We start from the raw sequence: 55803 nt of genomic DNA on the forward strand, positions 1-55803 counted from the left end.
AGCACACTCGCGTTTCCGCGCCGAAAGACAAATCCTCGCGAGCCTGCGCCACCCCAATATTGCGACGCTGATAGACGGTGGGATGCACGAGGGCGGCGCGCCTTATTTGGTGATGGAATACATCGAGGGGCAGCAGATCGATGCACATTGCAACGCACTGGCCATGTCTATCGACCAGCGGCTCGAGATCTTCTGTTCGGTTTGCGACGCAGTTGATTTTGCTCATCGGAGCCTAGTGGTTCATCGCGATCTCAAGCCAAGCAACATTCTCGTCACCCCAGATGGGCAGGCGAAACTGCTTGATTTCGGGATTGCGAAGCTACTCGAAACAAGCAACTTGGACGTGACAATCCTGGAAACGCAGGGGGAATCTCGCGCTATGACCCCGCTATATGCAAGCCCAGAACAGGTCCGCGGCGAGGCGGTGACCGTTGAAACAGACGTCTACGCGTTGGGTGTTCTGCTATATCGCCTGCTGGCCGGGCGGTCGCCCTATGGCGAGGCGATTATGATTTCCCGTGAAATCGAAAACGCGATCCTGGATGCCGATCCGATCCGGCCGAGCGTCTCGGTGACGAATGTTCCGCCGAACGCAGATTCGCTGAGTGCGGATGAACTCGCAAAGCAGCGCGGGGTGAATGCCGCCGAACTGCGGAGCAAGTTAAAGGGTGATCTGGACAATATCGTACTGCAATGCCTGCAGAAAGAGCCGGAGCGGCGCTACCCCTCTGCGCGCGATCTGGCGCGCGACATTGAACGCTATCTTCGCCACGAACCGATATCGGCGCGAGGAGACGACATCCTGTACCGCGCGCGCAAATTCGCGCGCCGGAATGCGCGAACCCTTATGGCTGGAAGCGTTGCGGTCCTTGCGCTTCTTTCCGGGGCGGCGCTCTACACTGTTCAGCTAGCCGCGGAGCGCGACAGGACTGCCTTGGCAGCCGAACGAGCCGATCAGGTCTCACAATTCATGGTGGAAATCTTCGCCGGAGCCGACCCCAATGCGGCGCCGGGGGAGACCGTTACAGCCATCGAATTGCTTGAGCAGGGCACACAGCGGATCGACCAGATCGGCGACAGAACCGTCAAGGCAGAATTGCTGCGAGCGATGGGCAAGAGCTTCCAAGCGCTGGGACAATATCCACGGAGCGAGGAATTGCTCAAGCAATCGGTCGCGTTGCTGCGCGAAGCTGAAACGGCCGATCCCATGCAACTTGCATTCAGCCTCACGGCATTGGGCTATGTACAGCACGACCAATACAAGACCGGTGAAGCGATCGCCAATACGCGTGAGGCGCTCGATATTGCCCGCCTGACCCTACCGCCGGATTCTCCTGAATTGTCGCGGTTCGTCGCGGAACTGGGACGCGCCTACAATATCGATGGCCAACCGGACAAGGCGCTTGCCCTGTTCGCGCAGGCCATTGACCTGCAGAGGGGGTCTGGCACCTACGGAACCGAAATGACGGCTGACCTGCTCGGAGGCTTATCGGTCGGCTATATCGCTGACGGGCAGTACCAGCGGGGTCTGGAAATCAGCCGCGAGGAACAGCGACTCATGGAGCGCCTTTTCGGCCCTAACGATGTGGGCACGATCCATGCCGTCGCCCGTCTCGGGTGGGCCAACAGCTTTCTGGGAAACTATGACGAAGCCCTGGCGCATACGAACGATGCCATAGAACGAGGCGAATTGTTGTGGGGCGCAGACCATCCTGACCTTGCGATGTTCCGCGCAAGCCGGGGCGAATATGCAGCACGGATGGGCGATTTCGCGTCGTCTCAAGCGTCCTTTGACCGTGGAATGGAGAACGTTTTGGCTACCAGTGGTCGCGGAAGCAGCGATCATGTCGGCCATCTGCTGATGCGCGGGCGGAGCGCTCTGGAAAGCGGTTTGGTGCGCCAGGGCCGCCGGTTTCATGACGAAGGCCTGGCCCTCGCACTGGATTTGTTCGGGGAGGATGGGAGCCTCACGCTCTCCCATCGCCAGGGAGTGGCCAAGGCGGCGCGGATGGCCGGCGATCTCGATACGGCGAAGGCGCATATGGCGCAGGTCTGGCGCTTCCGCGAAAGGCTCCGAAGACCACTCAAGCTGGCCGCGCGATCGGAGCGTGCCTTGCTCATGATGGAAAGCGGCGACCTTGCCGGCGCAGAGGCGAATCTTCGCGGCGTACTCGAAGAGACGGAAGCTGCCGTGGGCGAAAACTCTCCCTCGCTCATCGAAACTTTAATCGCTCTTTCGCAAGTGAATCGTCTGGGTTCTGAGCCGCAATCCGCATTGGCTTTCGCGCGAACCGCGCAGGACATCGCTCAATCCCGACTGCCCGATGATTCCTGGATTGCTGCGGTCGCTTTTGCGGAATACGGGCACGTCCTCATCGATCTGGGGCGCACGAAGGAAGGTACGCGCGTCCTTCGGAATGCGATCGCGGATTTGCAAGCAGTCTTCGAGGAAGACAACTACCATCTTCGCAAAGCCCGCGAAGGCCTGCAATCTGCAAGTTCAAACTTGGCCATTTGACAAACTTCGCCATTTGACAAGCTTCGGCCATCGTTCCTGCCGAAGGCAAGTGCGTGCTTGTAATCCGGGCGCACTCGTGGAAATCTGTTGCGCTATGACCCAGGATGCCGAGATCACCGATCTTCTGAGGCGTTGGACAGGGGGAGACGATGGCGCCGGCGAAGAGCTCGCCCCGCTCGTCTACGACGAACTATATCGGCGAGCCGCCCAGATTTTCCGGCGGGAAAGTCCAGGCCATACCCTCCAGCCCACGGCGCTTGTCAACGAAGCCTACGCCAAGCTCATCGAGGCCAAGGTCGACTGGCAGGACCGCGCACATTTTTACGCACTGTCGGCCCGCATGATGCGCCGCCTGCTTGTCAATCACGCGAACGCGCGCAGGGCTGAACGCCGTGGACGTGGAGCGATTCACGTAACCCTTGAGAGCCAAGAGATTCCATCTGACGTCGCACCACCTGATGTCATGATACTTGCCGATACGCTGAATTCGCTGGCAAGTATCGATCCAGAAAAACATCGGCTCATTGAAATGCAGTATTTCGGAGGCATGACAATCGAAGAAATGGCTTTCGTGACTGGCAAGTCCATCGCAACCGTTGGTCGCGATTTGCGGTTCGCAAGGGCGTGGATGAAGAAAGAGATACAAAATGCAAGCTGATTTCCCCCATCGCGGCCCTCAGGGTGCCACGTCCTGCAGCAAAACGTGCCGGCCGTTCTCGAACGGAGCAAAGCTATGAGCTTTTGAAAGCAGAGCAAAATGCACACAGTGGCGAAAATCGCCAAAACAACGGATGGTGCCGCTTACGTGACTCGAACACGTGACCCCATCATTACGAATGATGTGCTCTACCAACTGAGCTAAAGCGGCAATCCGATCACTGCGACCTAAGCCTTGTGGCAAAAGCGCGCAATCGCAAAAGGTGGAGGCCCGAGCCGGAATCGAACCGGCGTGCAAGGATTTGCAGTCCTCTGCGTAACCACTCCGCCATCGGGCCGAGCTATCCGAGGCACAAGGCTCCGGACAGAGCGGGCGCCCTAGCGATTCGCCGGGCGCTTGGCAATCTGTGTTTGGAGGCGGCGCTTTACGCAACGTCAGTCTGGACCGCGCCCGCCGGACGCGGCAAAGCCCATGGCCATGACCATTGCCAGCCTGCTTGAACCCGTTACCGGCCAGCCCGGCCCGGCCCGCCTCGAACACGCACAAGAGTGGATGCAGGGGCGCACGCTTTACGGCGGCGCATCGGCGCTGGTCGCCTATACCATGGCGACGCGTGCCTTTCCTGGCCTGCCGCCGCTGCGTGGGGGGCAGGTTGCCTTCGTTGCGCCTGTGGGCGAGGAGATTGCTCTCACCGCCGAGATCGTCCGGCAGGGGCGCAATGTGACGCAGGTGCGCAGCGAAATCCGGAGCGAGGGCAAGATCGCGCTGTCCGCGTTCTGGCTGTTCGCCGCCGGGCGTGACGCCAATGCCGTTCACGCCGCCGATCAGCTTGCCGACTGGCCCGGCCCACCGGAAGACAATGCCCCAATAAAGCAGGGCCAGGGTCCTAGCTTTATCCAGAACAATTTTGAACTGCGTTACGGCCAGACGCAGGGCGCCGAACGCGCCGCTGCCGTGCGGCGCTGGGCGAGGCTGACCGAAGACCACACGCTCGATCCGGTGTCGAAGCTGGTGCTGATGGGCGATGTCATGCCGCCGGGCGCCATGCGGGTGATGCAGCGCATGGGGCCGATCAGCTCGATCAACTGGTCGTTCAATGTGCTCGATACAGAAAGCCGCTCGCGCGGTGGCTGGTACCTGTCCGAAAACGCCAGCCAGCACGCCGCCGAAGGCTATTCTTCGGAACGGCTGAGGCTGTGGGATGCGGACGGCAAACAGGTGCTCGACGGCATGCAGTGCGTGGCGGTGTTCGGCTGATTCGTGCCGCGGCGAAGTGCCCGGTCAGACGTCCTGAAACTTCGGCTTGCGGCCCTGCATCGCCGCCATGACGGCCTCGACCTGATTGGGGCTGCGCATGATGGCGTGCTGTTCGATGCTTTCTTCCAGCAGGATCGCATCGGTCCCACGTTCGAGCATTCCGGCCTGCAGCCGCTTGGCCGCGCGGATCGCCTGCGGGTTGCGGTTCGCGATTTCGCGCGCAATCGAACGGGCGCGGTCGAGCGGGTTTTCATCGACATGGGTGGCAAGGCCAAGCCCCTGCGCCTCTGCGCCGGTGAATTCGCGGTTGGTGTAGATCAGCTCGCGCAGCACGTCGTCACGTACCAGCCCGCGCCACAGCGTATAGCCGCCCATGTCGGGCACCAGCCCCCATTTGAGCTCCATGATCGACATCCGTGTGGCGGGGTGGACGATGCGGATATCCGCGCCGCTGGCGATGGCGAGGCCGCCGCCGAAGCACACGCCGTGCACCGCCACGATCACCGGCACCGGCAGCTTGCGCCACTGCATCGACACCTGCTGGAACTTGTTGGCGTTGCCGTAGGTCCGCTCGGCCAACGGGGGCTCGTCAGCGCCAGGTTGGCGGCTGAAGCTGGCCGTATCGAGCCCGGCGCAGAACGCCCGTCCCTCACCCGATAAAACCACTACGCGCAGCCCTTTCATCCGCTGCAGCACGCTCCCCGCCTCAATGATTCGTTCAAACATTTCCGGATCCAGCGCGTTCATCTTGTCGGCGCGGGTGAAGCGCACTTCGGCGACGCCGTCCTCGCCCAGTTCGATTGCGATCCGATCATTGGTGGTCATGCTGGTGGCGGCTGTCATGGCGAAATCCGGTTCCCTCACATTGCGGCAATGGCGGCTGGAGCCTTGCCCATTCGCCGCCTCAAGTCCAGTGGTCGCGCGTTGTTACGCGTCAACGACGGGTGCCAAGCCAAAGTGTGCCGGCCCCGGCGGCGCATCGAGGAAATAGCCTCCGTCCGGGTGCGTGGCGAGCATCCGTGCAAGGCCGAAGGGCTGGAGCTTTGCCCGCACCCTTGCCACATGCACCGCGACGCTGTTCGTTTCGGGGTCGAACGTGATCCGCCAGACATCCGCCAGCAGCTGCCGTCGGGTCAGACGTTCGCCGGGCTGTTCCGCCAGCCGCCACAGCAGCTCGAATTCTCGCGGATGCAAGCCGAGCCAGCGGTCCTCGACCCGGCCATCGCGATGGAACAGATCGAGCGTCACGTCCCCGGCATCGCGAAAACGCGGGATCAGGGTATCGCTGGCTGGAAACAGACCGTTGACCGGGATGGAGTTCACAGCAAACCCCCCGCGCGCATCGAATAAACCGCGTCATCGGCAAAGATCAGGTGGTCGATAAGTTCCACCTCTAGCGCCCTGGATACCTCGGCAAGCCGCCGCGTTGCGGCGATGTCGCAGCCGCTTGGGTGGCAGTGGCCCGATGGGTGGTTGTGCGCGAGGATAATGCCGCGCGCATCGAGCCGCATGGCTTCGGCGAAAATCTCGCGCATTCGCAGCGACAAGGTCGTCAGGCTGCCCAATCCGACATTGGCATCGCCGAGGTATCGCCTGCTTTCGTCAAGGAAAATGACATGGCAGCATTCGCGTTCCGCTCCGGGCGCGAGCAGCAGAGCGCGCAGATGCGCGATCAGCCCAGCAAGCCGATCCTCAGGCGTTATGCAAGAAGCCGCCGGGCGCAATTGCAACGTTGCAATCACCACGAAACGGTTCCGGCTGTGAAGCGAACAAAATTATGGGGCATGATGAAGCTCCCGCCAACAGGTCAGTGTTGGAACAGCGCGAACCGGTCTCTCGCGATACGCCATTCGCGGTAGGCGCCGAACCGCCGCTCGCGCCCGACATGCCGCAAGAAGCCGGCGAAAATCAGCACCAACTGGCAATAGGCGGGGCCGGCAGAGAGCACCACATAGGCGAAGACCGATACCGTATCGACCAATCCGCGGACGACATGGGCACCCATCGCGACCAGCTGGAAACCGGCGATCCACAGCGGGTAGTTGCGATTGGCATTCACCGCGATTGCAGTGAATGCCACGGTTGCGAACACATCGATGCCTATCCAGATCCAGGCATAGGGTCCGAAGGCAACATTGCCGAGGTCGAACAGCTTGAACACGTAGGGCGGCATCACCATCGTCACGATGAACAGACCGATCAGCCAACGTTCGGGGCCACGCCCCCAACGCCAAATCGCCAGCGCCAGAAGGACGCTGGCGATATGCTGCACATCCGCGCGGTGCTCGTTGAATAGATAGAGCAGCATGCGGCGTTCGGTCAGACCTCGATCATGGCGCGCGGCCCTGGCGTGGCGGCAACAGCGATTGCCGGAACGTCGGTGGGAATGGACGGATCGGAGCCAGCATGGATGCGGGCGACCTTGGAGAGTTCGTCATGAACGCGCAATAGGTTGGTCGACATCGACAGCGCCTGAGCCTCGGCCTCGGTCAGCCGCATCAGCGCGCGCTGACCGGTGTGGACCTCGATTTCGGGATTCTGGCGCGCGCTCAGCATCGCCTGTTTGAGCCGCGCCATGGCGATAATCGCTTCGTCGGCGAGTGCCTCGGCTTCGCGGATCAACTTCTTGAGGTTGTGGGCGTCGGACATGGCAAGCTGGTTCATCTCGGTTCTTCCACTGGCCCCGGTGCTCATCCGGTACCTTGCTATTGCTGCACGGAGGCGGTCACCTTGCCATCTGTCGCCTCACTGAGAGTGACGGCAGCGGTGATAGTCAGCACCACCGCTGCCAGAATACCCGATGCGATTGCCACAATCGCCCCCAGCCGGAACAGCACGGCATGCTCACCGTCGAGCACTCCGGGGACGACCCTCGGCTCGCCCGGCCGGAGCCAGGGCGCCTGATCGAGCAGCGGCATGGAGTCGCTCATGACGAGTCTGCCGGGGTCGTCCCGGAACGACGGATCGGTCAAACTGTCGGGGCGGGTAATCTGCTTTTTCGTGTATGCATCTTCGCTCAAGACCTTGAGAGAAGATGTATCCGTAAGATCCTCAGGGGCTTCATCCTGACGGTTTTCGTCGTTTCCTTCGTCGTCCGCCGGTTGCGGAAGAGTAAGGCGATAATTCTCGACCAGATCGCCGAGGCTGGACGCCTGATAGATGTCCTTGAGCGCACGGATATGCTGATTGATGCGCGTCTCGGACACGCCAAGCTCCAGCGCGATGACCTTTATGGGGACGCGCCGGTCGATACGTTCCATCACAGCTTGCTGCCTGTCGGTCAGCCGGCGTGCGGCTCCGGACGACATGGACCTCTCCTTCAGATGTGACCCCGAGTTACCCTAAGCCTAACCCAAACGGCTAACGAATGCACCGGATTCGGAGCAATCTTCGCGAATCACGCCGCCGAGCTGTTGACCCCGAGCGACTGAAGATACCGTTTGACGTTGCGCGCCGCCTGCCGAAGCCGCTGCTCGTTCTCGACCATCGCGATCCGCACATAGCCTTCGCCATTCTCGCCATAACCCACACCCGGAGCGACCGCGACCTGCGCCTGGGTCAGCAATTGCTTGGAAAATTCGAGGCTGCCCATGCTCTTCAGCGCGGGAGGCAACGGCGCCCAGGCGAACATCGATGCGGGCGGCGCTGGAACATCCCAGCCCGCACGGCCGAACGCTTCGACCATCACGTCGCGACGTTTGTGATAAAGCTGGCGATTGCTTTCGACAATATCCTGCGGACCGTTCAACGCCGCGCAGGCAGCCGCCTGAACAGGGGTGAAGGCGCCGTAATCGAGATAGGACTTCACCCGCGTGAGCGCTGCGATCAATTGACGATTGCCGACCGCGAAACCCATGCGCCAGCCCGCCATCGAATAGGTTTTGGACATCGAGGTGAATTCTATCGCAATATCCTTTGCGCCTTCGACCTGCATGATCGATGGCGTCGGCTTGCCATCGAAATAGAGCTCGGAATAGGCGAGGTCCGACACCACCCAGACCTGATTTTCCTTCGCCCACGCCACCAGCCTTTCGTAGAAGGCGAGGTCGACCACCTCCGCCGTCGGGTTGGAGGGGTAGCTCACCACCAGCACACTGGGCCGCGGCACAGTGAAATTCATCGCCCGGTCGAGCGACTGCCAATATTCATCGTCCGGCGTCGTCGGCACCGAGCGGATGGTGGCGCCTGCAATGATGAAGCCGAACGTATGGATTGGGTAGGAAGGGTTGGGCGCCAGCACCACATCGCCCGGTGCGATGATTGCGGTGGCGAGGCTGGAAAGGCCTTCCTTCGAACCCATGGTCACCACCACCTCGGTTTCGGGATCGAGCTCCACCTCGAACCGGCGGGCGTAATAACCCGCCTGTGCGCGGCGCAGACCGGGAATGCCCTTGGACTGGGAATAGCCGTGCGCATCTGGCTTGGCCGCGACTTCGCACAGCTTGTCGATGACGTGCTGCGGCGGGGGCTGATCGGGATTGCCCATGCCCAGATCGATGATGTCCTGCCCTCCCAACCGTGCAGCATGCCGCATCGCATTGACCTCGGCGATCACATACGGCGGCATCCGCTTCATGCGGTAGAACTGGTCATTCATGGCTTTGTCTTCATCCTGCTTCGCGCGCGGTCGAGGGGGCGCCGGTGCGATAATTGCCACCCTAGGGCAATAGCGGTCGCAGTGTGAAGGCGTTTTCGCTAGACAGCCACTGGTAGGCAGGGCCGGCAGCCGCCATCTTGACCCTGCACATGCGGAACATAGGACGGACCCGGCAATGGCTGACGACAAGCAGACGACGGACGCGGCGGCTGACAGCATCCGCAGTTTTTTCGATCTTCAGAGCGATGCGATGCGCGAAATGTTCGCTGGTGCGATGGGCGGGGCCAGGCCTGAAGACGGGGTCCGCGCCTTCCTGCCGCAGGGGATCGATCAGGCTGACCTGGGCGACTGGGCCAATTCCAGCGCCCAGCTGCAAAAACTGTGGCTGGATTTCGCCGCCCATCAGGCGCGGGCGACGGCGGAGAAGGCAACCAGGGGCACCAATCCGCTCGATCCGGCGCAGTGGCTGGTGATCTCACAGTCGATGCTCGGCCAGATGCCGCAGGGACTGCTCGCCGCGCAGTCCAAACTGACGCAGGATTCGCTGCAATTGTGGCAGGGCGTCGCGCAGCAGTTCTTCGCTGGCGCAGCCACCGGCGCGCCGAGCGCCGCGCCCGACCCCGCCGCCCTACCGAAAAACGACCGACGCTTTTCCGATCCGGCTTGGCGCGAACACCCGGCCTTTCTGCTGCTGCACCAGACCTATCTGATGCTTGCCGAATATTTCCGCACCAGCGTGCAGGAGATGGATGGACTGGACAAGGTCAAGCGCCAGAGCCTGGAATTCGCGGTCGGCGCGCTGGCCGAAGCGATGAGCCCGGACAATTTCCTGCTGCTCAATCCGGTGGTGATGAAGCGCACGGTGGAAAGTCGAGGGGCCAATCTGGTGCGCGGGATGCAGCACCTGATCAACGACATGAAGCGCGGGCAGCTGACCCATACCGATCCCGATGCCTTCCGGCTGGGCGAAAATCTGGCCGCAACGCCCGGCAAGGTGGTGCACGAAACGCCGCTGTATCAGCTGATCCAGTACAGCCCTTCGACCGATACCGTGCTGGAGGTGCCGCTGATCATCTTCCCGCCGTGGATCAACCGGTTCTACATTCTCGACCTGACCCCGAAGAAAAGCTTCATCAAGTGGGCAGTCGATCAGGGCATCAGCGTGTTCGTGGTCAGCTGGAAATCGGCCGATGAAACCATGGCCGACGTGGTGTGGGACGATTATATCCGCGCCCAGATTGAAAGCGTGGATCATGTCCGTGCGCGGCTCGATGTGCCGCATGTCCACACCATCGGCTATTGCGTCGCGGGCACCACGCTGGCGGCGTCGCTGGCGGTGCTGACCCGTCGCGACGAAGCAGACAAGGTAAAAAGCGCGACCTTCTTCACCGCGCAGGTCGACTTCGAAAAGAGCGGCGAGCTCAAGCATTTCATCGACGACGGCCAGCTTGAAATGATCGGAAAACTCTGTCCCGACGGATATCTCGACGGGCGCTATCTGGCGGCGACCTTCAATGCCCTGCGCGGAAAGGACCTGATCTGGAGCTACGTCGTCAACAACTACCTGCTGGGCGAAGACTATCCGGCGTTCGACCTGCTGCATTGGAACGGCGACGTCACCAACCTTCCCTCCAAATGGCACGGCGCCTATCTGCGTGACCTGTATCGCGACAACAAGCTGGTCGATCCCGATGCCCTCAGCGCCGACGGCACGCCGATCGATCTGACCTGCGTCACCACCCCCGCTTTTGTGCAGGCCGGGCGCGAGGATCACATCGCGCCTGCCGAAAGCGTGTGGCGCATCACCGAACACTTCAAGGGGCCGATGGAATTCCTGCTGGCCGGATCAGGCCATATCGCAGGGGTGGTCAATCCACCCGCCGCGAACAAATACCAGTACTGGCTGGGCGACAGCAAAGCACCCTCGCTCAAGGCGTTCGTCGAAAGCGCCGATGAGCATCCGGGCAGCTGGTGGCCGCATTGGCTCGAATGGCTGCACAAGCAGTCGGATGCGCGCGTGCCCGCCAAGGGCAAGCGCGTGCCCGGCGGCAAGGGCGATAATGTGATCGAGGACGCGCCGGGCCGCTATGTGAAGACCCGCTGACCTCAGACCTGCCTGCAGAAATGCGCATCTTCAACAGCTTGATTATCTATTGTGCACTGCACAAAAGGACTTGACTTCGCAGCCGCACGCACTATTTTGTGCACTGCAACATGAAGCGAGGTCGCTATGTCCGAAGTCGAAAACACTGCAGTCGAAGTGAAAGCCGCCGCCAAGCCGGCCGTCTCCAAAATCGATGCCGCCGCCGAGAAGGCTTATGCCGACGCCGCCGCAAGCGTTGTCGAAGCGCCGAAGGTTTCCAAGACCGCGGTCGCCGCGGCTACCGTGAAAAAGACCGCTGCGCCGAAGACGCTGGCCGCCAAGCCCGCTCCCAAGAAGGTCGCGGTGAAGAAGGCTGCCGTCCGCAAGACTCCGGCGAAGAAAATCGCTGCCAAGAAAATTGCCGCGCCGAAGAAGCCGGCTGCCGCGAAGAAGGCCGCCAAGGTCGTCGCGGCTCCCTCGACCAATCCCATCACCAAGCTGAAGGATACCATCATGGCCACCGCCAAGAACACCGACATCACCGCCACCGCCAAGGAAGCCCTTGCCGACGTCCAGACCCGCGCCAAGACCGCCTACGCCCAGACCACCGTGCTGGCGAGCGAAGCCACCGAATTCGGCAAGGCCAATGTCGAAGCCGTCGTCGAAAGCGGCAAGATCTTCTTTACCGGCGCGCAGGAACTGCTCAAGGACAATGTCGAAACCGGCAAGACCGTGATCGAAACCGTCACTGCAGACGCCAAGAAGGTCGCAGCCGTGAAGTCGCCGACCGAACTGATGCAGCTGCAGGGCGAAATCACCCGCCGCAACTTCGATGCTCTTGTGTCCTATGGCTCGAAGCGCACCGAAGCCTGGGTGAAGCTCTACAACGAAGCGTTCGCCCCGATTTCGAACCGCGTCAGCGTTGCCGCCGAGAAGGTCTCCAAGGCCGCTTAAGCAAAAAGTTTCTGAACCGGGCCTCTCCTCTCTCTCCCAACCCGGTTCACGAAAGCGCGCTGAAAAGCGCCGGGCCGGACAGACCCCGACGGGTTTGTCCGGCCCTTTTGCTTTATGCGCCACGCACGCCCCCCGTGCGGCGACAAGGCCGGAGGGCAAGCCTACGTGTCACGGTGCGCAAGAGAATCACACCAAGCGCTTGCGATTGGGACGCCAAATCCCATAATGGAGGCTCATGCCGATCCAACCCGAGCCTCTTTTGCCCGCACTCACCGTGCCGTTTGTCCGGCTGGCCGACCTTTCGCGCGCGGCTGGCGACGATGGCGGGAAGGATGAAGACGGCGGGGATGGAGGCGGATCTGGCGGCAGTCAGATCGGCATCGCCACCAAGACCCGCGCCAAGCCGAAGAAGCCCAGCCAGTACAAGGTGCTGATGCTTAACGACGATTACACCCCGATGGAGTTCGTGGTGCTGGTGTTGAAACGTTTCTTCAGCATGGATCTGGAACAGGCCACGCGGGTGATGCTCCACGTCCATCAGCGCGGCGTCGGCGTGTGCGGCATCTTCCCCTATGAAATCGCCGAGACCAAGGTCAATCAGGTGATGGATTTCGCCAAGCAAAACCAGCATCCGCTGCAATGCACACTTGAAAAGGCGTGACGCGATCACGACCAAAAGGCCCACACTGATGCGCCAGCCCCATCATCCCGAACCCGAACCCGTCATGCCCGGTCAGGAAAGCGTATGGGACTACCCCCGCCCGGCCATCGCCGAACCGACCGCACGGCATATCCGCATCGTTCATCGCGGCGTGGTGCTGGCAGACAGCACTGCGGCGTGGCGAACGCTCGAAACCAGCCACCCGCCCACCTATTACATCCCGCAGGCGGATATCGCGATGGTTCATCTCGCGCCCAACCCCGCGCGCAGCCTATGCGAATGGAAGGGGCAGGCGCGGTACTGGGATGTCCGCATCGACGACGATCTGATCTCAGGGGCCGGCTGGTGCTATCCCTCCCCCACCCCGTTATTTGCCGGGATTGCCGACTACATCGCTTTCTACGCCGCTCCGTTCGATCAATGCCTGATCGACGGCGAGCAGGTGACACCCCAGCCCGGCGGGTTCTACGGCGGCTGGATCAGCCGCTACGAAGCTGGACCGTTCAAGGGCGTGCCCGGAAGCCGGTTCTGGTAAATCCGCCGCTCATTATAGGCCTGCCATCATCCGATTGGGGCATGACGCGGTCCGCTTTGGCCGCTAGGGCACCTGCGAAACGCGGTGCGGATCAGGCGGGATAACAGGTGCTCAACTTTCTACCCAGCATCGATCGCTACATCTTACGGCTGACGCTGGTGCCGATGCTGGGGGTGTTCGCGCTCGCCGCGTCGCTGTTGATGCTCGACAAGATGCTGCGCCTGTTCGATTTCGTCGCGGTCGAAGGCGGGCCGGTGGCGGTGGTGTTCAAGATGCTGGGCGCGCTGATACCCGAATATGCCAGCCTCGCGATCCCGCTGGGCCTGCTGCTGGGCGTGCTGCTGGCGTTCCGCAAGCTGGCGACCACCAGCGAACTCGACACGCTGCGTGCGGTCGGGTTGTCCTATAACCGCTTGCTGCGGATGCCTTACATCATCACCTTGCTGCTGGTGGCGGTGAACGTCGCGCTGGTGTTCTACATCCAGCCGGTTAGCCGCTATTACTACGAACAGATGGAATACGAACTGCGCTCAGGCGCATTGGGGGCCTCGATCAAGGTCGGCGAATTCACCACGCTGGCGGATCGCATGGCCCTGCGGATCGAGGAAAGCGAGGATGATGGACGGCGCCTCATCGGCATTTTCGCGCGGGTCGCCAATGCCAGAGGTCAGGTGCTCTCCATCAGCGCGCGCGAGGGTGCGTTCCTTGCCACCCGCGACAATCCCGACACGATCATCCTGCGCCTGACCGAAGGCACGATCATTCAAGATACCGGTATGGAGGAGGGCGGCCAGACCCCGCGGGTGCTCAGCTTCAGCCGCCACGACCTGCCGATCGACCTGCCCGCGATCGAGCAATTTCGCGCCCGCGGCGATGCCACCCGCGAATATATCCTCCCCGAACTGCTCAGCATCGGCTGGAGCGGCGATGCCGCCCCGCGCGAACGCGACGCCAGCGTTGCCAGTTTCAATTTCCGGTTGGTCGAAATCGTAATGATGTTTCTGATGCCGCTGCTTGCGGTGGCGCTGGCGATCCCGCCCAAGCGATCGACCAGCGCGCTGGGCGTGTTCGTGTCGATCGTGATGGTGGTCGCCTATCACAAGATAAACCAGTACGGCGAGGATGTGGCGGCGCTCGGCAGGCTCGACCCGATCCTTGCGCTGTGGGTGCCCTTCGCAATTTTCGCCGCTCTGATCCTGTGGATGTATTACCGCGTTGCCTATGTGCCGGGCGGACAGGCGATCGGCGCTCTGGAAACCGGGTTCGCCAAGCTGTCGAAACAGGTCGCCCGGCTGTTCGCCCGCCGCCGCCCGCGCGGCAATCCTGCCGCGCCTGATCTTGCAGCGCCCAATCTTTCTGCGGCGGAATAGGCGGCGATGCAGTTCGACTTTTTCCCTTCGCGCACGCTGACGCTGTATCTTGCCAATATGTTCGTGGTGCGCATCCTTGCCGTGCTGGTGATGCTGGTGCTGGTGTTGCTGGCGCTCGATCTGCTGGCAGCCACGGGCGACATTCTGGCCGCACCCGGGAATGGGCAGGCGGAAATCCTACAATATGCCAGCCTGCGCGCGCCGCAGCTGGCCTCGCGGTTCTTACCCTATTCGGTGCTGCTGGCGACGCTGATCACGCTGGTGACGCTTAATCAGAACAGCGAGGTGGTGGCTATGAAGGCCGCCGGCCTCTCGGCGCATCAGGTGCTGGCCCCCTTGCTGCTGACAGCGGCGCTGATCGCGGCGCTCAGCTTCGGCTTCAACGAACGGATCGTCACCCGTGCCAATGCCACGCTGAAGGCGTGGGAGGCGGCCGAGTATGGCCCTATCCCCGTCGCCGACAATGGGGGCGGTGGCTTGCGCTCCAACGTGTACCTCACCGATGGCCGCAGCATCCTTTCCGCCGCCACGCTGAGCGGGCAGGGCGCGGACATCGTGCTTGCCAACGTCACCTGGTACGAACGCGCGCCCTCGGGGATCATCCGCGAACAGGTGCGTAGCCCGCGCGCCACCTATGCCGCCCCCGGCTGGCGGCTCGAGAACCCGCTGCGCTTTGACGTGGCGGGGGCCACGACCGAGCAGGTCGAGGCGATGGTGGTGGGCGAAGGTCTGACCCCGGCGCAGATCGATCTGCAGTCGGTGGATCAGGATTCGCTCGGCTTCCGGGAATTGTCGCAGACCATCGACGCTTTCGAGGCGGCGGGGCGCAATACCGACGAGATGCGCGCCAAGTGGTGGCACCGCATATCGGGGCCGCTCTCGGCGTTGCTGATGCCGCTGCTGGGATCGATCGCCGCCTTCGGGCTCGCGCGGTCAGGTCAACTGTTCGTACGTGCGATCATCGGCATGGCGCTGGGCTTTGCCTACTTCGTGGTGGATAATGCCGCGCTCGCGATGGGCAGCTTCGGCGGCTACCCACCCTTCCTTGCCGCCTGGGCACCGTTCTTCCTGTTCCTGCTGCTGGGCGAGACAGTGCTGGTCCGGACCGAGGAATGAGCGACTGGTCGCTCAGGCTCGCCCGACCTGCGGATTCAACCGCGATGCCGGGTATCGAACTGGCCGCGGCCAGTGCCTTTGCCGCAGAACCGGATTTCGATTTTACCCACACCCGGGCCGAGGCCGACTACGCCCGCCTGATCCGCAAGGGCCACTGCCTTGTCGCCCATGTCGGTGACGCGATGGCGGGGTTTCTGGTGGCCGAACCCTTCAGCCGCGAACTGCATATCTGGGAAATGGATGTGCTGCCCGCTTTTCAGCGGCGCGGGATCGGTGCCGGGCTGGTGCGCGCTGCGCAGATCGATGCGCGCAACACCGGCTTCAAGGCGCTCACCCTCACCACCTTCCGCGATGTGGCGTGGAATGCACCGTTCTATGCGCGGCTGGGTTTCGAGGAAGTCACCGCAATCGATGCGCACCCGCGGCTGGCGGGCGAACTGGCCAATGAGGCCGACGACGGACTGCGCGCCGAGCGGCGCTGCGCGATGATAATCTTTCTGGACTGAAAAGGCGAACGTCAGCCCGCTTTCTTCCCCATCGTGCTGCGCGCAATCCGCGCCACCAGCACCAGCATCCCCGGATGGTTCGCGCCTTCGTAGGTCGAACCCGTACCCAATTCGCGCGCCAGCCGCCGGTGCGCTTCGGGCAGATCGTGATACGGCATCGACGGCATTAGATGGTGCAGCGCGTGATAGCGCAGGCCCACCGGCGCCCAAATCTCGGCGGCGAGGCCCGGCGGGGGGACATTGACCGAATCTAGGAACTGCGCGGTCACCGTCATCGCCTCGCCCTCGTTTTCCCACAGATGCGCGACAAGCGTGCGCAACTGGTTGAGCACCGCAGTCAGCGACAGAACCGCCAGCGCAGTGGCGAGCGGCTGCCAGCCGATCACGAAGATGCTGGCGATCAGCGCCATCGCCCAGATGCTTGCGCCCGCTTCCTGCCAGCGCACGCGGCCTACAAAGTCGCCTTCCGGAGCCTTGCGGCGGAAATCGGGGTTGATCGAGAGCGCAGAAAACCGCTCCCACGTGAAGCGCCGCACCGCAGGGACGATCAGGCCGATCGGATAGAGCACGCCGAACCGCACCAGCAGAGCCAGCGGCGCCAGCAGCGCCACCAACACGAACAGCGGCAGGCTCCACGGCTTCATCAGCGCCAGCGGCAGATATTCCGGGTCTTCCACCGTGCCGTATTGCGTGCGCTTGTGGTGGATGGTGTGCACGCCTTCATACATGAAGCTGGGCGTCAGCAGCGGAATACCCACCAGCAGATTCCAGACGGTGCGAAAACCGGGCAGCGCGTCGCGGTGGATATGGGTGAGTTCGTGGATGAACATCAGCGCGCGGTACATCGCCAGCGCGGCGATCAGACCGGCGGCGACTTGCACCGGAAGGCTGGCGGACAGGATCGCAACCGCGATCCCGGCATAGCCCACGCCGGCCGATATCAGCATATCCGGCCAGTAGATGCCGGGCTTGGCCTCGCCCAGCCCCTTGGTCAGGTCGCGCGCGGCGCGCAGCATGGCCTTGTCGTCCTCGGCCATGAACTGGACGCGGCTGGCCCGCGCAGGCGCAAGCGCATCGGGGCGGGCAGGATCGATGGTCTGGTGCATGGTCATATCTGGCAATCTCTTGCGGCCGCCCTACCCGAAATCGGGGGGCAAGCCAAACCTGTCCTGTCGGTGAGTGTGATCGATTGTCTTGCGTCAATGGCCCGGGCGCGACACAGACGCCTTGATCGAAAGCAACTACGGGGCAACTCGCGTGTCAGATGCACTAACCACCGGGGACGAGATAAGGATCGAGCCGGTCTCCGACAAGCGCGGGCGGGCCGCTTTCGTCGATTGCGGGCGCGCGTTTTCGGATCGGTTGCCGAATTTCGTGCCGCAGATCCGCTCGGAACAGATCGAACTGGTCGACCCGGCGAAGAACCCGTTCTTCGGCCATGCGCGTGTGCAACTGTTCATCGCCCGCCGCGCAGGCCAACCGGCCGGGCGGATTTCGGCACATATCGATGAACTTGCGCTGGCGATGCCCGCCGATCAGGGCTTTGGCCCCGGCACCGGGTTTTTCGGCTATTTCGATGCGGAGGACGAAGATGTCGCGCGCGCCTTGCTGGCAACGGCAGAGGCATGGCTGGTGGCGCAGGGCATGCGCCGCGCGGTCGGCCCAATTTCGCTGTCGATCTGGGAGGAACCGGGCCTGCTGGTGAGTGGGCAATGCCATCCACCGATGATCATGATGGGCCACCATCCGGCGCATTATGCAGGCTGGATCGAGGCTGCCGGTTATACCCGCGCCAAAACGCTCTACACTTATGATCTCGACATCACCCATACCTTCAACCCCCTGATCCAGCGCATCATCAAATCGGGCCAGCGCAATGAGCGCATCAATCTGCGCCGGGTCGACAAGGGCCGCTGGGACGATGAGGTCGCGATCATTCTGGCAATTCTCAACGATGCATGGTCGGACAACTGGGGTTTCGTGCCCTTCAGCCCTGCTGAAGTCGCTTATGCGGGAAAGAAATTGCGCCCGATCATCCACGAAGAACTCAACATGATCGCCGAGGTCGATGGCCGCCCGGTGGCATTCATGCTGACCTTCCCGGACGTGAATGATGCGTTGGCGAAGATCAGGGGCAAGCTGTTTCCGTTCGGCTGGATCACCATGCTGCGCTGGCTGCGCCACCCGCGCGGCGCTGGGATGCGGGTGCCGCTGATGGGGGTGCTGAAAGAACTGCACAACAGCCGCATGGCCAGCCAGCTCGCCTTCATGATGATCGAGGAAATCCGGCTGCAGGCTACCGGCAAGTTCCAGTCCACCCGTGGCGAACTGGGTTGGGTGCTGGAGGATAATCAGGGCATGGTCGCCATCGCCGATACGATCGCGAGCAAGGTCAACCGCGAATATGCGATCTACCAAAGGACGCTCGGTTGATGTGATTGTGTTTGCGGCCACTGCCGGTGGCGCAACCAAAAGAAAAAAGGCCTCCACTCAGGTGAGTGGAGGCCTTTCGGGATCGTGTCACAGCCGCTTGGACGGGAGGGGGGTCTCGGCAGTGACAAAGGCTAAATGACCAGCCCTGCATGCGGTTCCCGGCTGCCTGAATTTTTTTTCGTCATGCCTATTGCTGCTTGCGCAAACCGCTTTGGGCGGGGAAATGCAGGACATACGACGATGCGGGCCGGAACCGCTATCATGACCAATCGATTACCCCTTCGCAGCCTTGCTGCCGTCACAACCAGCGGAGCCGCTTGATGTCCCTAGGAAACCAGATCGCCGCGCACCTTCCTTACTTGAGGCGCTATGCCCGGGCGCTGACCGGTTCGCAGAATGCAGGTGACGCGTTCGTGCGCACCATGCTCGAAGCGGTGCTGGCCGACCCGGAACTGATGGCCACGATGGAAGGCGGGCGGGTGCCGCTGTATCGCGCCTTCAGCAAGGTGTGGACGAGCGCGCAGCCGGAGAACCTCGCCGCAGTCGGCGGCGCCGGCGAGCACGAAGCGGGCGCGCAGCACCGCTTGGGCGCGATCACCCCGCCGGGCCGCCAGGCGCTGCTGCTGACCACGCTGGAGGATTTCACCATGGCCGAGGCCGCGGCAATCCTGGGCCGTGACCTTGCCGAAACCGAGGCGCTGGTCGCCGAGGCGGTCGCCGGGATCGAACGCGAACAGAAGACCGACGTCCTGATCATCGAGGACGAGCCGCTGATTGCAATGCAGCTAGAAGATCTGGTCGGCGGGATGGGTCACACGATCTGCGGCACTGCCGCCACTCGCACGCAGGCGCGCGAAGTGGTGGCGGAGAATATGCCCGGCCTGGTGCTCGCCGATATTCAGTTGGCCGATGGTTCATCGGGGCTGGATGCGGTGGAGGATATACTTGCGCTGGGCAGCGTCCCGGTGATCTTCATCACCGCCTATCCCGAACGCCTGCTGACCGGCGACCGGCCCGAACCGACCTATCTCGTCACCAAACCGTTTCAGGAGGCGACGGTGCGCGCGGCGATCAGTCAGGCGCTGTTCTTCCGTTCGAGCATGCCGTTGGGTTAGAGGGCCAGCCCCTACCCTGCTTCCCTGATCCGGAAATCCGCCGGGCGGCGGACCGGCACGCGCATTTTGCAGACCACCCCTTCGGGCCGGAAATCGAGCGCCACCGGCTGGCGCAATTCGTGGGCCACGATTTTCTCTATCAACTCGGTGCCGAACCCGCGGCGGCGCTCGGTTGCGACAGTCGGCCCGCCGGTTTCGCGCCATTCGACTTCGGCGAGATGATCCCCCGCCGCCTGCCAATGGATCGTCACCTGACCACCCGCCACGCTCAGCGCGCCGTATTTGGCGGCATTGGTCGCCAGCTCATGCACCGCCAGGCCAAAAGACAGCGCATCATTGGGGGCCAGTTCCAGCGGCGGGCCGTTGAGCAGGATCGTGTCATCGATGGCTATCCGGAAATGCTGCAACTCGGCCTCGATCACCGAGCAGATCGGGGTTGCGCCCCAGTCGGAAACTGTCAGCAGATCATGCGTTGCCGACAGCGCGCGAATGCGACCTTCGAGACTGTCGGCGAATTCATCGAGATCGCGCGTCCGCCGACGGGTCAGCGACAGGATCGACAGCACGTTGGCGAGCGTGTTCTTGACCCGGTGATTGAGTTCGCGGGTGAGCGAATTGCGGATCGAATGCTGTTCTTCGAAAAAGGCGAGCCGCGACTGATCCTCGTAAGCCTGCTGGGTCAGCAACCGCGCCAGCAGCATCAGCAGGCTCGCCAGCGCCAGCCCGAACACCAGCGTCACCATCGAAAGCGGGGCCAGCATGTGCTGGTTGGCGGATTCGACCACCAGCAACAGATTGCGGTTGGCGATGGTGACCTGCTGTTCCACCCGCTCGCTCGCGGCATCGCTGATCGAATGAGCAACCAGAAGGTGTCCGGTGCTTGCCTCCCCATCGTAAAGCCTCACGCCGAAATCCTCCGGACTGCTGCCGATCATCGCCGAATCGAGGAATTCGCCAGCCCGGAACGGGGTGTAGACAAAGCCGATCAACCGCCGGTCGCCCGGGCCGAATGTGCGGAACACCGGCATGTAAATCGCGAAAGCCGGAAGATTGCCCGATTGCTCCTGCTCCAGCACGATCCTGCCCGATGCGGTCGGGCGGCGGGCCAGTTCGGCCTCGGCCATGGCAGCGGCGCGGGCCGGGTCGGAATACATATCATAGCCCAAGGCCCGGCGGTTGCGGACGCTTTCCGGTGCGAACATCGTCACCGGCGCGATGCGACCGGTGGTGGCGACCGGCTTGGGGTAGATATCGGGAAATCCCGGTTGGCGCGCGCGCACTTGTGCCATGAAGCCGGGTACGTCGGGCGTTTCGATCACCGGCAGCCAGCCGATCCCCTCGGCACCCGGGTAATCCATGTCGAGCCGCAGCGCCCTGACGAAGTTGTCGAAGGTCTGCGGGCTGACATCGGCGCTGCTCGCGAACAGTGCCGCGCCTGCGCGCAGGTAGGACGAAAAGCTGTTGCTGCTGCGGTCCAGCGAAGCCGCCACGCTTTGCGCATATTCGCCCATCATCGCGCGTTCGCGCGCGCGGGCGTTGCTTTCGATCGCGAACACGCTGAGCGCGGTAATTGCGGCGATGGCGATGAAGATCACCAGCGGGATCGCACGCGGATAAAGCACCAGCCAGCGCCGCGCGCGCGTGCCTGCAGGCGCAGCAGCGGCATCGCGAACAGGAGTTGATGTTACGCTGTCGATGGCTTTCAGTCCTGTGGTAAGGGCGGTTTGCTGTGTCGGCGACGGAACCAAACTTATGGCGCATCGTTCCCGAACAGTCCAAGCGCGTTTGCGTTGAAGGTTTGGTGTGGCCTTATGCCGAACCTAAGGGCATCAGCGACACGCCGCAGACCTTATGGGCACTCCACAGGCGCGGCGCACCGGGATCAGGGATAACGACAGACACTATGGCTTCAGACCGCAAATCACCTCCAGCCAGTTCAGGCTCGCCGCACCGCGCGCCGGAATGGGCCGATGGTCTCAAGCAATTGTACGATTCGGTGGTCGAGGAAGACCTGCCCGACAGTTTCAAGGACCTGATCGCCCGGCTCGACGAGATCGACCCGCGGCGCGGCGGCGGACAGAACGGCGGCGGCTCACCCACACCGGATGGGCGGGGTGCGCGCGCGTGAGCGATGCCGAACCTGCCAGTCCGGCCCCGCGTTCGGCTGCAGACAAGGCCGATTTCAAGCGTGAACTGACCGAGGTCGTCCCGCACCTGCGCGCCTTTGCCCGCGGGCTATGCGGGCGTCCGGACATGGCCGACGATCTGGTGCAGGAAACGATGCTGAAGGCATGGGCCGCACAGGAACGCTTCGAACCCGGCACCTCCATGCGCGCCTGGACCTTCGTGATCCTGCGCAATGCCTATCTCACCGATATGCGGCGCAACCGGTTTCGCGGCGAATATGACGAAGGCGTGGCCGAACGCATCCTGACCGCGCCCGCCGGACAGGAAGAACCGATCCACTTGTCCGATCTTCACCGCGCTCTACTGACGCTTCAACCCGAACGCCGCGAGGCGCTGCTGCTGGTCGGCGCAGGCGGGTTTTCCTACGAGGAAGCCGCAGAGATCTGCGGCTGTGCGGTCGGCACCATCAAGAGCCGCGTTGGCCGTGCCCGCGCCACGCTGACCGAGATGCTCGCCAATGGCGATATTCCGCGGCGCTCAACCAATGATGACGCCGCGCACCGCGCCATCCTCGAAGAATTGGACGAAGTCGCTGCGGGAAATCTCGCCAGCACGCGGCTCTGATCCGGCATTCCTAGCTGCCAAAGCGAAGGCCCGCCTGCATCGCTGCGGGCGGGCCTCCTGACAACCGAATGGCGGTTGCGGGGGCTTATGCGTAAGTCCACACCGTTCCGCGGGCGAGGTTCTCGCTGGCGAAGGCCCAGTTGAGCTTGTTATCGATCACTGCGTCGAGATAGCTCGGGCGCTTGTTCTGGTGATCGAGATAGTAGGCGTGCTCCCAGACATCGACCGTGAGCAGCGGAATGAAGCCGCTGTCGGCGAGCGTATCGGCATCGTGCGATTCCTCGATCGACAGCTTGCCGCCCTTCTCGGCCAGCCACACCCAGCCACTGGCGAAGTGGCCTGCACCGCGATCCTTGAGCTTCTGCTTCAGCGTGTCCATCGAGCCGAACGCCTCATCGATCTTGGCGGCGAGATCAGCCGAAGGATCGGTCGCCTGCGGGGCGAGGCTGTGCCAGTAGAAACCGTGATTCCAGGTCTGTGCCGAGTTGTTGAACAGGCCCTGGTTGCTGCCGCGCGATGCGGCGATGACTGCTTCGAGCGATGCATCGGCGTGGTCGGTGCCTTCGATCGCGGCATTGGTCTTGTCGACATAGGCCTGGTGATGCTTGCCGTGGTGGAACGACAGCGTCTCGGCCGAGATCGCGGGATCGAGAGCATCAGCGGGATAGGGCAGCGGGGAAAGTTGGAAAGCCATGGTGTCCTCCGTAGGCTTGGGGGTGAAACTGGAACGTCCTTAGCAACAACGCATATGCAGGCGAAGAGTTGCAGCGTCACGACGAGGCACTAGCGGTCCGCGACGAACGGTCAACCGCGCTCGTCACGGCCACGTTCATGGTGACATTGCCGAGCGTGCGCATCAGATCGGGCAGCATTTCCACCGCCACCAGCAGCGCCAATGGCTCAACCGGCACACCCATCGCCAAAGCAATCGGGCCGATCGACACGACAAAGCTGATCGAACCGGGCAAGCTGACGGCGGAAAGGCTGATGACCGCGGCAATCAGCACGCCGGCGACGGCAATGGCAAACGGGATTTCGATCCCGGCGAGTGCGGCTATGTAATACACCACCGCAAGGTTCATCGCCGCGCTGGTCGCCCGGAATATGACCACGGCCAGAGGCAGGACGAATTCCGCGGTCGAGGCTTTCAGCCCCAGCCGTCCGGCGCTGTCGAGCATAGCGGGCAGGCTGGCGAGCGAGCTTTGGGTGGACAATGCCACCGCCTGCGCGGGCAGAACGGCGGTGGCAAAGCGCACGCCGCTGCGGCCCAGCATGACGGCGATGACATAGGCGAGGATCAGGACGAACGTGCCCATGGCGGTCACGGTCAGCACATAATGGCCCAGCGCCGCAAACGCCCCGCCCCCGCTTTGCACGCCCACACCGAAGGCGAGCGCAAACACGCCGATGGGCGCAATCGCCAGCACCCAGCCGATAATCAGCAGCATGACATTGCCGAGCGCGTGAAAGAACCACAGCAGCCGGTCGCCCTGATCGGCGGGTAGGCGCGTGATCGCCACCGCGAACATCACGAAGAACAGCGTCAGCGGCAGCATCGCGGTTTCGGCAGCGGCGGCGATGATGTTGGGAGACACCAGCGATGCGGCGAAATCGAGCACGCCCGGCACTTCGCCCACGGTGTCGGGCGTCTGTGCCAGAAACGCGCTTGCCCCGGTCGGCACCGGGAATGTCTCCAGCAGCGCAGGCATGGCAACCGAGGCGAAGGCGCCACCTGCCAGTTGCACCCCTACCATGATCAACAGCATCCGCCGGGCCACCGTGCCGACGCGCGCGGCCAAGATCATCTGTATTAGGCCCAGCACCAGCAGCGCCGCGACCAAGGGAATGATCGTCATCTGCAAGGCCCGCAGCCACAGCCCGCCGATCAGCGATGCGACATCCTGCGCCCATTGCGGGACGTCCAGAGCCGCCCCGGCGATCCCCGCCACCAGCCCGGCAATCAGCGCCGCAAAGGTCAGCGCTACCGGCAGGCGGATCGATACCAGCGCGAACTTGCCCGCCGCGCCGTCTTTCGCGTTTTCACTTTCCAGCAATGGCCTGTCCTTAAACGGGCCTCTCGCCCTTCCCTTTGGGCGATAACCGCGCCAGAAGCGCGTGACAATCATGCGCGGGATGCGAGGGAAAGCGACTTCATGGCACGCAAGCTGTTCGGAACCGACGGGATCAGGGGCCGCACCAATGCCGGAGCGATGACAGCGGCCACCGCGATGCGGGTGGGGCAGGCCGCCGGGCGGCATTTCGTACGCGGGGGACACCGGCACCGGGTGGTGATCGGCAAGGACACACGCCTGTCGGGCTACATGATGGAAAGCGCGCTGGTGGCGGGTTTCACCAGCGTCGGGATCGACGTGATCATGACCGGACCACTGCCCACCCCTGCAATTGCCCTGCTCACCCGCGAGATGCGCGCCGATCTGGGCGTAATGATCTCTGCCAGCCACAACCTGTTTGCCGATAACGGGATCAAGCTGTTCGGCCCCGACGGGTTCAAGCTGTCGGACGCAGCCGAGGCCGAGATCGAGCGGTTGATGGAAGCCGACATCCCTCTGGTGCCTGCCGAACGCATCGGGCGCGCGCGCCGGATCGAGGATGCGCGCGGACGCTATATCCATGCAGTCAAGCAATCGGTCGCCGCCGAGATCCGTTTCGACGGGCTGAAAGTGGTGGTCGATTGCGCACATGGCGCCGCCTATCAGGTCGCCCCCTCGGCGATCTGGGAGTTGGGGGCGGAGGTGGTGACACTCGGCGTCAGCCCCAACGGCACCAACATCAACGACGGCGTCGGATCGACCGCGATCACCGCGCTGCAGGCCAAGGTGGTCGAGGAAGGCGCTGATATCGGCATTGCATTGGACGGCGATGCCGATCGGCTGATCGTGGTGGACGAGAAAGGCCGCGCAGTTGATGGCGACCAAATCATGGCGCTGATCGCCACCCGGATGCACGAAAAAGGCGCGCTGACCGGCGGCGGGATCGTGGCGACGGTGATGAGCAATCTCGGGCTGGAACGCTATCTTGCAACGCAAGGCCTGACGCTGGAGCGCACCAAGGTGGGCGACCGCTACGTGCTCGAACGCATGCAGGAAGGCGGGTTCAATGTCGGCGGCGAACAATCGGGTCACATGATCCTGCTCGATCACGGCACCACCGGCGATGGCACGGTTGCGGCGCTGCGGGTGCTGGCCAGCCTGGTGCGATCGGGCAAGCCCGCAAGCGAGCTGCTGCACGTATTCGAACCCGTGCCGCAGCTGCTCAGGAACGTTCGCTACGACAGCGGCACGCCGCTGGAGGACGATAGCGTGAAAGCCGTGATCGCCGCTGCCGAGGCAGAACTCGAAGGCAAGGGCCGGCTCGTCATCCGCCCGTCTGGCACCGAACCGGTGATCCGGGTCATGGCGGAAGGCGACGATCAAAGCCAAGTCGAAGCCGTGGTCGACCGGATTTGCTCAGCCGTGCACGCGGCGGTTTAGAAAGCTTCACCCATGCTCGAAATGCGCCCCGATTGCGAAGCCTGCGGCACCGGCCTCCCCGCCGAAGCCCCCGGCGCGTTCATCTGCTCGTTCGAATGCACCTTCTGCGCAGCCTGCGCCGAGGATCTGGACGACCGCTGCCCCAATTGCGGCGGCGAATTAATGGACCGGCCGACGCGGGCAAAGGCACTTCATGCCAAGTTCCCGCCGTCGACGGAGCGCAAGTTCAAGGGGTGAAGGACATTCCGACCCGAACCGGGCGACGATACCGGCCTAGTGTTCGTGCCCGCCCGCATAGCTCGCATATTGGGCCGGAGTCATTTCGGGCATCTGCTTGACGAAGGCGGCAAGATTCCAGAGCGTCGCATCGTCATGCGTCGGGCCGAAGGCGGGCATGCCGCTCATCTTGACGCCGTGCTTGACCAGCCAGAACACTTCCGGAGCGCTCCATTCTCGCGCGGCGGTAGCCAGTGCAGGCGGCATCGGGCGCATCCCGTGCGCCCATTCCGCCCGCCCTGCCCCGACGCCGCCATGGCAATGCTGGCAATATTCCTTGTATTCGCCTGCCCCCGCAGCGATCATCGCGGGCGTGAACGCGGGCGCCTCGATGTCATCCGCAGCCCCCTCGACAGCGTTGGTGTAGGTGGTATCCAGCGCCCAGCCGACAATCGGGAGATGGCGATCGGTCGCAGCGACATTGTAGCCGCCGGTCAGGACGACAAGCAGCGCGATCACCGTCAGCAGCACGATCATGCCGAGTGCGCCCAGCAGCGCACCTTTGACAACAGGGCTCATTCGCTTTCTCCGATATTGCAATCGTTGAAGCCCGAATAGCCGGTTTCCTGATCGGCATCGGGCGGCACCACGATCATGTCGATTTCCTCAAGCCCCGCATCGCCCCGCTCCTCGCCCGGTCGTAAGGTGACGGTGAGCCCCTGATCGGAATATTGCAGCGGATCGGTGGCAGGCAGGCGGATCAGTTTGCCGTTGAGCTTGATCGTGCCGGTACCGCCGGGGGCGTAGATGAACGAGGGGAACGCGACCTCCGTCAGCCGCACCGCGCAATCGCCGGCCAGCGGGCGCAGCACGGCAAGATCGGCGGGGGTCATGGTTTCCGGCTTGATCAGCGCAGGCGCGACATTCTCCAGCGCCGCGGCGGCGCGCATCACCGGAGCCGGCGTCGGCGCGTGGTCGATCTGCGCCTCGCGGTCATTGCCGATCGCGGTGTTGCGGTTGCAGCCCGTCAGCGCCAGCGCGGCCAATGCGAGCGGCAGGACAAGGAGCGTTTGCGGCGCGTTCATGGCTGCACCTCCTCCGGCACGCGCCGGGCCATGCGCACCCCATTCTGTTCGATGTCCTTGATCAGATAGCGCATCTGCGCAATCTCGCGGCGCTGGGCGAGGATGATGTCATGTGCGAGAGCGCGCACGCGCGGGTCTTTGAGATGCGCCCGCTCGCTCGTCATGATTGCGATCGAGTGGTGCGGGATCATCGCGGACATATATTCGCTGTCGGTCACGCTAGTCTGACTGCGGACCAACCACAGCGCGACCGCGAAGGTCAGCGCCGCCACAGCGAGGATCACCAGATTACGGGGCACACTTTCATACATGCCCCACATGAAACCCAGCATGATAACCATCATGGCTGCGCCCATGACAAAGGCCATCCAGAAGCGCGTTTCGCTCCAGAAAACGTGGTCGATGCTGTAAGTGTTGAGGTACATCAGCACGAACATGACGACAGTGCTGGTGGCGATCATGGCCATGAACCGCCAATACATCGGGGCAAGGTTCTTGGATTCCGTCTGTTTCTCGTCGTTCGCCCGCGTCATGTTCCGATCCTCCGGTGCCATGTAGACACGTCCGGGGGTTCGGTTTCATATCATGAGTTGCCCGCCTGGCCGGAAAAGAGGGGCTTGGTCGGCTGTGCGGCGCATACGCAAAATTCTCGCCTGTGCGTGCGGAATTGCTATGGCTGGCGCCATGACCACGACAACGCGCCCGAGTACCCCTGCCCCGCGGATTCTCAGTATCGCCGGATCCGATTCGTCCGGCGGCGCAGGGATCCAGGCTGATATCAAGACCATCACCATGTTGGGTGGTTATGCAATGTCCGCGATCACCGCTGTCACCGCGCAGAACAGCGTCGGGGTGCAAGCCATCGCGCCGATGGCGGGCGATATGGTGGCCGAACAGATCGCCTCGTGCATCTCCGATATCGGAGTGGACGCAGTGAAGATCGGAATGCTGCATGATGCCGACATCATCGGCCATGTGGCCCGCGCGCTTGAAGGCGTGCGAGCGCCGATCGTGCTCGATCCGGTAATGATCGCCACCAGCGGCGCGGCACTGATCGATCCTGAAGCCATTGCGGCGCTGCAGGACACCCTGTTTCCGCGTGCCGCACTGATCACCCCCAACCTGCCCGAACTCGGCCACCTGCTGGGCCGCAATCTCACCACCAGCGAACAATTGGTCGAGGCTGCCGAGGAACTTTCGCACATGACCGGCGCTGCGGTGCTGGCCAAGGGCGGGCATACCTCGGACGCGCGTATCATCGATGTGCTGTATGTTCCCCGCGAACGCGCGGTGCAGTTCGATCACGCGCGGATCAATACGCGCCACACCCACGGCACCGGCTGCACGCTGTCATCCGCCATCGCGACGCTACTCGGCCACGGCCAACCGCTGGAACACGCGGTGCGGCTGGGCCGGCAGTTCGTGATCCGCGCGATCGAGGCCGCCCCCGGATTTGGTGCAGGCAATGGCCCGCTGGGGCATCAGGCGGTGCGTGCCAGCCAGACTTCGCGCGACACGGACAAGTAAACACTGTCGCACCACTGATCGCCGATCAGCCAGGTCCGCTCCGCGCGGCGGGTTTCGGCAAAGCCTAGTCGGGCCAGAAGCCGAAGCGAGGCTGCGTTGCGCGGATCGACGTCGGCCAGCGCGCCTTCCAGCCCGTGTTCGGCGAAGCCATTCGCCAAAACCGCATAGATTGCCTCGCTGGCGAAGCCCTGCCCCCACACATCCGGTGCGAACAGAAATCCGATTTCCGGAAAGCGATAGAACCCGGCCTTTCCGATAGGTTGGCCTTGATATTCAACGATGAAGTCCGCTCCCTCAGCCGGAGGAATAGCCGCCATATCTGCCAGCCAGTCAAGGCTTTGATCTTCGGATTCGTGCGGCAGGCTTGACCAGAAAGCCATCGCCTGCGGATTGGCCAGGATCGCATGCATCGCCGCAAAGTCCTCGGCGGGCCGCACTTTGCGCAGCAGCAGCCGGGGGGTGCGGATCACAGGCTCAGTCCTTAAGCTCATAAAAATCGCTGATGCAGGCCCAGGCTTCCTCGGCGGTTTCGCACCACTGGAACAGGTCGAGATCGGCTTTCGAGATCGTCCCTTCCTCCGCCAGCGCCTCGAAATCGATCACGCGGGTCCAGAAGTCCCTGCCGAACAGGATAATCGGAATCGGCTTCATCTTTCCGGTCTGAATCAGGGTGAGCAGCTCGAAAAACTCGTCGAAGGTGCCAAAGCCGCCGGGGAACACTGCCACTGCGCGGGCGCGCAACAGGAAGTGCATCTTGCGCAGCGCGAAGTAATGGAACTGGAAGCTGAGGTACGGCGTCACGTAGGGATTGGGCGCCTGTTCGTGGGGCAGCACGATATTCAGCCCGATCGATTCGCTGCCCGCATCCGACGCACCGCGATTGCCCGCCTCCATGATCGAAGGCCCGCCGCCGGTGGTGACGATGAACTGGCGTTTACCGTCCTCTATGATCGCCTTTTCGCTGACCAGCCGCGCCAGCTTGTAGGCCTCGTCGTAATATTTCGCCTTTTCCGCGAGCCGCGCTGCGACCTTCTGTTCGTATTCGCCGCCTTCCTTGGCGGCCTCGATCCGCGCTTCGGCCTGAGCGGGCGAAGGAATGCGGGCCGAGCCATACATCACCAGCGTCGATCCGACCCGCGCTTCATCAAGCAACATCTCGGTCTTCAGCAGTTCAAGCTGGAACCGCACCGGGCGCAGTTCGTCGCGCAGCAGGAAATCGGTGTCGCGGAAGGCGAGCTTGTAGGCCGGATGCGCGGACTGCGGCGTGCGTTCAGGCACGCCCTCGGCAAAACGGGTTTCCTCGCCCGCGCGGTAGAACTTGCGGTCTGTCAGGTCTTTGTCGGTCATTGCTAGACCCCTAGTAGGGGTGCCTCAGGCCCGCAAGCGGATTGGTTTGCAGCATGTTTCACGTGGAACATCGCTGAGCGGAGGCAGTATGGGTTTGGTGTCCTTTGACACCGAAGATGGACTCAGAACGCCAGAACAAATCGTGACTTGTCAAAACCGAGTGACAAGAGTTCTGCCCGCCCCCCCGATTTGGACAGGAGCAAAGACCGAACGCTCGAAATCAACAAGTTAGTAGTAGCTATTAGCGCCCACCCAAAACTCTAGAGACATGATGTGCCGAAGCTTTGCCAGCGGGAAGACCCTGCCGCTATAGTCTTCATCGCCTCTCATCTATCAACTCGCGCCTTTCCGCGCACTTCATCAAGCGTGGTGAACCCTCTTGATCTGAACCGAACGGACACACGGGTGTGGTAAAGCTGATCGTTCTGGCTAACAGACAGACGGTACAGATTCAGGCAGTCAGGCAGACACATGGCCCGCAAACATTCCAAACGAGATCAGTATCGCGAGCTTCCGGAAAAGGAGGAGACTGAAGCTTCGGTGGCGCCGTGCTGGCTGTGTGGTCGGCCTACCGGCAAAACCATTGTGTGGCACCACCCCGTGCCCAAGAGCCGGGGTGGGCGCGATGTTGTGCCAATGCACTCCATTTGCCAGCAGACGCTGATCGCCAACTTCACCAATTCTGAACTGCAGCGCCATGGGACGGACGTCGAAAGCTTGCTGGCCTACCCGGCCGTCCGCAAATTCGTCGACTGGGTGGCCAACAAAGACCCGGATTTTACCGCCACCATCGCCAAGAAGCCTCGCTGACCAGATTGGACTTGTCGGCGCTGATGCCGCTTGTCGCTCGCTCACGTTGGCGGCGCGTGGGCCATATGCAGACTGTTCGCTTCCGGCGAGCACGTTAGAAAGCGGACCTTCGAGCAAGACGGGTCATCAAAGCCGCGCAAAATCGTCACACGCTCCATTCGGCAGGATTGGCATCGGTACCAATCAGCGCAAGGCCATGAGCAATGGACGTAAGCTCCCCGCCGGTGGCGATTTGCTCAGGCCTGAAGCGCCGTTCGAACAGGGCGCGAATGGCTGGAATGAGTGACGAGCCGCCGGTCAGGAAAACCCGGTCGATCGCGGCAGGCTCCAGTTTGGCCTTCACCAAGGCTGCATCCATCGCAGCTTCGATCCGCCCCAAGTCTTCGGCGATCCACTGCTCGAACTCTCGCCGGGTGACGGTCGCATTGATATCAACCCCGCCACCAGAGAATGCGAACTGCGCTTCGTCACTGGCCGATAGCGCCCGCTTCGTTCGGCCGACAGCCTCGTAAAGCGGGAAGCCCTGCTCATGTTCAATGAGGGCGATCATGCGTCCAATCGGAGCCGGATCGACCGCGTTGCGCTGCAGCTTGCGAAGCTCCTCCAGCGTTCGCTTGTTGCGCATCAGTGCAAGCCGGGACCAATCGGCAAAATCGCTGAAATAGCCGCCGGGTATCTCGAGAATCTTGTCGAAGGAGCGATACATCCCGCGCTTGCCGAGCAGCGGCAGCACGAGATGGTCGACGATCCTTTTGTCGAAGCGATCGCCGGCGATGCCAACACCGGACGCGGCCAAGGGCTGACAGCGACGGCGGTTGCCAGGTTCCGCCACGCGCACGACAGAAAAGTCAGTCGTGCCGCCCCCGAAATCAGCGACGAGCAACGTCGTCGGACGATCAAGCCGCGAGGCAAAGCTAAATGCTGCGCCCAGCGGTTCGTAGACATAATGGAGCTCTGAGCCCCATTCCTTGAACATCAGATCGTAGCGCTGACGCGCCAAGGCTGAATCAGGGCGCGGACCGGCATATTCGACAGGCCGGCCGACCACGATGCGCGGCGGTAGCGTGGATAGCTGGCCGCCGGCATGATCGCGGAGCTTTTGCAGAAACAACTGCCCGAAATCTTCGAACCGGAACGCCCGTCCAAAGATCTGCGCGCGTTCAAATATCGAACTTGCAGCAACAGACTTGAACGACTGCACAAAGCGACTGTCGAGCGGCGACTGAAGAAATTCGGCAATCGCCCACGGACCGGCCTCGCTGGCAATGCCATTTGGCCCGCTGCCTTCTTCCCAGAAGCACAGCGCCGACCGGAAGATCTCGCCGGTCGCCTCCTCGCCGTCAAAGGAAATCAATTGCGACTCGTCCTCGCCGCCGCTGAGCGCGACAACGGTGTTGGTGGTACCAAAGTCGAGGCCGAGTGCAGTCGGCGCAATACCAGTCACGGCGCCAGGCCTTTCATATTCAGGGTGAACCAGGAGGGCGGCGCCTATTGCACGCGTCGCTAGAGGCGACAAGGTCGCTAACGACCCCTGCAGCCTTACGCAGGCCGGTCACATGCACTGAACTTATGCTTGAGGGCACATTTCCGAGAGGCAGCTCTCGACCCAGATACGGTCATTCACGTCCGCCAAATTGAACGTCTGCTTCCGCCGAAAGCCGCCATGTCACTTTCGGATTCGCGGACTGGGTCCGCTCATGCTCGGTGAGGTATGGTTCCCTGCTATCGCGGGGGATCAGTGCCTTTCAAGCCCTTCTGCGCCCCTAGCAGGTCTAGTGCCGTGGAAAGGTGAATCGCAGCGAAAGTGCAGCCAAGATCGTCACAAAGCATGAGGGCCCGCTCGACCGTGCTGATGGCGCGCTGCAAGCTTGCCTGCTCTTGCTCTTGGAAGCCATCAGTCACGAACGATCTCCGGCATACTTAGCCTGACTCTCACCTCGGTGTGTCGAACGGCTGTCCAGCAGCAGCTGCGTTCCTGCATGTTCGTAAATTACTGGGGGGACAGCAGTGCTATCGACAGTCTGAGGCCCCAGTCTGGTCCACCTTCCGGCTTCTCGACGTAGTAGCGCACACCGCCACCGATGCTCAGAGGTCGCTTGCCTGGAATGAGCTTGCTGATGCCGAGGTTGACCGGAATCGTGGTGAGATCATTTTCCCAGTCCTGACTGATGTCGAGACCAGCACTGTATGTCACCAGATCCTTCGTGACATAGGAGGCAAAGGGTTGGGCGAAGCCTTGATTGACGTCACCCCGTCCGCTGTCACCGGCAATGGACCAGATCTGGTTGACCAGCAGTCCGACCGACCACGGCCCCATTTGCTTGAGCACCACGGCGGTCGGTCCAGCCCCGAACTTTTCGCCTGACAGCGCCGCCTGCGTGCCGGTGGGGAGCAGGAACACCGGACCCGCACCCCAGATGATGCCGCTGCTTCCGATTTCCTTGGGCGAAAAGAAGAAGCTCTGCACCGTATCCCCCAGTCCGAATTGGCTTGCTCCCGGTGCGGTCACGTCTTGCTGGTAAATGATTGGCGTGATTGTGCGGCTAATCACATTCCACTTGGAGTTAACCGACATCGGGACGACCGGCTGGACGTTGCTGGTGATGCGGAACCCGTCGTCCGGCCCGATGCCGAAATCGATGTTGTTCTGGATCGGGACCTGGATGAGTGATGCCACGGGGTTTTGCAGCTGCTGGGCAAGGTCGCTGCCACTGCTCGCGTCTTCACCGCTGGCAACCACCACAGGGGCTTCGGCGGTGTCCTGCGCCGCGGACGGAACTGCGCAGATGGCAATTCCGCCTGCCACAATCGCGCGGGCAGACCCTCGCCACAGATGCGTGAAACTAATCACGGACAATCTCCTGCACGCCAAGTCCAACGATCACGCCGGTGCGCCGAGCCGTGCGGCGAGCCGCGTATTGGTCGCGATAATATTCCTCGCGGCAGTAGCGGTCATAGCCATAGCCGTAGCTGTAGAGCCGCATGCACTCCTCGTATTCGTCGCGAGAATTCTGGCGCGCTGCGGACCCGGCAATGCTGGCTGCCGCAGTGCCAGCGATAATTCCTGCACGGCGCGCATCGCGGCGGTTATCCCAATCGTCCCAGCGGTCCTGATGGCGATGGCGATCGCGGCGGTCTGCCTGCGCGCTGTCGATAACGACAGTGAAACTGAGGCCGGCGAGCAATGCGAACGCCAACAATCCAGCCCGCCTCATGATGTGGCCACCTCGAACAGGCTGGTTTCCGCCGGCTTGTCAGCCTTCGCGCAAGTTTCTTGAACCTGCTTGGCGGTGGCCATCATCCACTCCTGGCTCAATACGTCGATCTTGCCTTCGCGCGCTGCATAGAGATAGCCATGCAGCCATGTCAGGCCGCTGACCAACTCGTCCTGCGCGGCGAGGGCGGCCTCGTCGGCAGGCTGGGTCATCGCCACTTCGGCAGTGCCGAGATAATCGGCGCACGTCAGCCGCATGAGGTTTTCATTCGCCGGAATGGCCTTGATCTCGGTCGCCGTCTCGGGCGCGGTCTGCACCGGGTCGGTGGCTTGCGGTTCGGCGCAGGCCACCAGGGCAAGTGTAGATGCCAGTGCGATGGCGTAGCTTTTCGTGTTCATTTTGCAGCCTCCTTTAAAGTCAGAAATGCATCCCCAGCCGCGCGCCGAAAACGAGAGCGACATCGTTCTGTCCCGTCGCCGGATCGCTTGCCTGGATGTTCAGGGTGAAGTCTGTGTTGCCGCCCAGCGCGATGGCATACCAAGCCTCGACCCCCGCCTCGTCGTCGAACTCGGCCAATGGCGCGGCGACATTTTGCAGCGTGTCGCTGAAGTCGTAGAAGTAGAAACCCAGTCCCCAGCGATCCCGACTGCGCCCCTCCAAGAGGCCATGACCGGCAAGCCCGCCGACAAATGACGCCTCGATGGGGTTGGGATTGCCATCGGCTATCGCTGCTTTGGCGTAGATGCCGACATGCGCGGGCGCGCTGACGCTGCCGCCCAGATCATGACCGAATTGCAGCGCGATGTTGTAGCTGCCCTTACGGGTGCCGCGTTCGATCCCCGGAGGGCCGAGAATGTCCTCGAAATCCAATCCGCGGCTGGTCGAACCGGCGGCGGTCAGGCCGATGCTGGTCTTGCGCCCACCCCATTCGCCTTGCCAGGTCGCGCCGAGCGAGGCGTTGACCCCGGTCGAAAACAGCTCGCCCAACCCGTAATCGCCGGTGCGGTCCTCCGGGTCGAAGACCATCGCGGTGATGCCGATGTCGCCTGCCTGATGGGTCAGGATGCTGCCCATGATCGTCGGCGGCACCACACCACTCGGCGGAGCGACGAAGGCGATGTTCTGGAACCGCCGCGTGCCCCAGCCGCCGAAAAAAGGATCGCCGGCAAGCAGATCGATCGCATTAATCTTGCCGACCAGCAGGTTGGTCTTGGCACCGAGGTTCTGAACGACATAGATCGAGGTCATTTCGATCCCCTCGCCCGTCAGCGGCAGCAGCGCAGCGGTGTTCTGCGGCCACAGCGCGCCGCCGAAACGACCCGCTCCGGTATCGCTCGCGCGCAGTTCGGTATGAGTTCGCAGGATCGTGCCGTCCCACAGGCCGAGGCCCTTGCTCGACACATCGATGAACAGATCGGCGCGGCCGGTGAATAGCGCATCGCCCGGCCCGTCACCCGCCGCTTGCGCGCCCACGAAGCCGACCAGATCGAGCCGCGCGGCCACCCCCGGCACGCCCAGCGCCTTGGTCAGCGACAGCGGCGGCTTCTCAGGCGGCGGCGGGCCAACGGCCAGTTCGTCCGCTTTGTCATGCGGCCCCAGTTCCCCCTTTATCTTGCTCCCGTCTTGCGCGGCGAGCGCACAAGGGAGCAGCGCCGCGGCAGCCACCACGGCTTGCGTCCAGTATCGGATCGTCATTGTCTCAGGCGCTCCTGCCAGCGATCTCTGCTGCCTTATTTGCGGCGGTAGATGGTGCGGCCTTCCTTGATGGTCTCAACGACCTTGATCTGGTCGATGTTCTCGGAATCGACCGCGGTGGGATCGTCGGAGAGAACCACGAAATCGGCAAGCTTGCCGATTTCGAGTGAACCCTTCCGGTCTTCCTCGAAATGCTGGTAGGCAGGCCAGATTGTCATCGCCTTCAGCGCGGTAATCACATCGACGCGGTGCTTCGGACCAAGAATATCGCCCGAGCGCGTGCGGCGCGTCACAGTGGCATCGAGCACTCGCATTGAATCTGGGAAAGCCACGGGTGCATCATGGTGCGATGTGAAGATCATCTTGCGTTCAAGCGCCCAACCGGTTGGTGAGATATTCTCGCCGTCCACCGGCCCCACCGTGTGATCGCGGTGCCAATCGCCCCAGTAGAACGTATGCATCGGGAACAAAGAAGGAATGACACCCAGCTTATCAAAAGACGCCACCTGATCTCGGCGAAGAAACTGACCGTGAATGAGAACCGGGCGGCGATCAGCTTTTCCGTAGCGTGACTCTGCCTCCCCTAGCACTGCGATCAATAGATCAGCGGCAGCTTCTCCATTGGAGTGGGTAAGCAACTGGACGTTATTGGCATAAGCCCAATCAACTGCGCCGACCACCTGATCAGGTGTAACTGCCGGATAGCCCGCATACCCGGCCGGGTAATCGCCGACCGGATCATAGTATGGTTTGTCGCGCCAACCAGTGAAACCTTGCGGCGAGCCGTCGATGGTGAGCTTGCCCCCGCCGACACGGAAACGGTTTGTGTAGTCGAAAGAATCCTTGGCTGCGGCCATATCGCGATCGACGAGCACATCGATATAGGCAACCACGTCGATCGGTAGCATCCCCTTGGCGCCTGCGCCTTCAAGCAGGGTCACTACAGATCCGGTCGCACGCCCCTCTTGCGCAGTGGTGTAGCCGAAACGCGCCCACAGTTCGGTTCCGGCCTTGACCAACGCCATCGCCCCTTCAGCATCAAGCGCATTGAAAAGCTTCCCGATGTTGGAGAAGTGAGCGACTTCTTCGAGCACGCCATTGGGCTCGCCATCAGCGCGTTTGCGGATGACACCGCCGGTCGGGTCAGGCGTGTCGCGGGTAATCCCCATCTTGGCGAGCCCGGCGGAGTTGGTTGCACCGAAATGCCCGGATTGATGGATCAGGTAGATGGGCACGGTAGAGGATACTGTGTCGAGTTCCTCGCGTGTCGGGTGGCGCCCCTCGGCAAGGCTGGCATTGTCATAACCAAAGCCGACGATGACCCCGTAGCGATCAACGATCGTCTTGTTGTCGCGCACCCATTGTTTCATCTGACTGATCAGCGAAGGGATATCCGTCACGATGCCATCGGGCGGAGCAAGCAGGTTTGCACCAATGGCTTGCACCCCGCCGCCGATCACGTGGCCATGCGCATCGACAAAGCCGGGCAGCAAGGTCTTGCCTGCAAGATCGATCATCTGGGTGTCCGGCCCCTTGAGCTTCATCACGTCGGCGCGGGTGCCGACCGCGATTATCGTGCCGTCATCCTCGGCGACCGCCTCGGCGCGCAACTGCCCGTCGTCCATCGTGATGATCGGTCCGCCAGTCCAAATCCGGTCTGCCGTCTGGGCAACTGCGGAAGTGCCGGCGGACAGCAGCATTGCCGCTGTTGCGAAACTGAGTGCGCGCATCTTGAAATTCCCCCCACAGCCTGAGAATTGCCCAGGCAGCCAGAAGGCATCTACAGGTGCTTCAGGCACCAGATTGCAGAATAGCCGACAATCGCGAAATTCTTGTGCTCTGAGCCCTGCGGGGCGGCATCCGATCAGTCCTCAAGTGCCGGCAGTATCGAACCAGCGCGCAAGACCTTCATAATCGGCAACCACGATACGCCCATAGCGGGTCGTGAGCAGGCCACATTGTTCAAGGCGCTTGACGAGCTTGTTGACGGTGTCGCGCGAGGCGTTCGACATCTCTCCCAACTCGGCCTGCGAAAGTCTGAAGCTGAACTCGCCGGAGGTGCCTTCGCACAGACGCAACAGCACGGCCACGATCCGGCGATCGGTTTCGGGAATAAGCAGTTCTGCCACGATCAGATTGGAGTAATTGGACATCATTTGGGCAAGCTGTGCCAGCTGGTCGTCCAGATCGGAGCAGGAAACACTGACCTGTTGGAACTCGGCGTTGCCGAAGCACAGCAGTTCGGTGTCTTCCATGGCGATGAATGTCAATTTGCGACCGCCCCCGACAAAACGTGGCCCGACACCGAACCATTGTCCGGATAACAACATCGCTCCAAGGACGGGAAACTGATGCCGATGGCTGCTATATGTTCCCACGGCGCCTCGCACCACGCCGAAGATGCGCAAGTCCTCGTCGCCTTCCATCGTAACGGGCTCGCGCGGCTGCAAAGCTATGACCCGTCCAGCGCATAGGATCGCCCTAGTAAAAGCGTGCGATTGCAGTGACAGCCAACCGCCACGCGACAGGCTTGCAAACCGTTCTTCACGTTGCGGCTCTGGAACATGAAGCTGCGTGACCATTCGCAGGTGCTAAGACATTATTCTGTCGCACGCGAGTGAAACTGCCAGAGCTTGAAGGAACAGTATTCAACACGTGCAATCTGCCGTGCCACGACGAGGTTAAAAACCTCCGACTTACAGTGCAGGACGGTGACCAGCAGCAAAGATTGGTCAAGAAAAATCGGGCAGGTAATCAATCCGGACCATCGCAGAATATCACAACAAATTCCGATGCCATTGCCGAAAAACCGACAATTCGCGAGCCGGCATACCGCTAGATCGACTTGGCTGCATCAAGTGGAACCTTCTCAAGCGGAACCGGGTGCATGGCCGACCGGAGAATCTGTCCGGGCAGCCGAATGATTAACCGGCGAGGGGGCTGACATGGAAATAGATTGGGCGACGATTTCTGCGGTGATGACCGAGGCGGCGCTGAAGATCGCGGCGGGCTTTGCGCTTTACATGATCGGAGGCTGGCTGATCAGCCTCGCGATCGGCATTCTGGGTCGCGTGCTGACGGCGCGCAATTTCGACCCCACCTTGCAGCGCTACATCGCCTCGATCCTTTCGGTCGTGCTCAATGTCGTCCTTGTGGTGGCGATTCTCGGCTTCTTCGGGATCGAGACGACCAGTTTCGCCGCGCTGCTCGCCGGGGTCGGCTTGGCAGTGGGCGCGGCGTGGTCCGGCCTGCTCGGCAATTTCGCGGCCGGCGCATTCCTGATCATCTTCCGTCCCTACAAGGTTGGCGACTATATTGTCGGCGGCGGAGTCGAGGGCACGGTGACCGAGGTCGGATTGTTCAACACGGTCATCACCAGCCCCGACAATGTCGAAACGATCGTCGGCAATTCCAAGATCTCCGGCGATGTGGTCAAGAATTACTCGACCCTCGCCTATCGCCGGGTTGATCGCACTGCACAGCTGGCATTCGGCGTAGATCCGCTTGATGCCATAGCGCGGCTGAAGCCGGCGCTCTCGGCTATCCCCAATGTGATTGAAGCCCCGGCGCCCGATGTCGAGATCCTCGACTTCAACGAACGCGGGACCGTTCTAGCGGTGCGGCCTTATTGCCATACTGATCACTACTGGCAGGTCTATTTCGACTCCAACAAGCTGATCGCCCAGACCTTCGGGGAGGCAGGTTACGCGCCGCCTTTTGTGATCGAGCAACAGAAGACAACGTTGGAATAAACACACTCCTCCGGGAGGGGGTAGAGAATGGGAGTGCTGCAAGATGACGCATATCAGCCGCCGAGCATTCGTGGGCACCGGCCTGGGAACCGTGGCGTCTCTATCACCATTGTCGCTCGCCTCCGCGCAGCCGTCATCACTTCAGGACATTGGCGGTTCGGCGCTAACGAGTCCGGCAGCGACGATTTATATTGCGCGCGAGGTTGTCACGCTCGATCCTGTCCGCGAAAGGGCCGCCGCAGTTGCGGTGGTAGGCGACAGGATCGGCTGGGTCGGCAGCCTCGAAGAAGTAATCGCGGCGCTCGGCAGTCAGTCCTATAGCATCGACCGGCGCTTTGCGGACAAGACAATTGTTCCTGGCTTCATCGCCCAACATGACCACCCTGTGTTGGCGGCTTTGACGATGTCTTCGGAAATCCTCGCTATTGAGGACTGGGTCACGCCGGGTAGGACGGTAAAGGCAGTCAGGGACAAACGCGATTTTCTCGAGAGACTGTCAGCAGCGGCCAGCGCGGCCGATAATGCTGAGCCATTGTTGTCGTGGGGCTATCATCCTGCATTCTATGGCGATCTGACGCGCGCCGATCTTGATGCCATGACCACCGACCGCCCGGTCTTTGTATGGGCGAGATCTTGTCACGAAATGATTTTGAACAGTGCGGCCCTTGAGCAAGCAAAACTGACACGCGAAGTCGTCGAGGGTTTTGCTGCAACTGCTCGACGTCAGAGCAATTTCGGAGAAGGACGTTTCTGGGAGCAGGGCCTGTTCGCCGCGCTGCCCTTCATTGCCGGGACGATTGCCAGTCCCGAACGATTGCGCACCGGACTCTTGCTCACTCGGGATTACATGCACGCCAAGGGCATTACGTTCGGGAATGAGCCGGGAGGTATTCTGGCAAAGCCCGTGCAAAACGGTGTCAATTCGGTGTTTTCCAGTCCCGACATGCCATTCCGCTGGTCTTTCATGCCTGACGGCAAAAGCATCATCGACAAGGTAGCAGACGATTCGCAGGTCATCCTCGAAACCGAGAAGCTCGTCTCATGGTATGGCGGCATGACAGGTATGACCACCAAGCAGGTTAAGCTGTTCGCAGATGGGGCGATCTATTCGCAGCTGATGCAGGTGCGCGAGCCCTATCTAGACGGACACGAAGGCGAATGGATGACTGATCGCGAAGTGTTCGAGCGTGCATTTCGCATCTACTGGGACGCGGATTACCAAATTCATGTTCATGTAAACGGGGATGCCGGGCTCAAAAGAGTGCTCGACACGCTGGAAGCCAATCTCCGTCGTAAGCCGCGTCATGATCATCGTACCGTCCTCGTCCACTTCGCTGTGAGCGGCGCGGATCAGGTCGAACGGATAGCCCGTCTGGGCGCGATCGTGAGTGGCAATCCATATTATGTCAGCGCACTGGCCGACCAGTATGGCAAAGTAGGCCTCGGTCCTGAGCGCGCCGATGCTATGGTGCGGCTAGGCGATCTCGACCGCGCCAAGATCCGTTGGTCGCTACACTCGGACATGCCGATGGCGCCTGGCGATCCACTTTTCCTGATGTGGTGCGCTGTCAACCGGCTGACTGCATCAGGCCGCGTCGCCAGCGCCCAACAGCGCGTGAGCGCACTAGACGCCCTGCGCGGCGTGACGATCGAGGCGGCCTGGTCGCTGCGGATGGAAAACGAGATTGGCAGCATTACCCCGGGAAAGCGCGCCAACCTCACCATTCTCGATGCGAACCCGCTCGCGGTGGACCCGATGGAAATTCGCAACATCAAGGTGTGGGGCACGGTTATGGAAGGACGTGTGTTGCAAGCCGATGGTGCAACAACGTTGCCTGATTCGGGCCGAGTGTCAGTCAGCGTATCCAATCCGGCATTTGACCGTTCCGCACTGGCCCATGCATTGAAGGCTGCCTATTCTGGGCATCCGATCTGAGTTGATCGAGATCAAAAGCTCCTTAATCCGACATGGGGTCGGTTCCTGCCTGTCGAGTTTTCGGGAAGCGGGCTTTGGATAGCAGCCATTCACGACCTGACCATCGTTGCGTCGGCTTACGGTGAAAACGGTCATACGACACACCATTTTGGAACGACGGCTAAGTCCCAAACCCGGCCATCCAGCCAAGCCGGAAATCATCCGTTGTCTAATCGGAGATGCTGTTAGCGCCTTCTTCTCGAAGAGTAATCCTTGGCAAGAACCCTTTGTGGAAAATTCAAAGCTCTCGGCGATGTCGAGCTAACATTGCATGAGCAACTCGGTCGTTTTCTGAACTTCAGCTTTTGGCGCAGGTGTCGTGTAAGCAGCCTTGTCGCGAAGTCGCGAAAACACACTGCTATCCTCCGCGCCCACATTCGCGTAAATCTAACTCGACCGTGTTATCCGGGAGACTGTCATCGAAAAGCGCCTGATCTACCGTTCACAGCCGTTCGGTTTCGACACGTCCATGCTGGCGGGTATCCTCTCAACCGCGCGGCGCAACAATCCGCGTCAGGGCATCACCGGGGCGCTGATCTGTCGGCATGATCTTTACCTGCAACTGATCGAAGGGCCTGAGAGCGCAATTGATGCGCTTTATGCGCGGATCTTGGAGGATGATCGGCATGCCAACGTCGAACTGCTACTGTCCGAAGACATGGGCGAGCGGATGTTTCCGAACTGGGCAATGCTGGATGACGAAGCACCATCGCTTTTCTGGTCGGCGCAAGACGTAGAAGCTGGCGCACTCGAGGCGGCGGACCCGGAAGAATTGCGCGCTCCATTCGCACGGCTAAGTTCGGCCAATCCGGGTGACTGATGGCGGGCCTGACAAGGTCGGGAAATTAAATGAGCGACGCGGCGACTACCAGCGCGCAGGCCATATCATGGTGAGGAGTCGCTAGCAGGAAATCTGGGGTATGGCTCTGCGGGTGGAGAAGCACCATGAGGCGAATGGACACCCAGATGAGACCCATTTCTGCGGCTCTAAAGGCGAGAGCAACTCTGGATTTACCTCACAGGCAAAACCGCCAGAGCGCGAACAGCAGCGTCATTCACCCTACCTTAAGGCGTCGCTGAGGCACTTCGACAATTAGCTTGGGACGACCCATACAATTAGCTTGGGCCGTCATTTGGCTGGATGCCCCGCAAGGATTCGAACCTTGATTGACGGAGTCAGAGTCCGCTCTCTTACCATTAGAGGACGGGGCATTGGCCATCCGCCGGACAGAGTCCGGCAGCGTCAGCGAGGGCGCCTCCTAGTTTCGTACGGGCGCAAGGTCAAGACCGTGCTGCGCAAAGACCGGCCAATCATATCCGAGGCACGGGCGGCGCGCGCGCTTGCCCTTGGCCGGTGCTTGGGTTAGCTTGCCAGCAGGTGCCGCGCGCAGGCTGTGCGCGTTCGGTGATATGAAAGTACTAAACTATGGCGGATATGATGCCGCCGGACAGAAATGCCAGGGCTGGCAAGAAACGGGGCGGAAGGTCCGGCAAGGTAGCCGATTTTCGCTACAAACGCGCCCCCCAGCCCGATCCGCGAAAGCAAGGCCGTGACGGTCGCAGCAATGGCATAGCCCAGGCCGGCCATCCGCGTCCGGTGCATGATCTCGACGCCATCGGCACGCTGCGGCCCGGCCATCCGGGCGAGGCCTATGCCGCGCTCGACCTTGGCACCAACAACTGCCGCTTGCTGATCGCGCGCCCATCGGGCCGGGATTTCACGGTGATCGATGCCTTCAGCCGGGTGGTGAAACTGGGCGAAGGGCTGGCCACCAGCGGGCAGCTTTCCGACAAGGCGATGGACCGCACGCTTGCCGCGCTGACGATCTGCGCCGAAAAACTGCAACGCCGCAATGTCCGCCTCGCCCGCTCGGTCGCGACCGAAGCCTGCCGCCGCGCCGCTAACGGATTCGACTTCATTGAACGGGTGCGGCGCGAAACCGGCATCGCGCTCGACATCATCAGCGCCGAGGAAGAAGCGCGCCTCGCAGTTCTGGGCTGCCATATCCTGCTGGAGGCGGGCGACGGCCCGGCGATGATCTTCGACATCGGCGGCGGATCGACCGAATTGGTGTTGGTCGAAGCAGGCGGACCGGAAGCCAGCCGCGTGCCGCGCATCCTCGATTGGCAGAGCGTGCCGTGGGGCGTGGTCTCGTTGACCGACACGGTCGGCCGCAGCGAGGAAGGCGAAACCGCGCGCCTCGCCCGCTACACGGAGATGCGCCGGTTAGTGTCGGACAGTTTCGCGCCCTTCGCCGCGCGGGTCGCCAAAGCCGCCGGGCACGACGATATCCGCCTGCTCGGCACCAGCGGGACGGTGACGACGCTCGCCAGCCTCTATCTCGAACTGCCGAGCTATGATCGCAAGGCGGTGGACGGGTTGATCGTGCCTGCCCCTGCGATGCGCGATATCAGCGCGCGGCTATCGGTCATGACTCCTTACGAGCGCAGCAACCTGCCCTGCATCGGGCAGGATCGCGCCGATCTGGTGGTGGCGGGATGTGCGATTCTCGAAACGATCCTTGACCTATGGCCCGCACGCCGGCTGGGCGTGGCCGATCGCGGCATTCGCGAAGGCATCCTGCGCAGCCTGATGGCCGCCGAACAGCGCTCCGAAAGCAGCCTGCGCGCGCTTCAGCAACAGCGCTCGGGAGGGGCGACGTCATGAGCCGATCGGACAAGAACCCCTCCAAACGAGTGAAGACCGCCAAGGGCCGCACCGCCAGCCAAGTGCGCTGGCTCGAACGCCAGCTCAACGATCCCTATGTCCGGCAGGCCAAGGCCGACGGCTACCGCAGCCGCGCGGCCTACAAGCTGATCGAACTGGACGAACGCTTTGCTCTACTCAAAGGCGCGGCCCGCGTGGTCGATCTCGGGATCGCGCCGGGCGGGTGGGCGCAGGTGGTGCGCGCCCGCGTGCCGAAGGCGCAGGTGGTAGGGATCGACCTGCTGCTGGTCGAACCGATCGAAGGGGTCACGATCTTCCAGATGGATTTCATGGCCGATGCCGCCCCGCAGGCGCTGACCGATGCGCTGGGCGGGCAGCCGGATCTGATCCTGTCCGACATGGCCGCCAACACCGTCGGCCACAAGCAGACCGATCACCTGCGCACCATGGGGCTGGTCGAGGCGGCGGCGTGGTTCGCGGTCGATAATCTGGAAGAAGGCGGTGCGTTCGTCGCCAAGGTGCTGGCGGGCGGCACCGATACCGAACTGCTGACGCTGCTGAAAAAGCACTTCACCAGCGTCAAGCACGCCAAACCTCCGGCAAGCCGCAAGGGCTCGTCCGAATGGTATGTGATCGCGCAGAAGTTCAAGGGGCGCGGCTAGATCAGCGCGCGCCCGATGGGAACGGGGTTTATTCAGTAATGAGCGTGTCGGGAGAGACAGGCTCGTCGGCACCCATAGCGCCAGCGGCTTCGCGCGGCTGGACATCCGAACCTTCGATCGGCCCGGCGGGCGCGTCGGCTTCGGTGTCGGGCACGTCCGGAGTGAATTCCGGCAGCGGCAGTCCGGAACCGAGTGAGTTGAGATAGGCCGAAATCGCAGCGCGTTCCTCGATTTTGCCCAGGCCAGCGAAACTCATCTTGGTGCCGGGAACGTAGCCCTTGGGGCTTTTGAGCCAAGCGTCCATCTTTTCCCAGGTCCACTGGCCGTCCAGCGCAGCCAGTTCGGCGCTGTAGGCGAATCCCGGCTTGGCCGCGATGTTGGCGCCCATGATGGCGTGCAGATTGGGGCCCACCCCGTTGGCGCCGCCCGCTTCGACGCTGTGACAGCTCTGGCACTTGGCGAAGGCTTTTTCGCCCGCAGTCACCAGATCGGCGACCGGTATCGCGTTGAGCGCTTCGTCGATCGACATTTCTGCAGGGCCGGCAGTGTCCTCGACCACGCCTTCGATCACGTAGCCGAGCTGCTCGGGTCGTTCGGGATCGGTGCCATGGAAGAACATGCTCGAAAGAATCGAGAGCCCGAGCCCCAGTCCGGCTGCGAACAGCACCCATCCGGCGGCGGTGTTGAACAGATCGCCGCCGCTATTCTGGACGTCGGCTGTCGGTTGCGTAGAATTGTCCTGTGTCATTGAGGCAGGCCCATAGTGTTGCCCACGGCCCTGCGCAAGAGTCATCATGGCACGAATCCTTGCACCTTTTGCAAGCGGGCTTGCCCACGTGCCCCCAGCGCTCTAGCAGCGTGGCCACCATGCGATCTTTCCCCGGCCCTGCTCTTGAAATCGTCGACCGGATGCGCGCCGCCGCTGCTGCCGATCCGGCGCATGCTATCGCCTTTCAGGGCTCGCCCGGCGCCAATTCGCACCGCGCCGCCACCGAAGCCCGTCCGGACCTGCTGCCGCTGCCGTGCTTCAGCTTCGAGGACGCGCTGGACGCGGTGAAGGACGGGCGTGCGGGCCATGCGATCATCCCGATCGAAAACTCGCAGCACGGGCGCGTCGCCGATATCCACTTCCTGCTGCCCGAAAGCGGACTGGGCATCGTCGGCGAATTCTTCATGCCGATCCATCACGCGCTGATGGCATTGGGAAAAGGCCCGTTCGAAGCGGCCTATTCGCACCCGCAGGCGCTCGGCCAGTCGCGCCATTATCTGCGGGCAAAGGGCATCGTGCCGCTCAGCCATGCCGATACCGCGGGCGCGGCGGCCTTCGTTGCCGAACGCGGCGATCCGAACGTCGCCGCCATCGCCCCGGCCATCGCGGCCGAGCTTTATGGCCTGACCATCATCGAACACAATGTCGAGGACAGCCCCGACAACATGACCCGCTTCGTGATCCTCGCCAGCGCGCCCCTGCCTGCCGGATCGCTGGCGGGCCAGCCGGTGATGACCACTTTCGTGTTCGAAGTGAAGAACATCCCCGCCGCGCTTTACAAGGCATTGGGCGGGTTCGCGACCAACGGGGTCAACATGACCAAGCTGGAATCCTATCAGAAGGGCACCAGCTTTTCCGCGACGGCGTTCTATGCCGACATCATCGGCGCTCCGGGCGATCCGGCGGTCGACCGCGCGCTGGAGGAATGCGCCTTCCATTCCAAGGAATTGCGCATCCTCGGCACCTACCGGCAGGCCCGCGCACGAGGATAGAGCGCGCAGGCCCGGTTTCCCGGTTGCACCCGCGTGCGCGCCATGCCACCACCTTTCAGGCATGACCGCAGCGGCGCAGACTCTCCCGACCGAATCGCCTGAAGATTCAGGCGCATCGTCTGGCATCGATGCGGCGGCGTGGCAGCGCCTGCGCGATGATGGCGACCTGCAGTTCAGCCCTGTCGAAATCCCCGAAATCAAACCGCCCGAGCCGAGCTGGTTCGAACGCATGCTGGCCGAGGTGTTCGGGTTTCTCGCCGATCTGTTCGGGCCGGTAGGACAGATGCTGGGCGCATCGTGGTGGTGGCTGCAATGGGCGCTGCTGGCGCTGGTCGTCGGCTTCGTGGCGGTGCTGCTGGTGCGCGCCTTCGGGCCGGGCGCTGAACGCCGGCGCGGCGACGCTGCCGAGGCCGAGGCGGATTGGCAGCCGGAAGTCGCCGCCAGCCTCGCCCTGCTGGAAGATGCCGACCGGCTGGCTGCGGAGGGCCGGTTCGACGAGGCCACGCGTCTGCTGCTGCAACGCAGCATCGGCCAGATTGCTGCCGCGCGGCCTGACTGGGTAGAACCGTCCAGCACCGCGCGCGAATTATCGGCGCTGCCCGCCTTGCCCGAGGCTGCGCGCACCGCGTTTCGGATCATCGCCCAGCGGGTCGAAAGCAGCCTGTTCGCCCTGCGCGGGCTGGAACGCGCCGACTGGGAGGCCGCCCGCGCCGCCTATGCCGATTTCGCGCTCGCCCGCCTGAGCACCCGGGAACGCGCCGCATGAGCCAGGGTGTCGCCTTCTCGCGCGGCGGAACGCTGGCGCTGGTGGCGGGGGGCTTCGCGCTGTTCGTCGCGCTGATCTGGCTGATCGCCTCGGGTGAGGATTTCGGCGGCGGCGGCAATAACGGCCAAGCCCATGCGGCGAGCAAGGGGTTGAACGGCTATGCCGGGCTGGTCCGGCTGCTGGAGGCCGAGGGCTACGACGTCACCCGTTCGCGCAGTCCTGCGGGGCTGGAGACCAATGCACTTCTGGTGCTGACCCCGCCGCCCGCCACCGATGCTGAGGAGCTGGGCGAACTGCTGCGCAAGCGCGAGAATATCGGCCCGACGCTGGTGATCCTGCCCAAATGGTCTGCGCTGCGTCCGCCGCCGATGCTGCCGGCCGAAGTGCGCGACAAGTTCAAGCCGGGCTGGGTTGTCCTCACTGATGCCTATGAACTCGAATGGCCCGCCAAACTGCCCGTCCCCTATGCCTTCGAACACAAGATCGAGAGGCTTGAGGCGGACGAGGAACCGGCTTGGGACGGCTTCGGCCTCAGCGGCCAATTGCCGACCCGCACGATCCTTTATACCGGCGAAAAGGACATTCACGAACCGCTGCTGTTCGACGCGGCGGGGCACTGGCTGGCGCTGAAGGTGCTGGGCGAGCAAGACAGCGATTACTATCAGGACGCGCACTGGACGCTGTTCCTCGCCGATCCCGATTTTGCCAATAATTACGGGCTGGCCGATCAGACGCGCGCCGCCGCGGTGCTGGCGCTGGTGAGCGAGGCGACGTATGACGGCGACATCAGCGAGATCACTTTCGACCTCACGCTCAATGGCTTCGGCGCGTCGGAAAACCTGCTGACGCTCGCCTTCCGCCCGCCCTTCCTCGCTGCGACCCTGTGCCTGCTGCTGGCGCTGCTGATCATCGGCTGGCGTGCGTTTCAGCGGTTCGGCCCGGCGGCGGCGGGCAACGGCCCGGCCATCGCGTTCGGCAAGGAACGGCTGATCGCCAACGGAGCGGGCCTGATCCTGCGCGCACGGCGCTTTGGCCTGCTGGGGACGCCCTATGCCGCGCTTGCCGCCCGCCGGATCGCCGGACGGCTCGGCCTTGCGCGGCATGATCCGGGTGCGATCGACGCCGCGCTCGCCCGCCGTCTGCCGAACGAAGAACCCTTCTCCCGCCGCGCCGCGCGGCTCGAATCCGCCGATAGGCCCGCCGACATCCTCAGCGCCGCTCAGGCGCTGGACGATCTTACCGCCAAGCTGTGACAGGGATACGCGAATAATGACCATGAGCCTGAGTGACGTGCGCAGCCTCGCCGATGCCATCCGCGCCGAAATCGCCAAGGCGATCGTCGGGCAGGACGGTATGGTCGATATGCTGCTGGTGGCTCTGCTTTCGGAAGGCCACGTGTTGATGGAAGGCCCGCCGGGCACTGCCAAGACCTTCCTTGCGCAAAGCTTCGCGACCGCGCTGGGCCTCGACTTCGGGCGCATCCAGTTCACGCCTGACCTGCTGCCGGGCGATATCCTCGGGTCGAACCTGTTCAACTTCCAGACCAGCCAGTTCACTCTGACGCGCGGGCCGATCTTCTGCGACCTGCTGCTGGCGGACGAGATCAACCGCACTCCGCCCAAGACGCAGGCCGCACTGCTCGAAGCGATGCAGGAACGCCGGGTTACGCTCGACGGGGAAACCCACCGGCTGCCCGATCGCTTCATGGTGGTCGCGACCCAGAACCCGATCGAGAATCAGGGCGTCTATCCCCTGCCCGAAGCCCAGCTTGACCGCTTCCTGTTCAAGCTGCTGGTGCCCTACCCGGCCGAAGAGGAGGAAACGCGGATCGTTGCCACCTATGGCCAGCGTTCCGGCCCGCAGCGTCCCGCCGATCTGGGCGTGGCGGCTGTCACCAACGCTGCCGGCATCGGCGCAGCGAGCGCAGCCTTGGCGCAGGTGGCGGTGGCCGAGGAGATCACCGGCTATGTCGTCCGGCTGATCCGCGCCACCCGCGACCATGCCGAACTGATCGTGGGCGCATCGCCGCGCGCCGCCGTGCTGCTGGCAGGCGCCGCCCGCGCCCGCGCCGCGCTGGAAGGGCGCGATTACGTGATCCCCGATGATGTGAAGGCGCTGGCGGTGCCGGTGCTGCGCCACCGCCTCACCCTGTCGCCCGCCGCCGAAATCGAAGGGCGCGATATCGAAGCGCTGGTGGCCGATCTGGTCGAAAGCACCGAGGCACCCCGCTAACCCGATGGCCGTGCTCCGCCGCCTCCTTAGCATGATCTTCGCCCCGCTGGGGCCGCTGCTGGTCATCGCGCCGACGGAACGGGCGGTCTGGGCGATTGCAGGCCTTGCGCCGGTGGCGCTGGTGATCGCCGCCACCGCGCCGGGTGCATGGGTGATCGCGCCGGTGCTGGGGGCTGCGCTGATCGCGCTGGTAGTGATCGACGCGCTGCTGTCCGGACGCAACGCCGGGTGGGATATCCACGCCCCCGCCGACACCGAGATCGGGCAGCCTGTCCTGCTTGCCGTCACCGCGCGCTTTGCCGGAGGACGGCGCAAGGCGGTGCAGGCGGCGCTCGCCTGCGATCCGCGACTGGCCGAAGCCGGGCGGGTGACATTCACGCTTTCGCCCGAGGTCGATACACCGGGCTGGCGCGGCGAGGCGCACGTCACCCCGGTCCGGCGCGGCACTGCCGCCATCACCCGTGCCTGGCTGCGCTGGGAAGGGCCGCTTGGCCTCGGCGCGCGGCAGGTCAAGGTCATGCAGGACAAGGCGGTGCGCATCTGGCCCGATCTGTCGCCGGTGCGATCGAAGGACTTGCAGACCTTCCTGCGCAACGCCCAGACCGGCCTGATCGCGCGGCGCATCCGCGGCGAAGGCACCCAGTTCGAAGCGCTTTCGGAATACGAGGCCGGGATGGACCGCCGCCGGATCGACTGGAAGGCGAGCGCGCGCCACAACCACCTCTACGCCCGCGAGAACGAAAGCGAGCGCAACAACCAGATCGTTTTCGCCTTCGATTGCGGGCAGGCGATGTGCGAGCCGGTGGACGGGTTGCCGCGCATCGACCGCGCGGTCTCGGCTGCGCTGACCTGCGCCTATGTCGCGCTGAAGGGCGGGGACAAATGCGCATTGTTCGGCTTTGCGCAGACCCCGCAGCTGATGACCCCGTTCATCGGCGACACCCGCGCCTTCCACCGCTTGCAGAGCGCCGCCGCCGGCCTCGATTACACCGCGGCCGAGCCCAATTTCACCCTCGCGCTCGCGACGCTGACGACCAAGCTGAAACGCCGTTCGCTGGTGGTGGTGTTTTCCGACTTCACCGATCCGACTGCGGCTGAAATCATGGTCGAAAGCCTCGGGCGGCTGGCGAATAAGCATCTGGTGCTGTTCGTCACCATGGCCGATGCCGAGCTCGAGGAGCTGATCGCCGCCCCGCCGGGCGATATCGCTACCCTCGCCCGCTCGGTCACGGCCGATACGCTTGCGCAGCAGCGCAAGCTGGTGCTGCAGCGCTTGCGGCGGATGGGCATCGACGTGATCGAGGCGCCGTGGGACGCCATCGGGCCGCAGCTGATCGACCGCTATTTCCTCATCAAGAACAGCGAGATGATCGGATGAGGAGGGGAGGATGAAGGCGCCGGTTCTGTCAGCATGGTTTGGGCGCGGCGCGATGGCCGCTCCGCCCGACATCGCCGGCGCCGCGCTGCGTTCGGATCGTTTCCGGCTGGAGCGCGAAGGTGAGTGGCGGCGGCTGGAAAGCATCGTCACTCGGATGGAAAGCGGCGGATTGAAGCGCATCGCGGACGATGATCTGCTGGCCCTGCCCGCGCTCTATCGCACCGCCGCGTCCAGCCTTGCGGTGGCGCGGGAAACCAGCCTCGATGCGTCCACGCTCGCCTATCTCGAAGGGTTGGTACAACGCGCTTGGTTTCAGGTCTACGGCCCGCCCAAGGGGTTCGCCGCGTGGCTGCGCGACTTCGTGCTGGGCGGATGGAGCCGCGCGGTGCGGGCGATCTGGCTGGATATCTGCATCACCATGTTCGTGATGGTGGCGGGCGCTATCGTCGGCTGGCTGCTCGTGGCGCGCGAGGAGGCATGGTATTACCGGCTCGTTCCCGGCGGGCTGGCCGATACCCGTGTGCCGGGAGCAAGCCGCGAGGAATTGCTGGCCACACTGGCGACCGAGGAAAGCGCGATCGGCCTGTCGACCTTCGCCGCCAATCTGTTCAGCAACAATGCCGCCGTGTGCATCCTCGCCTTTGCGCTGGGCTTTGCCTTTGGTATCCCGTCGCTGCTGCTGATGGTGCACAACATGGCGATGCTGGGCGCGATCCTGTGGCTGTTTGCGGGCCAAGGGCTGACGGCCGAACTATCCGCGTGGCTCAGCGTCCACGGCACCACCGAAATTTTCGGCATCATGCTGTCGGGCGCAGCGGGGCTGCATATCGGGCGCAGCATGGCCTTTCCCGGAACGCGGCCGGTGCTGACCGCCGCTGCCGAGGCCGGGCAACGCGGCGCGGTGGTGATGGTGGGTGTGGTCGTCATGATGATTATCGCCGCCCTGCTCGAAGCCTTCCCGCGCCAGTTGGTCGACGGCACTGGGCCGCGGTTCCTGATCGGCGGCATGATGCTGGCCTTCTGGCTCGCCTATTTCTTCCTTTATCGCCCGCGCCGGGCGGGGCCGGAACAGGCATGAACGCCGCCGCCGTCCCTGCGAACAAGCGCAGGCGCATGATGATCACGCCCGAAGGGCTGGCGCTGCCGATCACTATTGCCTCGCGCGGGAGCCGGGCCGGGGCGCTGATCATCGATGTGATCATCATCATCGCCGGGCTGATCGCCTTCAACCTGCTGATGAACTGGATCGCGGGCGGGCTGCTGGAAGGCACCGTGCTCGATGTCGAAGCCGCACCGCGCGGGGCGCAGGAATTCCTGCAGATCCTGCTGGTGATCGTTGGCTTCGTGACGTGGTACGGCTATTTCCTGGTTCAGGAACTCGGCCCGCGCGGAGCGACGCTTGGAAAACGGCTGGTGGGCATCCGGATCGCCGCGCGCAGCGGCGGGCGTCTGGCGGCCGAAGCGGTGATCGCCCGCAACCTGCTGCGCGACATCGAACTGTTCTATCCGTTGGTGTTCATCTTGGTGCTGCTGGTCGGCGCGACGATGGGCGAAGACATCGGCCCGCTGGCATGGGCGGCAACCGCGTGGTTCGCGCTGTTTCTGCTGCTGCCGTTCTTCAACCGCGAGGCGCTGCGCGCAGGCGACATCATTGCCGGGACATGGGTGGTCGAAACGCCGCGCACCCGGCTCGCCAAAACGCTATCGACCCAGGGCGCCGCAGCGGCGCGCGGAGCAAGCGATGTCACCGGCACGCGGTATGAATTCGGCGAGGCGGAACTTTCGGTCTATGGCGAAAAGGAATTGCAGACGCTCGAACGGATGCTGCGCGATTCCTCGCCCGAAGCGCTCGCCGCAGTCCACGCCGCCATTTGCCGCAAGATCGGCTGGGATCCGGGCGCGGGGGACGAGCGGGCTTTTCTCGAAGCCTTCTATGGGCAATTGCGCGCCAAGCTGGAAGGCGAGATGCGCTTCGGCAAACGGAAAGCGGACAAGTTTTCATGATGATCGACCGGCGACATTTCATAGGCGGCACGCTGGCGCTGGGCGCGGCCGCCTGCATTCCGCCGGATCAAAGCCCGGCGGACAGGCTCGCCGCGCAATTGCGACTGATCGAGGGCGAGGCGAACGGTACGCTGGGGGTCGAATTGTTCGACACCGGCAGCGGGATGTCGGTCGGCCTGAACAGTGATCGGCGGTTCGGCCATTGCTCATCGTTCAAGCTGTCGCTGGCGGCGATGGTGCTGGAACGCGATGCGGGAGGGGCAATCGACGCAGATAAGCTGGTGCGCTGGTCGCAGGATGACCTGATGCATGTCTCGCCCTTCACCACACGGAGGCTGGAGGACGGCGCCACATTGCGCGAACTGGCCGAGTTCACGCAGAAATTTTCCGACAACACCGCCGCCAACGTGCTGCTGCGCGAGCTTGGCGGCCCGGCGGCGCTGACCGCGTTCTGGCGCAGCATCGGCGACGGGGTAAGCCGGCTTGATCGATACGAGCCGGAACTCAATAATGTCCCGGTCACCGAATTCCGCGACACCACCACGCCCGCCGCAATGGCGCGCACCGTGGCGAAGCTGGTTTACGGCGACGTGCTGCCCGAAGCGGAGCGCGCGAGTTTGCGGCAATGGATGATCGACACGCCGACGGGTGTGCGCCGCGTGCGTGCAGGCCTGCCCGAAGGCTGGGCGGCAGGCGACAAGACCGGCACTTCGATCTGGCCGGGCATGGGTTCGCTTTACGTTGACATCGGGTTTGCCGAAGCGCCGGAGGGCCGCGCGCCGATCACCTTCGCCACCTATTTCCGCGCCCGCGAAACGCATGACGACATGGACCCGGCCGCCGAAGCGGCGCTGGCGCGGGTGGGCGGTGTAATCAAGGAGTTTGCGGAAGAAGAGCGCGGGTTGCCGCTGGTGGGCAAGCTTTACTGACTTCTCCCCCTCCCACAAGGGGAGGGGTGTATCTCGATCAATGATCCGGCGTGGCCGAAACCTTGTCCTCACCGCCGAAGATCGCAACCTCGTTCACGCCTTCGCTGGTTGCGCGGCCGCGATACATGCCGCTGGTGTTGAAGCTGAAGATCGCATCGCCCTCGGGCGTGACGAGGATCACCCCGCCATCGCCGCCGAGTTGCTTGACGTCGGCCATGACCTCGTCGGCGAAATTCTGAGCTTCAGCCTGTTTGACGACCGGATGTGGTTCAACCCCTGCGGCCAGCAACGCCAGCAGTTCTTGCCGCGCCCGCAGCTTCGCGCAAATCTCGTGCGCCACGCCGACGCGGAGGAAGTATTCACCCCAACCCGTAGCCGAAACGGCACAAGAGCGATTATCCGCATAAGTGCCCGCCCCGATCACCGGCGCATCGCCCACTCGGCCCCAGCGCTTGCCGGTCATCCCACCGGTCGAGGTACCCGCCGCAAGGTTGCCCTCCATGTCGAGCGCCACTGCGCCCACCGTGCCGAACTTCAAATCCACATCCAGCGCCGAAAGCTGCCGCGCCTTCATCCGCTCCAGCGCCTCGCGCCGCGCAGGCGTGGCGAAATATTCGGGCGGGGTGACGGCAAAGCCCTTCTCCACCGCAAACGCCTCCGCGCCCGCGCCCATCAGCATGACGTGCTCGCTCTGGGTGCGGACGGTATCGGCCAGCAGGATCGGGTTCTTGACCGTCTTGACCCCCGCAACCGCACCCGCCGAACGGTCGCGCCCGTCCATGATCGACGAATCGAGTTCGTTCGTCCCGTCCCACGTGAACACCGCGCCCTTGCCCGCGTTGAACAACGGCGAATCCTCCATCGGGATGATCGCGGCCTTGATCGCATCCATCGCACTGCCGCCTTCGGCCAGCACCTTCGCCCCGGCGTCGAGCGCCTGCTGCAACGCGGCCTCATACGCGGCGCGGCGCTCCGGCGTCATCGCGTCGCGGTTGAGCGTCCCCGCTCCGCCGTGGATCGCCAGCGACCACTTGGGCGGCGGCGGTGCGTCATCCTGGGCAAGGGCGGCGGCGGGCATAAGGGCGAGCGCGATCAGCGTGATGAGGTTCTTCATGGACGGCAGGTGTAACGCGCACCTGAGGCTTGCGCCAGCTTAACAGCGCGCTTCATCCCCGCTAGAGCGCGGCCATGATCCTGCGCCCTGCCACCATCGCCGATGCGCCCGCCCTCGCCCGCCTTGGCGCGGAGAGTTTCGTCGCCGCTTTCGGCCATCTTTACCGCGAGCAAGACCTCGCCGCCTTCCTTGGCGAAGTGCACGATCCCGCCGCCGTGGCCGAGGAAATCGCGGGCGACGAATGCACCCATTGCCTCGTCGATGACGGGGGCGCACTCGTCGCCTTCTGCAAGCTGCGCTACCCCAGCCACTACGCCCACCATTCCGCAGCGCGCGATCCGATCGAACTCGGCCAGCTTTACGCGCTGCCGGGATATACCGGCGCGGGGCTCGGGGCGAGGCTGATGGACTGGGCGCTTGGCTTAGCGCGCGAGCGGGCGCACGAGAGCGTCCTCCTGTCTGTCTATTCGGAGAATTTCGGCGCACAGCGGTTCTATCATCGCTATGGCTTTGGCAAGATTGCCGACATTACCTTTCCGGTGGGCGAACAACTCGACCCGGAATTCCTTTACGAACTGCGACTGGGAGAGAACGCATGACCACCTTCGACAAAGACACCACG

The 55803-nt window shown here is 63.0% G+C and carries 58 protein-coding genes and 3 tRNA genes (2 of these 61 cut by a window edge); 33 read left to right on the forward strand and 28 right to left on the reverse strand.

Annotated elements, in window-relative coordinates; translation table 11 throughout:
• A protein-coding gene (locus J3454_RS06680; protein ID WP_349512958.1) for a protein kinase domain-containing protein crosses the window boundary here: on the forward strand, positions 1-2518 show its 3' portion. It extends 371 nt beyond the left edge of the window; only the last 2518 of its 2889 coding nucleotides appear in the window; its start codon lies off the left edge, out of view; it ends in the stop codon at positions 2516-2518.
• Positions 2519-2612: 94 nt separating this feature from the next.
• On the forward strand, positions 2613-3176 hold the full coding sequence (locus tag J3454_RS06685) for an ECF-type sigma factor (protein ID WP_349512959.1): 564 nt from the start codon (positions 2613-2615) through the stop codon (positions 3174-3176).
• A 134-nt stretch (positions 3177-3310) separates the two neighbouring features.
• On the opposite strand, the gene J3454_RS06690 is transcribed toward J3454_RS06685, so the two are convergent.
• Both J3454_RS06690 and J3454_RS06695 read right to left on the reverse strand, forming a co-directional pair.
• Positions 3311-3386: transfer RNA gene (locus tag J3454_RS06690), tRNA-Thr, on the reverse strand.
• A gap of 53 nt (positions 3387-3439) precedes the next feature.
• Positions 3440-3513: transfer RNA gene (locus tag J3454_RS06695), tRNA-Cys, on the reverse strand.
• A 140-nt stretch (positions 3514-3653) separates the two neighbouring features.
• On the opposite strand from J3454_RS06695, the gene J3454_RS06700 reads away from it, so the two are divergent.
• Positions 3654-4433, forward strand: coding sequence for a thioesterase family protein (locus tag J3454_RS06700; RefSeq protein ID WP_349512960.1), 780 nt, complete (start codon positions 3654-3656; stop codon positions 4431-4433).
• 24 nt (positions 4434-4457) lie between these two features.
• On the opposite strand, the gene J3454_RS06705 is transcribed toward J3454_RS06700, so the two are convergent.
• The 7 genes from J3454_RS06705 to J3454_RS06735 all read right to left on the reverse strand — a co-directional run bounded on the left by J3454_RS06705 (position 4458) and on the right by J3454_RS06735 (position 9030).
• On the reverse strand, positions 4458-5276 hold the full coding sequence (locus J3454_RS06705; protein WP_349512961.1) for a crotonase/enoyl-CoA hydratase family protein: 819 nt from the start codon (positions 5274-5276) through the stop codon (positions 4458-4460).
• 84 nt (positions 5277-5360) lie between these two features.
• Complete coding sequence (locus J3454_RS06710) at positions 5361-5756, reverse strand: winged helix-turn-helix domain-containing protein (protein ID WP_296720944.1); 396 nt, start codon at positions 5754-5756, stop codon at positions 5361-5363.
• On the reverse strand, positions 5753-6178 hold the full coding sequence (locus J3454_RS06715) for a JAB domain-containing protein (protein ID WP_349512962.1): 426 nt from the start codon (positions 6176-6178) through the stop codon (positions 5753-5755). The genes J3454_RS06710 and J3454_RS06715 overlap by 4 nt, the downstream gene beginning before the upstream one ends.
• A gap of 62 nt (positions 6179-6240) precedes the next feature.
• Complete coding sequence (locus tag J3454_RS06720) at positions 6241-6741, reverse strand: hypothetical protein (RefSeq protein ID WP_296720940.1); 501 nt, start codon at positions 6739-6741, stop codon at positions 6241-6243.
• 11 nt (positions 6742-6752) lie between these two features.
• The gene (locus J3454_RS06725) at positions 6753-7097 is read right to left on the reverse strand and encodes a hypothetical protein (RefSeq protein WP_349512963.1); all 345 of its coding nucleotides are present in this window, start codon (positions 7095-7097) and stop codon (positions 6753-6755) included.
• A 41-nt stretch (positions 7098-7138) separates the two neighbouring features.
• Positions 7139-7741, reverse strand: coding sequence for a helix-turn-helix domain-containing protein (locus J3454_RS06730; protein ID WP_296720936.1), 603 nt, complete (start codon positions 7739-7741; stop codon positions 7139-7141).
• Between the two features lie 89 nt (positions 7742-7830).
• Positions 7831-9030 carry an LL-diaminopimelate aminotransferase gene (locus tag J3454_RS06735; protein ID WP_349512964.1) on the reverse strand — a complete coding sequence of 400 codons (1200 nt, stop codon included), beginning with the start codon at positions 9028-9030 and terminating at the stop codon, positions 7831-7833.
• A gap of 175 nt (positions 9031-9205) precedes the next feature.
• On the opposite strand from J3454_RS06735, the gene J3454_RS06740 reads away from it, so the two are divergent.
• The 7 genes from J3454_RS06740 to J3454_RS06770 all read left to right on the forward strand — a co-directional run bounded on the left by J3454_RS06740 (position 9206) and on the right by J3454_RS06770 (position 16255).
• Positions 9206-11134 carry a PHA/PHB synthase family protein gene (locus J3454_RS06740; RefSeq protein ID WP_349512965.1) on the forward strand — a complete coding sequence of 643 codons (1929 nt, stop codon included), beginning with the start codon at positions 9206-9208 and terminating at the stop codon, positions 11132-11134.
• Positions 11135-11260: 126 nt separating this feature from the next.
• Positions 11261-12067 (forward strand): phasin family protein, encoded by an 807-nt coding sequence (locus J3454_RS06745; protein ID WP_349512966.1) that lies wholly within the window; start codon positions 11261-11263, stop codon positions 12065-12067.
• A gap of 235 nt (positions 12068-12302) precedes the next feature.
• On the forward strand, positions 12303-12728 hold the full coding sequence (gene clpS, locus J3454_RS06750) for an ATP-dependent Clp protease adapter ClpS (RefSeq protein WP_349512967.1): 426 nt from the start codon (positions 12303-12305) through the stop codon (positions 12726-12728).
• A gap of 28 nt (positions 12729-12756) precedes the next feature.
• Entirely contained in the window at positions 12757-13263 is a 507-nt protein-coding gene (locus J3454_RS06755) for a DUF427 domain-containing protein (RefSeq protein WP_349512968.1), read from the forward strand.
• A gap of 107 nt (positions 13264-13370) precedes the next feature.
• The gene (locus J3454_RS06760) at positions 13371-14633 is read left to right on the forward strand and encodes an LptF/LptG family permease (protein WP_349512969.1); all 1263 of its coding nucleotides are present in this window, start codon (positions 13371-13373) and stop codon (positions 14631-14633) included.
• A gap of 6 nt (positions 14634-14639) precedes the next feature.
• Complete coding sequence (gene lptG / locus J3454_RS06765; protein WP_349512970.1) at positions 14640-15749, forward strand: LPS export ABC transporter permease LptG; 1110 nt, start codon at positions 14640-14642, stop codon at positions 15747-15749.
• Positions 15746-16255, forward strand: coding sequence for a GNAT family N-acetyltransferase (locus J3454_RS06770; RefSeq protein ID WP_349512971.1), 510 nt, complete (start codon positions 15746-15748; stop codon positions 16253-16255). The genes lptG and J3454_RS06770 overlap by 4 nt, the downstream gene beginning before the upstream one ends.
• Positions 16256-16266: 11 nt before the next feature.
• On the opposite strand, the gene J3454_RS06775 is transcribed toward J3454_RS06770, so the two are convergent.
• Positions 16267-17367, reverse strand: coding sequence for a fatty acid desaturase family protein (locus J3454_RS06775; RefSeq protein ID WP_349512972.1), 1101 nt, complete (start codon positions 17365-17367; stop codon positions 16267-16269).
• Between the two features lie 145 nt (positions 17368-17512).
• Between J3454_RS06775 and J3454_RS06780 the strand changes: the two genes are divergently transcribed.
• Positions 17513-18688: an N-acetyltransferase gene (locus J3454_RS06780; RefSeq protein WP_349512973.1), complete on the forward strand. Its 1176-nt coding sequence runs from the start codon at positions 17513-17515 to the stop codon at positions 18686-18688.
• Positions 18689-19008: 320 nt separating this feature from the next.
• The gene (locus J3454_RS06785; RefSeq protein ID WP_349512974.1) at positions 19009-19803 is read left to right on the forward strand and encodes a response regulator; all 795 of its coding nucleotides are present in this window, start codon (positions 19009-19011) and stop codon (positions 19801-19803) included.
• An 11-nt stretch (positions 19804-19814) separates the two neighbouring features.
• Here J3454_RS06785 and J3454_RS06790 read toward each other — a convergent pair whose 3' ends face one another.
• Complete coding sequence (locus tag J3454_RS06790; protein WP_349512975.1) at positions 19815-21425, reverse strand: CHASE domain-containing protein; 1611 nt, start codon at positions 21423-21425, stop codon at positions 19815-19817.
• Positions 21426-21706: 281 nt separating this feature from the next.
• On the opposite strand from J3454_RS06790, the gene J3454_RS06795 reads away from it, so the two are divergent.
• Together J3454_RS06795 and J3454_RS06800 are read left to right on the forward strand one after the other, a co-directional pair.
• Positions 21707-21931, forward strand: a complete 225-nt coding sequence (locus J3454_RS06795; protein ID WP_349512976.1) for a NepR family anti-sigma factor — start codon at positions 21707-21709, stop codon at positions 21929-21931.
• Entirely contained in the window at positions 21928-22554 is a 627-nt protein-coding gene (locus tag J3454_RS06800; RefSeq protein WP_349512977.1) for a sigma-70 family RNA polymerase sigma factor, read from the forward strand. The genes J3454_RS06795 and J3454_RS06800 overlap by 4 nt, the downstream gene beginning before the upstream one ends.
• Before the next feature lie 85 nt (positions 22555-22639).
• Here the strand turns inward: J3454_RS06800 and J3454_RS06805 are convergent, their stop codons facing one another.
• The gene (locus tag J3454_RS06805; protein ID WP_349512978.1) at positions 22640-23248 is read right to left on the reverse strand and encodes a superoxide dismutase; all 609 of its coding nucleotides are present in this window, start codon (positions 23246-23248) and stop codon (positions 22640-22642) included.
• Positions 23249-23324: 76 nt separating this feature from the next.
• Complete coding sequence (locus J3454_RS06810; RefSeq protein ID WP_349512979.1) at positions 23325-24608, reverse strand: dicarboxylate/amino acid:cation symporter; 1284 nt, start codon at positions 24606-24608, stop codon at positions 23325-23327.
• Between the two features lie 99 nt (positions 24609-24707).
• On the opposite strand from J3454_RS06810, the gene glmM reads away from it, so the two are divergent.
• Positions 24708-26045 (forward strand): phosphoglucosamine mutase, encoded by a 1338-nt coding sequence (gene glmM, locus J3454_RS06815; RefSeq protein ID WP_349512980.1) that lies wholly within the window; start codon positions 24708-24710, stop codon positions 26043-26045.
• Positions 26046-26057: 12 nt separating this feature from the next.
• Positions 26058-26282: a DUF1272 domain-containing protein gene (locus J3454_RS06820; RefSeq protein WP_349512981.1), complete on the forward strand. Its 225-nt coding sequence runs from the start codon at positions 26058-26060 to the stop codon at positions 26280-26282.
• Between the two features lie 36 nt (positions 26283-26318).
• Here the strand turns inward: J3454_RS06820 and J3454_RS06825 are convergent, their stop codons facing one another.
• The 3 genes from J3454_RS06825 to J3454_RS06835 are packed head-to-tail and all read right to left on the reverse strand — an operon-like array spanning position 26319 to position 27807.
• Positions 26319-26840 carry a c-type cytochrome gene (locus J3454_RS06825; RefSeq protein WP_349512982.1) on the reverse strand — a complete coding sequence of 174 codons (522 nt, stop codon included), beginning with the start codon at positions 26838-26840 and terminating at the stop codon, positions 26319-26321.
• Positions 26837-27346, reverse strand: coding sequence for a DUF6692 family protein (locus J3454_RS06830; RefSeq protein WP_349512983.1), 510 nt, complete (start codon positions 27344-27346; stop codon positions 26837-26839). The genes J3454_RS06825 and J3454_RS06830 overlap by 4 nt, the downstream gene beginning before the upstream one ends.
• On the reverse strand, positions 27343-27807 hold the full coding sequence (locus J3454_RS06835) for a DUF305 domain-containing protein (protein WP_349513152.1): 465 nt from the start codon (positions 27805-27807) through the stop codon (positions 27343-27345). The genes J3454_RS06830 and J3454_RS06835 overlap by 4 nt, the downstream gene beginning before the upstream one ends.
• A 223-nt stretch (positions 27808-28030) precedes the next feature.
• Between J3454_RS06835 and thiD the strand changes: the two genes are divergently transcribed.
• Entirely contained in the window at positions 28031-28873 is an 843-nt protein-coding gene (gene thiD / locus J3454_RS06840) for a bifunctional hydroxymethylpyrimidine kinase/phosphomethylpyrimidine kinase (protein WP_349512984.1), read from the forward strand.
• On the opposite strand, the gene J3454_RS06845 is transcribed toward thiD, so the two are convergent.
• Both J3454_RS06845 and J3454_RS06850 read right to left on the reverse strand, forming a co-directional pair.
• Positions 28828-29343, reverse strand: coding sequence for a GNAT family N-acetyltransferase (locus J3454_RS06845; RefSeq protein ID WP_349512985.1), 516 nt, complete (start codon positions 29341-29343; stop codon positions 28828-28830). The two genes, thiD and J3454_RS06845, sit on opposite strands and share 46 nt — an antisense overlap.
• 4 nt (positions 29344-29347) lie before the next feature.
• On the reverse strand, positions 29348-30220 hold the full coding sequence (locus tag J3454_RS06850; protein WP_349512986.1) for an LOG family protein: 873 nt from the start codon (positions 30218-30220) through the stop codon (positions 29348-29350).
• A 471-nt stretch (positions 30221-30691) separates the two neighbouring features.
• Here J3454_RS06850 and J3454_RS06855 point away from each other — a divergent pair, with 471 nt between their 5' ends.
• On the forward strand, positions 30692-31030 hold the full coding sequence (locus J3454_RS06855; protein WP_349512987.1) for a hypothetical protein: 339 nt from the start codon (positions 30692-30694) through the stop codon (positions 31028-31030).
• A 145-nt stretch (positions 31031-31175) separates the two neighbouring features.
• Here J3454_RS06855 and J3454_RS06860 read toward each other — a convergent pair whose 3' ends face one another.
• The 7 genes from J3454_RS06860 to J3454_RS06890 form a co-directional block, all read right to left on the reverse strand.
• Positions 31176-32474, reverse strand: a complete 1299-nt coding sequence (locus tag J3454_RS06860) for an Hsp70 family protein (protein WP_349512988.1) — start codon at positions 32472-32474, stop codon at positions 31176-31178.
• 546 nt (positions 32475-33020) lie between these two features.
• The gene (locus tag J3454_RS06865; RefSeq protein ID WP_349512989.1) at positions 33021-33881 is read right to left on the reverse strand and encodes a hypothetical protein; all 861 of its coding nucleotides are present in this window, start codon (positions 33879-33881) and stop codon (positions 33021-33023) included.
• On the reverse strand, positions 33874-34227 hold the full coding sequence (locus tag J3454_RS06870) for a hypothetical protein (RefSeq protein ID WP_349512990.1): 354 nt from the start codon (positions 34225-34227) through the stop codon (positions 33874-33876). The genes J3454_RS06865 and J3454_RS06870 overlap by 8 nt, the downstream gene beginning before the upstream one ends.
• Positions 34228-34241: 14 nt before the next feature.
• Positions 34242-34706 carry a hypothetical protein gene (locus tag J3454_RS06875; RefSeq protein ID WP_349512991.1) on the reverse strand — a complete coding sequence of 155 codons (465 nt, stop codon included), beginning with the start codon at positions 34704-34706 and terminating at the stop codon, positions 34242-34244.
• Positions 34663-35940, reverse strand: coding sequence for a carbohydrate porin (locus J3454_RS06880; protein ID WP_349512992.1), 1278 nt, complete (start codon positions 35938-35940; stop codon positions 34663-34665). Before J3454_RS06880 ends, J3454_RS06875 begins: the two co-directional genes overlap by 44 nt.
• A gap of 35 nt (positions 35941-35975) precedes the next feature.
• Positions 35976-37484: an amidohydrolase gene (locus J3454_RS06885; RefSeq protein ID WP_349513153.1), complete on the reverse strand. Its 1509-nt coding sequence runs from the start codon at positions 37482-37484 to the stop codon at positions 35976-35978.
• A gap of 327 nt (positions 37485-37811) precedes the next feature.
• Positions 37812-38522 carry a Crp/Fnr family transcriptional regulator gene (locus J3454_RS06890; protein WP_349512993.1) on the reverse strand — a complete coding sequence of 237 codons (711 nt, stop codon included), beginning with the start codon at positions 38520-38522 and terminating at the stop codon, positions 37812-37814.
• 363 nt (positions 38523-38885) lie between these two features.
• On the opposite strand from J3454_RS06890, the gene J3454_RS06895 reads away from it, so the two are divergent.
• The 3 genes from J3454_RS06895 (at position 38886) to J3454_RS06905 (ending at position 42487) form a co-directional block, all read left to right on the forward strand.
• A complete protein-coding gene (locus J3454_RS06895) occupies positions 38886-39692 on the forward strand; it encodes a mechanosensitive ion channel family protein (protein ID WP_349512994.1) in 807 nt (268 codons plus the stop codon).
• A gap of 43 nt (positions 39693-39735) precedes the next feature.
• On the forward strand, positions 39736-41628 hold the full coding sequence (locus tag J3454_RS06900; protein WP_349512995.1) for an amidohydrolase: 1893 nt from the start codon (positions 39736-39738) through the stop codon (positions 41626-41628).
• Positions 41629-42100: 472 nt separating this feature from the next.
• Entirely contained in the window at positions 42101-42487 is a 387-nt protein-coding gene (locus tag J3454_RS06905) for a BLUF domain-containing protein (protein ID WP_349513154.1), read from the forward strand.
• 318 nt (positions 42488-42805) lie between these two features.
• Here the strand turns inward: J3454_RS06905 and J3454_RS06910 are convergent.
• Positions 42806-42879, reverse strand: a tRNA-Gln gene (locus J3454_RS06910).
• Between the two features lie 214 nt (positions 42880-43093).
• On the opposite strand from J3454_RS06910, the gene J3454_RS06915 reads away from it, so the two are divergent.
• Together J3454_RS06915 and J3454_RS06920 are read left to right on the forward strand one after the other, a co-directional pair.
• Positions 43094-44335, forward strand: coding sequence for a Ppx/GppA phosphatase family protein (locus J3454_RS06915; RefSeq protein ID WP_349512996.1), 1242 nt, complete (start codon positions 43094-43096; stop codon positions 44333-44335).
• The gene (locus J3454_RS06920) at positions 44332-44997 is read left to right on the forward strand and encodes an RlmE family RNA methyltransferase (protein ID WP_349512997.1); all 666 of its coding nucleotides are present in this window, start codon (positions 44332-44334) and stop codon (positions 44995-44997) included. Before J3454_RS06915 ends, J3454_RS06920 begins: the two co-directional genes overlap by 4 nt.
• A 28-nt stretch (positions 44998-45025) precedes the next feature.
• Here the strand turns inward: J3454_RS06920 and J3454_RS06925 are convergent, their stop codons facing one another.
• On the reverse strand, positions 45026-45745 hold the full coding sequence (locus J3454_RS06925) for a c-type cytochrome (RefSeq protein ID WP_349512998.1): 720 nt from the start codon (positions 45743-45745) through the stop codon (positions 45026-45028).
• A 119-nt stretch (positions 45746-45864) separates the two neighbouring features.
• On the opposite strand from J3454_RS06925, the gene J3454_RS06930 reads away from it, so the two are divergent.
• The 8 genes from J3454_RS06930 to bla all read left to right on the forward strand — a co-directional run bounded on the left by J3454_RS06930 (position 45865) and on the right by bla (position 54067).
• Positions 45865-46758, forward strand: coding sequence for a prephenate dehydratase (locus J3454_RS06930; protein WP_349512999.1), 894 nt, complete (start codon positions 45865-45867; stop codon positions 46756-46758).
• 61 nt (positions 46759-46819) lie between these two features.
• Positions 46820-47524, forward strand: coding sequence for a hypothetical protein (locus J3454_RS06935; RefSeq protein ID WP_349513000.1), 705 nt, complete (start codon positions 46820-46822; stop codon positions 47522-47524).
• On the forward strand, positions 47521-48777 hold the full coding sequence (locus J3454_RS06940) for a DUF4350 domain-containing protein (RefSeq protein WP_349513001.1): 1257 nt from the start codon (positions 47521-47523) through the stop codon (positions 48775-48777). Before J3454_RS06935 ends, J3454_RS06940 begins: the two co-directional genes overlap by 4 nt.
• A 16-nt stretch (positions 48778-48793) precedes the next feature.
• On the forward strand, positions 48794-49756 hold the full coding sequence (locus J3454_RS06945; RefSeq protein WP_349513002.1) for an AAA family ATPase: 963 nt from the start codon (positions 48794-48796) through the stop codon (positions 49754-49756).
• A gap of 31 nt (positions 49757-49787) precedes the next feature.
• Entirely contained in the window at positions 49788-51134 is a 1347-nt protein-coding gene (locus tag J3454_RS06950; protein ID WP_349513003.1) for a DUF58 domain-containing protein, read from the forward strand.
• Between the two features lie 10 nt (positions 51135-51144).
• Positions 51145-52212 (forward strand): stage II sporulation protein M, encoded by a 1068-nt coding sequence (locus J3454_RS06955; protein ID WP_349513004.1) that lies wholly within the window; start codon positions 51145-51147, stop codon positions 52210-52212.
• The gene (locus tag J3454_RS06960) at positions 52209-53138 is read left to right on the forward strand and encodes an RDD family protein (RefSeq protein ID WP_349513005.1); all 930 of its coding nucleotides are present in this window, start codon (positions 52209-52211) and stop codon (positions 53136-53138) included. The genes J3454_RS06955 and J3454_RS06960 overlap by 4 nt, the downstream gene beginning before the upstream one ends.
• Complete coding sequence (bla, locus tag J3454_RS06965) at positions 53135-54067, forward strand: class A beta-lactamase (RefSeq protein WP_349513006.1); 933 nt, start codon at positions 53135-53137, stop codon at positions 54065-54067. Before J3454_RS06960 ends, bla begins: the two co-directional genes overlap by 4 nt.
• A 37-nt stretch (positions 54068-54104) precedes the next feature.
• On the opposite strand, the gene J3454_RS06970 is transcribed toward bla, so the two are convergent.
• Positions 54105-55181 (reverse strand): isoaspartyl peptidase/L-asparaginase family protein, encoded by a 1077-nt coding sequence (locus J3454_RS06970; protein ID WP_349513007.1) that lies wholly within the window; start codon positions 55179-55181, stop codon positions 54105-54107.
• Between the two features lie 74 nt (positions 55182-55255).
• On the opposite strand from J3454_RS06970, the gene J3454_RS06975 reads away from it, so the two are divergent.
• Complete coding sequence (locus tag J3454_RS06975; RefSeq protein ID WP_349513008.1) at positions 55256-55780, forward strand: GNAT family N-acetyltransferase; 525 nt, start codon at positions 55256-55258, stop codon at positions 55778-55780.
• On the forward strand, positions 55777-55803 hold the beginning of the coding sequence (locus J3454_RS06980; RefSeq protein ID WP_349513009.1) for an oxidoreductase. 924 nt of this gene lie beyond the right edge of the window; the window shows 27 of its 951 coding nt (coding positions 1-27); the start codon lies at positions 55777-55779; the stop codon falls past the right edge of the window. The genes J3454_RS06975 and J3454_RS06980 overlap by 4 nt, the downstream gene beginning before the upstream one ends.

Origin of the sequence: Erythrobacter sp. NFXS35 (genome assembly GCF_040148725.1) — a bacterium.
Taxonomy (GTDB): domain Bacteria; phylum Pseudomonadota; class Alphaproteobacteria; order Sphingomonadales; family Sphingomonadaceae; genus Erythrobacter.

Bases quoted from the DNA above. Each gene is read 5' to 3' on its own strand.
- J3454_RS06685 (WP_349512959.1), top strand. From the start codon at position 2,613: ATGACCCAGGATGCCGAGATCACCGATCTTCTGAGGCGTTGGACAGGG.
- J3454_RS06700 (WP_349512960.1), top strand. From the start codon at position 3,654: ATGACCATTGCCAGCCTGCTTGAACCCGTTACCGGCCAGCCCGGCCCG.
- J3454_RS06705 (WP_349512961.1), bottom strand. From the start codon at position 5,276: ATGACAGCCGCCACCAGCATGACCACCAATGATCGGATCGCAATCGAA.
- J3454_RS06720 (WP_296720940.1), bottom strand. From the start codon at position 6,741: ATGCTGCTCTATCTATTCAACGAGCACCGCGCGGATGTGCAGCATATC.
- J3454_RS06725 (WP_349512963.1), bottom strand. From the start codon at position 7,097: ATGAACCAGCTTGCCATGTCCGACGCCCACAACCTCAAGAAGTTGATC.
- J3454_RS06730 (WP_296720936.1), bottom strand. From the start codon at position 7,741: ATGTCGTCCGGAGCCGCACGCCGGCTGACCGACAGGCAGCAAGCTGTG.
- J3454_RS06735 (WP_349512964.1), bottom strand. From the start codon at position 9,030: ATGAATGACCAGTTCTACCGCATGAAGCGGATGCCGCCGTATGTGATC.
- J3454_RS06740 (WP_349512965.1), top strand. From the start codon at position 9,206: ATGGCTGACGACAAGCAGACGACGGACGCGGCGGCTGACAGCATCCGC.
- J3454_RS06745 (WP_349512966.1), top strand. From the start codon at position 11,261: ATGTCCGAAGTCGAAAACACTGCAGTCGAAGTGAAAGCCGCCGCCAAG.
- clpS (WP_349512967.1), top strand. From the start codon at position 12,303: ATGCCGATCCAACCCGAGCCTCTTTTGCCCGCACTCACCGTGCCGTTT.
- J3454_RS06755 (WP_349512968.1), top strand. From the start codon at position 12,757: ATGCGCCAGCCCCATCATCCCGAACCCGAACCCGTCATGCCCGGTCAG.
- lptG (WP_349512970.1), top strand. From the start codon at position 14,640: ATGCAGTTCGACTTTTTCCCTTCGCGCACGCTGACGCTGTATCTTGCC.
- J3454_RS06770 (WP_349512971.1), top strand. From the start codon at position 15,746: ATGAGCGACTGGTCGCTCAGGCTCGCCCGACCTGCGGATTCAACCGCG.
- J3454_RS06775 (WP_349512972.1), bottom strand. From the start codon at position 17,367: ATGACCATGCACCAGACCATCGATCCTGCCCGCCCCGATGCGCTTGCG.
- J3454_RS06785 (WP_349512974.1), top strand. From the start codon at position 19,009: ATGTCCCTAGGAAACCAGATCGCCGCGCACCTTCCTTACTTGAGGCGC.
- J3454_RS06795 (WP_349512976.1), top strand. From the start codon at position 21,707: ATGGCTTCAGACCGCAAATCACCTCCAGCCAGTTCAGGCTCGCCGCAC.
- J3454_RS06805 (WP_349512978.1), bottom strand. From the start codon at position 23,248: ATGGCTTTCCAACTTTCCCCGCTGCCCTATCCCGCTGATGCTCTCGAT.
- glmM (WP_349512980.1), top strand. From the start codon at position 24,708: ATGGCACGCAAGCTGTTCGGAACCGACGGGATCAGGGGCCGCACCAAT.
- J3454_RS06820 (WP_349512981.1), top strand. From the start codon at position 26,058: ATGCTCGAAATGCGCCCCGATTGCGAAGCCTGCGGCACCGGCCTCCCC.
- J3454_RS06825 (WP_349512982.1), bottom strand. From the start codon at position 26,840: ATGAGCCCTGTTGTCAAAGGTGCGCTGCTGGGCGCACTCGGCATGATC.
- J3454_RS06830 (WP_349512983.1), bottom strand. From the start codon at position 27,346: ATGAACGCGCCGCAAACGCTCCTTGTCCTGCCGCTCGCATTGGCCGCG.
- J3454_RS06835 (WP_349513152.1), bottom strand. From the start codon at position 27,807: ATGATCGCCACCAGCACTGTCGTCATGTTCGTGCTGATGTACCTCAAC.
- thiD (WP_349512984.1), top strand. From the start codon at position 28,031: ATGACCACGACAACGCGCCCGAGTACCCCTGCCCCGCGGATTCTCAGT.
- J3454_RS06850 (WP_349512986.1), bottom strand. From the start codon at position 30,220: ATGACCGACAAAGACCTGACAGACCGCAAGTTCTACCGCGCGGGCGAG.
- J3454_RS06855 (WP_349512987.1), top strand. From the start codon at position 30,692: ATGGCCCGCAAACATTCCAAACGAGATCAGTATCGCGAGCTTCCGGAA.
- J3454_RS06875 (WP_349512991.1), bottom strand. From the start codon at position 34,706: ATGTCGCTCTCGTTTTCGGCGCGCGGCTGGGGATGCATTTCTGACTTT.
- J3454_RS06880 (WP_349512992.1), bottom strand. From the start codon at position 35,940: ATGACGATCCGATACTGGACGCAAGCCGTGGTGGCTGCCGCGGCGCTG.
- J3454_RS06885 (WP_349513153.1), bottom strand. From the start codon at position 37,484: ATGAAGCTCAAGGGGCCGGACACCCAGATGATCGATCTTGCAGGCAAG.
- J3454_RS06890 (WP_349512993.1), bottom strand. From the start codon at position 38,522: ATGGTCACGCAGCTTCATGTTCCAGAGCCGCAACGTGAAGAACGGTTT.
- J3454_RS06895 (WP_349512994.1), top strand. From the start codon at position 38,886: ATGGAAATAGATTGGGCGACGATTTCTGCGGTGATGACCGAGGCGGCG.
- J3454_RS06900 (WP_349512995.1), top strand. From the start codon at position 39,736: ATGACGCATATCAGCCGCCGAGCATTCGTGGGCACCGGCCTGGGAACC.
- J3454_RS06915 (WP_349512996.1), top strand. From the start codon at position 43,094: ATGGCGGATATGATGCCGCCGGACAGAAATGCCAGGGCTGGCAAGAAA.
- J3454_RS06920 (WP_349512997.1), top strand. From the start codon at position 44,332: ATGAGCCGATCGGACAAGAACCCCTCCAAACGAGTGAAGACCGCCAAG.
- J3454_RS06925 (WP_349512998.1), bottom strand. From the start codon at position 45,745: ATGACACAGGACAATTCTACGCAACCGACAGCCGACGTCCAGAATAGC.
- J3454_RS06930 (WP_349512999.1), top strand. From the start codon at position 45,865: ATGCGATCTTTCCCCGGCCCTGCTCTTGAAATCGTCGACCGGATGCGC.
- J3454_RS06935 (WP_349513000.1), top strand. From the start codon at position 46,820: ATGACCGCAGCGGCGCAGACTCTCCCGACCGAATCGCCTGAAGATTCA.
- J3454_RS06940 (WP_349513001.1), top strand. From the start codon at position 47,521: ATGAGCCAGGGTGTCGCCTTCTCGCGCGGCGGAACGCTGGCGCTGGTG.
- J3454_RS06945 (WP_349513002.1), top strand. From the start codon at position 48,794: ATGACCATGAGCCTGAGTGACGTGCGCAGCCTCGCCGATGCCATCCGC.
- J3454_RS06950 (WP_349513003.1), top strand. From the start codon at position 49,788: ATGATCTTCGCCCCGCTGGGGCCGCTGCTGGTCATCGCGCCGACGGAA.
- J3454_RS06955 (WP_349513004.1), top strand. From the start codon at position 51,145: ATGAAGGCGCCGGTTCTGTCAGCATGGTTTGGGCGCGGCGCGATGGCC.
- J3454_RS06960 (WP_349513005.1), top strand. From the start codon at position 52,209: ATGAACGCCGCCGCCGTCCCTGCGAACAAGCGCAGGCGCATGATGATC.
- bla (WP_349513006.1), top strand. From the start codon at position 53,135: ATGATGATCGACCGGCGACATTTCATAGGCGGCACGCTGGCGCTGGGC.
- J3454_RS06970 (WP_349513007.1), bottom strand. From the start codon at position 55,181: ATGAAGAACCTCATCACGCTGATCGCGCTCGCCCTTATGCCCGCCGCC.
- J3454_RS06975 (WP_349513008.1), top strand. From the start codon at position 55,256: ATGATCCTGCGCCCTGCCACCATCGCCGATGCGCCCGCCCTCGCCCGC.